Annotated in this window: 54 protein-coding genes, 5 tRNA genes and 1 riboswitch (1 of these 60 running past the window's edge); of the genes, 44 read left to right on the forward strand and 15 right to left on the reverse strand. The window is 39.8% G+C overall.

Annotated elements, in window-relative coordinates; all coding sequences use genetic code 11:
* Positions 1–47: 47 nt before the first annotated feature.
* From H5087_RS06195 to tolC, 3 genes are all read right to left on the reverse strand, one after another.
* A complete protein-coding gene (locus tag H5087_RS06195) occupies positions 48–620 on the reverse strand; it encodes a toxin co-regulated pilus biosynthesis Q family protein (protein WP_024596226.1) in 573 nt (190 codons plus the stop codon).
* Positions 621–661: 41 nt separating this feature from the next.
* A complete protein-coding gene (lpxL, locus tag H5087_RS06200) occupies positions 662–1,591 on the reverse strand; it encodes an LpxL/LpxP family Kdo(2)-lipid IV(A) lauroyl/palmitoleoyl acyltransferase (RefSeq protein WP_002961955.1) in 930 nt (309 codons plus the stop codon).
* 111 nt (positions 1,592–1,702) lie between these two features.
* Positions 1,703–3,058 (reverse strand): outer membrane channel protein TolC, encoded by a 1,356-nt coding sequence (gene tolC / locus H5087_RS06205; protein WP_182671482.1) that lies wholly within the window; start codon positions 3,056–3,058, stop codon positions 1,703–1,705.
* A gap of 151 nt (positions 3,059–3,209) precedes the next feature.
* On the opposite strand from tolC, the gene H5087_RS06210 reads away from it, so the two are divergent.
* The 10 genes from H5087_RS06210 to H5087_RS06255 all read left to right on the forward strand — a co-directional run bounded on the left by H5087_RS06210 (position 3,210) and on the right by H5087_RS06255 (position 14,057).
* Positions 3,210–3,836 carry an NUDIX domain-containing protein gene (locus tag H5087_RS06210; protein ID WP_165743891.1) on the forward strand — a complete coding sequence of 209 codons (627 nt, stop codon included), beginning with the start codon at positions 3,210–3,212 and terminating at the stop codon, positions 3,834–3,836.
* A 26-nt stretch (positions 3,837–3,862) separates the two neighbouring features.
* A complete protein-coding gene (locus H5087_RS06215) occupies positions 3,863–4,321 on the forward strand; it encodes a DUF1249 domain-containing protein (protein WP_024596230.1) in 459 nt (152 codons plus the stop codon).
* Entirely contained in the window at positions 4,308–5,093 is a 786-nt protein-coding gene (locus H5087_RS06220) for a metallophosphoesterase (protein WP_002961959.1), read from the forward strand. Before H5087_RS06215 ends, H5087_RS06220 begins: the two co-directional genes overlap by 14 nt.
* Positions 5,078–5,638, forward strand: a complete 561-nt coding sequence (locus tag H5087_RS06225) for a YqiA/YcfP family alpha/beta fold hydrolase (RefSeq protein WP_002961960.1) — start codon at positions 5,078–5,080, stop codon at positions 5,636–5,638. Before H5087_RS06220 ends, H5087_RS06225 begins: the two co-directional genes overlap by 16 nt.
* Positions 5,639–5,745: 107 nt before the next feature.
* Positions 5,746–7,635 (forward strand): DNA topoisomerase IV subunit B, encoded by a 1,890-nt coding sequence (gene parE, locus H5087_RS06230; RefSeq protein ID WP_002961961.1) that lies wholly within the window; start codon positions 5,746–5,748, stop codon positions 7,633–7,635.
* Positions 7,636–7,664: 29 nt separating this feature from the next.
* On the forward strand, positions 7,665–8,759 hold the full coding sequence (locus H5087_RS06235) for a sorbosone dehydrogenase family protein (protein ID WP_024605067.1): 1,095 nt from the start codon (positions 7,665–7,667) through the stop codon (positions 8,757–8,759).
* A 10-nt stretch (positions 8,760–8,769) separates the two neighbouring features.
* On the forward strand, positions 8,770–11,064 hold the full coding sequence (gene parC / locus H5087_RS06240) for a DNA topoisomerase IV subunit A (protein WP_002961963.1): 2,295 nt from the start codon (positions 8,770–8,772) through the stop codon (positions 11,062–11,064).
* Between the two features lie 162 nt (positions 11,065–11,226).
* Positions 11,227–11,940, forward strand: a complete 714-nt coding sequence (locus H5087_RS06245; protein ID WP_182671483.1) for a 1-acylglycerol-3-phosphate O-acyltransferase — start codon at positions 11,227–11,229, stop codon at positions 11,938–11,940.
* Positions 11,940–12,275: a ribonuclease E inhibitor RraB gene (gene rraB, locus H5087_RS06250; RefSeq protein WP_002961968.1), complete on the forward strand. Its 336-nt coding sequence runs from the start codon at positions 11,940–11,942 to the stop codon at positions 12,273–12,275. Before H5087_RS06245 ends, rraB begins: the two co-directional genes overlap by 1 nt.
* Positions 12,276–12,884: 609 nt before the next feature.
* A complete protein-coding gene (locus tag H5087_RS06255; protein WP_024605063.1) occupies positions 12,885–14,057 on the forward strand; it encodes a polysaccharide lyase family 7 protein in 1,173 nt (390 codons plus the stop codon).
* 57 nt (positions 14,058–14,114) lie between these two features.
* Here the strand turns inward: H5087_RS06255 and H5087_RS06260 are convergent, their stop codons facing one another.
* A complete protein-coding gene (locus H5087_RS06260; RefSeq protein ID WP_024605062.1) occupies positions 14,115–15,086 on the reverse strand; it encodes a zinc transporter ZntB in 972 nt (323 codons plus the stop codon).
* A 287-nt stretch (positions 15,087–15,373) separates the two neighbouring features.
* Here H5087_RS06260 and H5087_RS06265 point away from each other — a divergent pair, with 287 nt between their 5' ends.
* From H5087_RS06265 to H5087_RS06275, 3 genes are read left to right on the forward strand one after another with little or no spacing between them, the layout of a single operon-like run.
* Positions 15,374–15,808: an ATP-dependent zinc protease gene (locus tag H5087_RS06265; RefSeq protein ID WP_002961974.1), complete on the forward strand. Its 435-nt coding sequence runs from the start codon at positions 15,374–15,376 to the stop codon at positions 15,806–15,808.
* A gap of 2 nt (positions 15,809–15,810) precedes the next feature.
* Positions 15,811–16,716 carry a 30S ribosomal protein S6--L-glutamate ligase gene (rimK, locus tag H5087_RS06270; protein ID WP_002961977.1) on the forward strand — a complete coding sequence of 302 codons (906 nt, stop codon included), beginning with the start codon at positions 15,811–15,813 and terminating at the stop codon, positions 16,714–16,716.
* Positions 16,703–17,761: a succinylglutamate desuccinylase/aspartoacylase family protein gene (locus tag H5087_RS06275; protein ID WP_002961978.1), complete on the forward strand. Its 1,059-nt coding sequence runs from the start codon at positions 16,703–16,705 to the stop codon at positions 17,759–17,761. Before rimK ends, H5087_RS06275 begins: the two co-directional genes overlap by 14 nt.
* Positions 17,762–17,851: 90 nt before the next feature.
* Here the strand turns inward: H5087_RS06275 and H5087_RS06280 are convergent, their stop codons facing one another.
* From H5087_RS06280 to recQ, 4 genes are all read right to left on the reverse strand, one after another.
* Positions 17,852–18,424 (reverse strand): mechanosensitive ion channel domain-containing protein, encoded by a 573-nt coding sequence (locus H5087_RS06280; RefSeq protein WP_182671484.1) that lies wholly within the window; start codon positions 18,422–18,424, stop codon positions 17,852–17,854.
* 64 nt (positions 18,425–18,488) lie between these two features.
* Positions 18,489–20,198: a BamA/TamA family outer membrane protein gene (locus H5087_RS06285; RefSeq protein ID WP_182671485.1), complete on the reverse strand. Its 1,710-nt coding sequence runs from the start codon at positions 20,196–20,198 to the stop codon at positions 18,489–18,491.
* Positions 20,199–20,367: 169 nt separating this feature from the next.
* Positions 20,368–20,652: a DUF3630 family protein gene (locus tag H5087_RS06290; RefSeq protein WP_002961372.1), complete on the reverse strand. Its 285-nt coding sequence runs from the start codon at positions 20,650–20,652 to the stop codon at positions 20,368–20,370.
* A gap of 7 nt (positions 20,653–20,659) precedes the next feature.
* Positions 20,660–22,483 carry a DNA helicase RecQ gene (gene recQ, locus H5087_RS06295; protein ID WP_182671486.1) on the reverse strand — a complete coding sequence of 608 codons (1,824 nt, stop codon included), beginning with the start codon at positions 22,481–22,483 and terminating at the stop codon, positions 20,660–20,662.
* 133 nt (positions 22,484–22,616) lie between these two features.
* Between recQ and H5087_RS06300 the strand changes: the two genes are divergently transcribed.
* Both H5087_RS06300 and rarD read left to right on the forward strand, forming a co-directional pair.
* Positions 22,617–23,072, forward strand: a complete 456-nt coding sequence (locus H5087_RS06300) for a thioesterase family protein (RefSeq protein ID WP_002961375.1) — start codon at positions 22,617–22,619, stop codon at positions 23,070–23,072.
* A 51-nt stretch (positions 23,073–23,123) separates the two neighbouring features.
* Positions 23,124–24,041: an EamA family transporter RarD gene (gene rarD, locus H5087_RS06305; protein ID WP_039488332.1), complete on the forward strand. Its 918-nt coding sequence runs from the start codon at positions 23,124–23,126 to the stop codon at positions 24,039–24,041.
* 16 nt (positions 24,042–24,057) lie between these two features.
* Here rarD and H5087_RS06310 read toward each other — a convergent pair whose 3' ends face one another.
* Positions 24,058–25,293, reverse strand: a complete 1,236-nt coding sequence (locus H5087_RS06310) for a response regulator (RefSeq protein WP_154903702.1) — start codon at positions 25,291–25,293, stop codon at positions 24,058–24,060.
* Positions 25,294–25,379: 86 nt separating this feature from the next.
* Positions 25,380–25,754 carry a DUF413 domain-containing protein gene (locus H5087_RS06315; protein ID WP_024596244.1) on the reverse strand — a complete coding sequence of 125 codons (375 nt, stop codon included), beginning with the start codon at positions 25,752–25,754 and terminating at the stop codon, positions 25,380–25,382.
* A 91-nt stretch (positions 25,755–25,845) separates the two neighbouring features.
* Between H5087_RS06315 and H5087_RS06320 the strand changes: the two genes are divergently transcribed.
* The 8 genes from H5087_RS06320 to ung all read left to right on the forward strand — a co-directional run bounded on the left by H5087_RS06320 (position 25,846) and on the right by ung (position 33,676).
* A complete protein-coding gene (locus tag H5087_RS06320; RefSeq protein WP_024596245.1) occupies positions 25,846–26,718 on the forward strand; it encodes a LysR family transcriptional regulator in 873 nt (290 codons plus the stop codon).
* Positions 26,719–26,884: 166 nt separating this feature from the next.
* On the forward strand, positions 26,885–27,817 hold the full coding sequence (locus H5087_RS06325; protein WP_182671487.1) for a porin: 933 nt from the start codon (positions 26,885–26,887) through the stop codon (positions 27,815–27,817).
* Positions 27,818–27,878: 61 nt separating this feature from the next.
* Positions 27,879–28,011: riboswitch (cobalamin riboswitch) on the forward strand.
* A gap of 246 nt (positions 28,012–28,257) precedes the next feature.
* Positions 28,258–29,070: an ABC transporter ATP-binding protein gene (locus tag H5087_RS06330; RefSeq protein WP_182671488.1), complete on the forward strand. Its 813-nt coding sequence runs from the start codon at positions 28,258–28,260 to the stop codon at positions 29,068–29,070.
* A 1-nt stretch (position 29,071) separates the two neighbouring features.
* Complete coding sequence (locus tag H5087_RS06335) at positions 29,072–30,076, forward strand: iron ABC transporter permease (protein ID WP_182671489.1); 1,005 nt, start codon at positions 29,072–29,074, stop codon at positions 30,074–30,076.
* Positions 30,077–30,080: 4 nt separating this feature from the next.
* Positions 30,081–31,565, forward strand: coding sequence for a cobyric acid synthase (locus H5087_RS06340; protein WP_182671490.1), 1,485 nt, complete (start codon positions 30,081–30,083; stop codon positions 31,563–31,565).
* Positions 31,558–32,157: a cob(I)yrinic acid a,c-diamide adenosyltransferase gene (gene cobO, locus H5087_RS06345; RefSeq protein ID WP_007376484.1), complete on the forward strand. Its 600-nt coding sequence runs from the start codon at positions 31,558–31,560 to the stop codon at positions 32,155–32,157. Before H5087_RS06340 ends, cobO begins: the two co-directional genes overlap by 8 nt.
* Positions 32,157–33,017 carry a cobalamin-binding protein gene (locus tag H5087_RS06350; protein WP_182671491.1) on the forward strand — a complete coding sequence of 287 codons (861 nt, stop codon included), beginning with the start codon at positions 32,157–32,159 and terminating at the stop codon, positions 33,015–33,017. Before cobO ends, H5087_RS06350 begins: the two co-directional genes overlap by 1 nt.
* A complete protein-coding gene (gene ung / locus H5087_RS06355) occupies positions 33,014–33,676 on the forward strand; it encodes a uracil-DNA glycosylase (protein ID WP_182671492.1) in 663 nt (220 codons plus the stop codon). The genes H5087_RS06350 and ung overlap by 4 nt, the downstream gene beginning before the upstream one ends.
* Positions 33,677–33,781: 105 nt before the next feature.
* Here the strand turns inward: ung and H5087_RS06360 are convergent, their stop codons facing one another.
* A complete protein-coding gene (locus H5087_RS06360) occupies positions 33,782–33,970 on the reverse strand; it encodes a DUF3545 family protein (protein WP_007583746.1) in 189 nt (62 codons plus the stop codon).
* 212 nt (positions 33,971–34,182) lie between these two features.
* On the reverse strand, positions 34,183–35,133 hold the full coding sequence (gene tal / locus H5087_RS06365) for a transaldolase (RefSeq protein WP_182671493.1): 951 nt from the start codon (positions 35,131–35,133) through the stop codon (positions 34,183–34,185).
* 225 nt (positions 35,134–35,358) lie between these two features.
* Here tal and yaaA point away from each other — a divergent pair, with 225 nt between their 5' ends.
* Both yaaA and H5087_RS06375 read left to right on the forward strand, forming a co-directional pair.
* Positions 35,359–36,138: a peroxide stress protein YaaA gene (gene yaaA, locus H5087_RS06370; protein ID WP_039488339.1), complete on the forward strand. Its 780-nt coding sequence runs from the start codon at positions 35,359–35,361 to the stop codon at positions 36,136–36,138.
* 120 nt (positions 36,139–36,258) lie between these two features.
* Complete coding sequence (locus H5087_RS06375) at positions 36,259–37,215, forward strand: mechanosensitive ion channel family protein (protein WP_182671494.1); 957 nt, start codon at positions 36,259–36,261, stop codon at positions 37,213–37,215.
* A gap of 575 nt (positions 37,216–37,790) precedes the next feature.
* Here the strand turns inward: H5087_RS06375 and H5087_RS06380 are convergent.
* The gene (locus H5087_RS06380; RefSeq protein ID WP_002961403.1) at positions 37,791–38,111 is read right to left on the reverse strand and encodes a BON domain-containing protein; all 321 of its coding nucleotides are present in this window, start codon (positions 38,109–38,111) and stop codon (positions 37,791–37,793) included.
* A 273-nt stretch (positions 38,112–38,384) separates the two neighbouring features.
* Complete coding sequence (srmB, locus tag H5087_RS06385; RefSeq protein WP_002961405.1) at positions 38,385–39,611, reverse strand: ATP-dependent RNA helicase SrmB; 1,227 nt, start codon at positions 39,609–39,611, stop codon at positions 38,385–38,387.
* 75 nt (positions 39,612–39,686) lie between these two features.
* On the opposite strand from srmB, the gene H5087_RS06390 reads away from it, so the two are divergent.
* The 4 genes from H5087_RS06390 to H5087_RS06405 all read left to right on the forward strand — a co-directional run bounded on the left by H5087_RS06390 (position 39,687) and on the right by H5087_RS06405 (position 43,362).
* Positions 39,687–40,385: a tRNA1(Val) (adenine(37)-N6)-methyltransferase gene (locus H5087_RS06390; RefSeq protein WP_182671495.1), complete on the forward strand. Its 699-nt coding sequence runs from the start codon at positions 39,687–39,689 to the stop codon at positions 40,383–40,385.
* Positions 40,386–40,445: 60 nt separating this feature from the next.
* Positions 40,446–42,155 carry a DUF4153 domain-containing protein gene (locus tag H5087_RS06395; RefSeq protein ID WP_182671496.1) on the forward strand — a complete coding sequence of 570 codons (1,710 nt, stop codon included), beginning with the start codon at positions 40,446–40,448 and terminating at the stop codon, positions 42,153–42,155.
* A 155-nt stretch (positions 42,156–42,310) separates the two neighbouring features.
* Positions 42,311–42,757: a DUF2147 domain-containing protein gene (locus tag H5087_RS06400; protein WP_182671497.1), complete on the forward strand. Its 447-nt coding sequence runs from the start codon at positions 42,311–42,313 to the stop codon at positions 42,755–42,757.
* 137 nt (positions 42,758–42,894) lie between these two features.
* A complete protein-coding gene (locus H5087_RS06405; RefSeq protein WP_182671498.1) occupies positions 42,895–43,362 on the forward strand; it encodes a YHS domain-containing (seleno)protein in 468 nt (155 codons plus the stop codon).
* 345 nt (positions 43,363–43,707) lie between these two features.
* Here H5087_RS06405 and fldB read toward each other — a convergent pair whose 3' ends face one another.
* Entirely contained in the window at positions 43,708–44,229 is a 522-nt protein-coding gene (fldB, locus tag H5087_RS06410) for a flavodoxin FldB (protein ID WP_007583764.1), read from the reverse strand.
* Positions 44,230–44,323: 94 nt separating this feature from the next.
* Between fldB and xerD the strand changes: the two genes are divergently transcribed.
* The 15 genes from xerD to H5087_RS06485 form a co-directional block, all read left to right on the forward strand.
* Positions 44,324–45,250: a site-specific tyrosine recombinase XerD gene (gene xerD / locus H5087_RS06415; protein ID WP_182671499.1), complete on the forward strand. Its 927-nt coding sequence runs from the start codon at positions 44,324–44,326 to the stop codon at positions 45,248–45,250.
* A 63-nt stretch (positions 45,251–45,313) separates the two neighbouring features.
* Positions 45,314–46,042: a bifunctional protein-disulfide isomerase/oxidoreductase DsbC gene (gene dsbC / locus H5087_RS06420; RefSeq protein WP_002961417.1), complete on the forward strand. Its 729-nt coding sequence runs from the start codon at positions 45,314–45,316 to the stop codon at positions 46,040–46,042.
* A gap of 78 nt (positions 46,043–46,120) precedes the next feature.
* Positions 46,121–47,842, forward strand: coding sequence for a single-stranded-DNA-specific exonuclease RecJ (gene recJ / locus H5087_RS06425; RefSeq protein ID WP_182671500.1), 1,722 nt, complete (start codon positions 46,121–46,123; stop codon positions 47,840–47,842).
* Positions 47,843–47,986: 144 nt separating this feature from the next.
* Positions 47,987–49,085, forward strand: a protein-coding gene (gene prfB, locus H5087_RS06430) for a peptide chain release factor 2 (RefSeq protein ID WP_100218355.1) whose coding sequence is annotated in 2 segments (ribosomal slippage) — positions 47,987–48,061 and positions 48,063–49,085 — 1,098 coding nt in all. Because the reading frame shifts where the segments join, the coding sequence is not laid out codon by codon here.
* Between the two features lie 26 nt (positions 49,086–49,111).
* Positions 49,112–50,647 (forward strand): lysine--tRNA ligase, encoded by a 1,536-nt coding sequence (gene lysS, locus H5087_RS06435; protein ID WP_002961420.1) that lies wholly within the window; start codon positions 49,112–49,114, stop codon positions 50,645–50,647.
* A 320-nt stretch (positions 50,648–50,967) separates the two neighbouring features.
* Positions 50,968–51,150: a hypothetical protein gene (locus H5087_RS06440; RefSeq protein WP_010553261.1), complete on the forward strand. Its 183-nt coding sequence runs from the start codon at positions 50,968–50,970 to the stop codon at positions 51,148–51,150.
* Positions 51,151–51,278: 128 nt separating this feature from the next.
* A tRNA-Ser gene (locus H5087_RS06445) sits at positions 51,279–51,371 on the forward strand.
* 38 nt (positions 51,372–51,409) lie between these two features.
* A tRNA-Arg gene (locus H5087_RS06450) sits at positions 51,410–51,486 on the forward strand.
* A 73-nt stretch (positions 51,487–51,559) separates the two neighbouring features.
* Positions 51,560–51,636: transfer RNA gene (locus H5087_RS06455), tRNA-Arg, on the forward strand.
* A gap of 51 nt (positions 51,637–51,687) precedes the next feature.
* Positions 51,688–51,764 (forward strand) — tRNA-Arg (locus tag H5087_RS06460).
* Positions 51,765–51,879: 115 nt separating this feature from the next.
* A tRNA-Arg gene (locus tag H5087_RS06465) sits at positions 51,880–51,956 on the forward strand.
* Between the two features lie 794 nt (positions 51,957–52,750).
* The gene (locus H5087_RS06470; RefSeq protein WP_182671501.1) at positions 52,751–53,926 is read left to right on the forward strand and encodes an exo-beta-N-acetylmuramidase NamZ domain-containing protein; all 1,176 of its coding nucleotides are present in this window, start codon (positions 52,751–52,753) and stop codon (positions 53,924–53,926) included.
* A gap of 9 nt (positions 53,927–53,935) precedes the next feature.
* Positions 53,936–55,594: a penicillin binding protein PBP4B gene (pbp4b, locus tag H5087_RS06475; RefSeq protein ID WP_182671502.1), complete on the forward strand. Its 1,659-nt coding sequence runs from the start codon at positions 53,936–53,938 to the stop codon at positions 55,592–55,594.
* A gap of 191 nt (positions 55,595–55,785) precedes the next feature.
* Positions 55,786–57,162 carry a Na+/H+ antiporter NhaC family protein gene (locus tag H5087_RS06480; RefSeq protein ID WP_165744124.1) on the forward strand — a complete coding sequence of 459 codons (1,377 nt, stop codon included), beginning with the start codon at positions 55,786–55,788 and terminating at the stop codon, positions 57,160–57,162.
* Positions 57,163–57,273: 111 nt separating this feature from the next.
* On the forward strand, positions 57,274–57,671 hold the 5' portion of the coding sequence (locus tag H5087_RS06485; RefSeq protein ID WP_182671503.1) for a hypothetical protein. 469 nt of this gene lie beyond the right edge of the window; 398 of the gene's 867 nt are visible here — the first part of the coding sequence; the start codon lies at positions 57,274–57,276; its stop codon lies beyond the right edge, outside the window.

Raw genomic sequence — 57,671 nt, forward strand, 5'->3', positions numbered from 1 at the left:
AATTGAAAAACCCAAGCGCTTGCTTGGGTTTTTGTACGTGTAAACCCTTAAACCTTTAGTTTTAAACAGTTTGTACGTACAAATTCTGATGGTAACTCGGTAATAACCGCTGCTCTTTGTTTATGGCAAAAGTAAGTATAAACCTCATGCTCAAAGTCATCATTTATAGCGCGTCCAATTTGGTACAGTGCTGAAGTAAAGTTACTGTCTACTCTAAAATGATCTTTAACTACGTAATCTTTACTTAAGTACCAGTAGAGCTCAATTCCCTCGTTTTTAGCATATTGATTAAGTACATCTTTAAGGGTTGTGCCATTTTCAAAGCGCCTAGGTTCAACCTCTCCAGTCCAAGTGGTCGGCATTGGATCTACTGTTCGCGCACGTTCAGCCAATACTCTATCCAAGGTTTGTTCTGGTGTTTTAAGTTTTAAAACAAATTGATCTCGTTCTTTATTACTTTTTACTTGGTTACGAATGGAGGAGTAAAAGCGTGATAATCCTTCGGCGGCTGCATTTTTAGATTTTTTAATATCAAATACAGAACCATCACCCACTAAGAAGTATACGGCGAGTGCTATTAGCACGGCTGCAAATGATAAATGTCTAATCCAAAACCACATGATTATTACCCACCTTATTTGTTCCTATTATTGTTATACCATTACTTTTTGTAAAAAGAAGGGGTATTTTTATCCGGTCGAGTTTTAAAGCGACGGTGTAGCCACATGTATTGCTCTGGAGCGGCATTAACAGATTGTTCCATGCGTTGATTTACACGTGTTACATCAGCCTTATCATCACCACTTGGGAAGTTTTCAAGCTCAGGTACTACCTCTAAATGATACTTACCATTTTCGTCGCGACGCGAGATTAAGCTCATAGTTTCGCAGTTTTTACTGCCAGCAAACATAAGAGTACCTGTTGTCGTTGCTGTGTCAGGGACGGCGTAAAATGGCACAAATTCACAGCGGTTACGGCCGTAATCTTGGTCAGGTAAGTAATAGCATACTTTTTTGTTTTTTAATGATTTTAGTAAGCCTTTTACATCTTTTCGGCCAATTAGGTATTCGTTAGAACGAAGGCGGCCATTCGTTGTAAAGTATTCCATTAGAGCGTTGTTATGAGGGCGGTAAAAGCCTAAACCTTGGCATTTTAATCCCATTACACGACTCGCCATTTCAAGATGCAGAATATGAGGTACAAGTAATAAAACACCTTTACCAGATGCCTGTACGCGCTCAAAATGCTCCAAACCTTTGATTGAGCCATATACACTTTTTACTCGCCACTGCGGCCACCACCAAGCCATGCCGGTTTCAACCATTGCAATGCCGGTGTTTTCCATATTTTTGAGTACAAGGTCTTTTTGATCTGCTTCGCTCATATCAGGAAAACACAGCTTAATATTTACTTCTGCAATATGGCGACGGCGCTTCATAAATTTATGGACTAAGCGGCCAAGTTGCTTACCCATTGCCAGCTGTAGCTTTTGTGGTAGCCAAGAAATTAAGTATAAAAATAAAACGCCAACCCACGTTAGCCAGTATCGAGGGCCTAAAAAAGATGCTTTAAAAGGAGATGAGGTGACCACAAAAATCTCTCTGAGAATAAAAACGATAGTTTAACGCTAAGCGCTATAAAATACAAAAAGCCAGCTACATGCTGGCTTTGAATAAATCTATATTATGTTTAGCTGTAAAAGTTAAGCTGATTTTAAACCTTGGTTTATAGCAACTAAATCTTCACTTGTTAGTGTACCCGCTGCTTGTTTTAAGCGAAGGGTAGATAACACATAACGGTAACGCACATCAGCAAGGTTACGTTTTGCATCGTATAAATTTTGCGTACTCACGAGTACGTCAACAATGGTACGAGTACCTACTTCAAAACCGGCTTCAGTTGCTTTAAGGGCACTTTGAGCTGAAACAACCGCTTGCTCTAGCGCTTTATAAGTCGCAATATCTGAAACAACTTGATTATAAGATGTAATTACTGTGCGAGTGACTGCGCGGTAATTTGTTTCATAATCTTGGCTCGCTGATACGTAAAACGCACGCGCTTGGTTTGTTGCAGCAACCGTTGCGCCACCTGAATATAAAGGTACGCTAAAGTTAAGCCCAACAGAACTAGAGTCTGAACGCGGTTGGTCATAAAAATTAGCGCCATTTATTTGAGTGTCTGTAAGAGAGTCACCATAACTTGCACTTAGAGTTAGTTTTGGATAATGACCCGCTTTTGCTAATTCAATTTGATCTTTTGCAATATCAACCGTTACTTTAGAGACTTGTAAGTTGATATTTTTATCTTCAGCTACTTTAACAAAGTCGCTTGAGCGCTTCGTTGGCTTAGTTGTTGAGAAAGTATCTGTATTTAAAAAGTCTAATTTTTCGTGATATTTACCAGTTATCTCACGAAGTTGCTCGCGTGCAGTTTCTACAGCATTACTGGCAATAATTTCTTGGGCTACTGAGTTATCAAACTGAGCTTGTGCTTCGTGTACGTCTGTTATAGCTGTTAAACCTACTGCATAACGTTGTTTTGTTTGCTCAAGTTGACGTGCAATGGCACGTTTTTCAGCTTCGACAAATTCAAGGTTATCACTGGCACTTAATACGTTAAAATAACCTTCAGCAACGCGTACAATTAAATTTTGTTTAGCTGCATCATATAGGCCGCTTGCTTGAAGCGCTTGCTTATCGGCAATATCTAACGTATTCCAAGCACCTAAATCAAACAATGTTTGGCTTAAACTTACACCACGAGAAAATTGGTCTGTGTCACTTTCAACTTTAACTTGGTTAGATAAGTCGCCAACGCTTTGGTACGACGTTGCATCGCTTTTTGTATAACCCATAGTTAAACCAATTTGAGGTAATAGTGCACTCATCGCCAAATCGCTTTGGTAAGACTGCGCATCGGCTTGGGCTTTTGCTTTTAAAACAGTAGGATCGTTAGCTGTTGCTATTTCAAAAACTTGTAGTAAATCTTCAGCTTTCACTGCTGTTGCACCTAGTGCGCATGATAAACTAACTAGCGCCGCAAGAATGTTCTTTTTCATGTGGGGTTCGGTCCTTAGACAATTTTTGTACTAAAAGCATGTTAACCTGTTTTACTGCATAACAAAAAAAATAATTAGTAAAACAGTATGTTCAAGTGTAACAGAATATATTAACGCATTTTAAAGCTTTAGATAAGTAGGAGGTAGGTACGTGGTTGATAAAAAGCTCGTTCAATTTACACATAAAGATGTAAATTTAAAGCCAATAAAAAACCTTTATAAAGGCTTTTTTCAGGTTGATTTATACCAGTTTGAACATGCTCTTTTTGCGGGGGGAAAATCAGAGCTAATTAGCCGAGAAATATTAGAACGTGGCGATGCAATTGCAGTACTGCCTTACGACCCAATATCAGATACTGTTCTTTTGATAGAGCAAATACGTATTGGCGCTATTAAAAGTAAGCATTCGCCGTGGCTACTAGAATGTATAGCCGGAATGACAGACGGCAGTACGGATTACGAATCTGTTGTAAAAAAAGAAGCGTATGAAGAAGCAGGGCTTGAATTAACCGAGCTTGAATTTATGCTCTCATACCTATCAAGCCCAGGTGGAACAACTGAGCGCTTACACTTATATTTAGCACGTGCTGATTTAAGCCAAGTAGAATCAGGTGTATATGGTCTTGAAACTGAAGGCGAGGATATAAAAACTCATATTTTATCGGTTGATGATGCGCTAATGCGCCTCAATAACGGTGAAATGGATAATGCGGCAACGGTTATTTGTATGCAGTGGCTTGCGCTAAATCGCGAAAAAATGGCAAGCAAATGGGCATAAACTCTTACTAATATTATGGCGGAACTTTGACAGCACAATTAGCAACAAATCGATATATTCAAAACCTCCCAAAGTATTTAACACTTTGTGAGCATAACTATGTGCGACTATTAAAGTTGTTACCGAGCGAGCGCAATATAGGAAGCATTCGTGAAGTAAAACTTGGCAACAGTGAATTTGCTACAAAAATTGATGGCAGCGCAAAATACACTATGGATATTTCAATTAAGCAGCTAACAGGAATGGTTAAAGGGATAGCGCCGCTGTATTTAACAGCTCGCTTGTATCACGATGCGAAAGTAGCTGAAATTATTCATCACGATTACCATCAACGCATAAAACCATCGTACGGATACCCCAATCCTAAAATGCATCAAAAAGATGAAAAGTATCAACTTAATGCTTTTTTATACGACTGGTTAGTGGCCTGTGTAGAGCACGGGCAAGCAACATTAAATTGGGATGTAAATAATGGCTTGGTTTGATGATACATATACATTTGATAAATCATCTTTGTGCATTGCGCATATTACCGACAGCCATTTATTTGCAGATAAAAATGGTGAATATTTTAATGCAAATACTGCAGCTCATTTTGAACAAGCTTTGGCACACATCGCTGAGCAGCCAGTAGATTGCGTAATTTTTGGTGGTGATTTAACACAAGACCATAGTTTCGAATCGTACTTATTATTTAGTGAACTTATAAATGCCAGTGACATCACTTGCCCTGTATTTTGGGTACCAGGTAATCATGATGAACTAGTAATGCTTAATCGCATAAGTGGCGGAAAAATAAATTCAGCTAAACATATTATTGCTAACGGGGTTGAGCTGCTTCTTATTAATTCTAAAGGACCCACGCCCGCAGGATGGGTTACTGGCGCGCATTTAGATGAAATAACTGATACTTTAGTCAACTCGAATAATAGTAAAGTTATCTTTTGCCATCATAATCCGCTGCCAATAAATGGCTATCTTGATAAGCACTTATTAGAAAATGGTCCACAGCTTTTAAATATTTTAGTTAATAGTAATAATGTATCTGCGCTTTTTCATGGTCATGTACACAACGATTATGAACAAAATTTTAGAGGCTTGCCTATATATGCAAGTCCTGCCAGTTCAGTCCAGTTTGTAAAATACACTCCAAAGTGGGAGCAAAAAAATGCAGGGCCTGCTTACAGAATGCTAAATATAAAGAGTAAAAAAGATAAAGTTGAAGTAAAAACGGAAGTGGTATGGCTAAGCGCGTAATTTATATTCATGGCTTTAATAGTTCACAAAAATCATATAAAGCTGTGCGCTTTGGTGAGCTTATGGCAAACTATGACGTTGATTATTGTGTACCGAACTTAAACCACGAGCCCCTACAAGCTATAATTGAGCTTGAACAATTACTAACGCCAGATACCGTTTTATTAGGTAGCTCGTTAGGTGGTTTTTTTGCCACGTATTTATCGCAGCGTTATCAAATTCCTGCAGTGGTCATTAATCCCGCGGTCGCACCTTATAATTTATTACAGTCGTTACTTGGGCCTAATTATAATCCGTATCAAGATTATCATTACGATTTAAATAACAGTCATATTGAGGCGCTGAAATTACTCGCTGTAGATAAATTAGCACATCCTGAGTTACTGTATTTATTACAGCAAACAGGCGATGAAGTGTTGAACTTTCAACACGCAGTAAAATATTATTCGCAATGCAAGCAATTGATAGAGTTTGGTGGCGATCATAGCTACGTTGAATTTGAACGCACCTTTGCAAGTATTGTAGATTTTCTTAAAATCACGTAAAACTAGTTAGCCTGAACTGAGGTTAGTTACTATATTAACGCTTTAGCGCATATAACAATAAAACTAGTAAACGTATTAGAGCCTTAGCGGATATAAAGACAAAAACTATGAGTGATCAAAATTATAACGCCGAAGCCATTGAAGTACTTAATGGATTAGATCCGGTAAAACGACGCCCAGGGATGTACACCGATACCGTACGCCCAAACCATTTAGGCCAAGAGGTTATCGATAACAGTGTCGATGAAGCTATGGCGGGCCACGCTACTCGTATCGACGTAATTCTCCACGAAGATAACTCGCTCGAAGTGAGCGATGACGGACGTGGTATGCCTATTGATATTCACCCTGAGGAAGGTATCCCAGGGGTTGAACTAATCTTCACTAAGTTACACGCCGGTGGTAAGTTTTCTAATAAAAACTATCAATTTTCGGGTGGTTTACATGGTGTAGGTATCTCTGTAGTAAATGCGTTATCTACACGTGTAGAAGTAACCGTAAGGCGCGATGCTCAACAATACAGAATGGCATTTGAAAATGGCGATAAAGTAGAAGATTTGAGCGTAATTGGTACTGTTGGTAAGCGCAATACAGGTACCACCGTTCGTTTTTGGGCTGATGTTAGCTACTTTGATTCACCAAACTACTCAATTACCAAGCTTAATCATTTATTAAAAGCCAAAGCGGTCTTATGCCCAGGACTGCGTATTAAGTTTGTTAATAAGCAAACAAAAGAAACCAAAGAATGGTTTTACGAAACTGGCTTAAAAGATTACCTAATTGAAGCCGTTAAAGGGTTTGAAACATTACCGCAAGACCCATTTGTTGGTGAATTTAAAAGCTCAATTGAAGGCGCTGATTGGGCTGTTGTATGGCTACCTGAAGGTGGCGAATCAATAGCGGAAAGCTACGTAAATTTAATTCCTACCGCGCAAGGTGGTACACATGTAAATGGTCTGCGCCAAGGCTTACTTGAAGCAATGCGAGAGTTTTGTGAGTTTAGAAATTTACTACCTCGTGGCGTAAAGCTAACACCGGATGATATTTGGGAGCGTTGTAGTTACGTATTGTCGGTTAAAATGCAAGATCCACAATTTGCAGGGCAAACCAAAGAAAAACTTTCATCACGTTCATGTGCCGCATTTGTATCGGGTGTTGTAAAAGATTCGTTTAGTTTATGGCTAAATGAACATACCGATACCGCAGAATTATTAGCTGAGTTATGTATTTCAAACGCGCAAAGCCGTTTGCGTGCAGCTAAAAAAGTTGTACGTAAACGAGTTACTGCAGGGCCTGCATTACCAGGTAAATTGACCGATTGTAGTGCTGCCGATAATGACCGAACCGAGCTGTTTTTAGTGGAAGGTGATTCTGCTGGTGGTTCTGCTAAACAAGCGCGAGACCGTGAATTTCAGGCAATTATGCCGCTACGTGGTAAAATTTTAAATACTTGGGAAGTAGAGTCGGGGCAAATACTAGCATCACAAGAAGTACATGATATTTCAGTGGCACTGGGTATTGACCCAGAATCAACAGATATGTCGGGACTGCGTTACAATAAGATTTGTATACTGGCCGATGCTGACTCGGATGGATTACACATTGCAACATTGTTATGTGCACTGTTTGTTCGTCATTTTCCAGAGTTAGTAAAAACAGGGCATGTGTATGTTGCAATGCCGCCATTATTTAGAATAGATATTGGCAAAGAAGTTTATTACGCCCTAGATGAAGAAGAGAAAACCGCTATTTTGGCGCGCATAGAAGCCGAGAAAAAACGCGGAAAAGTAAACGTACAACGATTCAAAGGTCTGGGTGAAATGAATCCGTTACAGCTTCGTGAAACCACTATGGATCCTAATACACGACGCTTAGTGCAGCTTACGCTTGATGAAGAAGTAGAAACCATGGAAATGATGGATATGCTACTTGCTAAAAAACGATCGCCTGATCGTCGTCAATGGTTAGAAGATCATGGTAACAAGGCGCTCGTTTAATTGCTTGTGCCTAACACTAGGAGAGACGAATGAAAAAATTACTAGGAAGTTTGCTGTTACTTGGGCTGACTAGCGCTCCTGCAATGGCTAAAAATATACTTGATAAGCTCACCGTAGCACCTGGGTTTGAAATTAGTTTATTTGCAAATGATGTAGAAAATGCACGTCAAATAGCCGTTTCAAAAAAAGGTATTGTGTATGTTGGCTCTCGTAAAGCAGGCAACGTATATGCGCTTATTGATCACAATAGCGACGGCGTAGCAGATAAAAAAATTGTTGTGGCTAAAGGTTTAAACATGCCCTCTGGCATAGCAATTAAAGATGGCGATTTATATGTAGGCGAAGTGCATCGTATTATTCGCTTTAAAAATATTGATACCCAATTAAAAGATCCAAAGTTTGATGTGGTCTATAACAAACTACCGAGTGAGCGTCATCATGGTTGGAAATTTTTACGTTTTGCACCAACGGGAGAATTAATCATTCCGGTGGGTGTACCGTGTAATATTTGTGCTGAGGATGAGCGTTTTGGTCGTATTTTTGCCCTTAATGTAGAAACAAAACAAATAAAAACAATAGCTAAAGGCGTTAGAAACACAGTGGGTTTTGATTTTCATCCTGCTACTCAAGCCTTATGGTTTAGCGATAACGGTCGCGACATGATGGGCGATGATATTCCGCCTGATGAGTTAAACCGTGCAACGCAAGAAGGTGAGCATTTTGGCTTTCCGTATGTTCATGCCGGTGCAATTATTGACCCTGAGTTTGGGGAAGGTAAAAACATTGCCGATTACACATCGCCAGCACTTGCACTTCCAGCGCATGTAGCGCCACTAGGTATTCATTTTTATAACGGTAAGCAATTTCCAGCAAGTTATAAGCAACAATTATTTGTTGCTGAACATGGCTCATGGAACCGTTCTAAAAAGTCAGGCTATAAAGTAGGCCTTGCAACAATCGAAGTAGGTCGGGTAACTAAATATACGCCATTTATTACTGGCTTTATGAAAGACGAAACAACATTTGGACGCCCTGTTGCATTTGCAGAATTAGGTGACGGCAGTCTGTTAGTAAGCGATGATTACGCCAATGTAATCTACCGTGTAAGCTATAAGAAAAACTAGGTAAGCTTTAATGAGTGATACAGATACCTTGCTAATGCAAGGAATTGAGCAACAAACAATGGGGCGTTTTACCGAAGACGCCTATTTAAATTATTCCATGTACGTAATCATGGATCGTGCCCTACCTCATGTAGGTGATGGCTTAAAACCAGTGCAGCGTCGTATTATTTATGCGATGAGCGAACTGGGCTTGTCAGCTAACGCTAAGTACAAAAAATCAGCCCGTACAGTGGGTGACGTACTCGGTAAGTACCATCCACACGGCGACAGTGCCTGTTACGAAGCTATGGTATTAATGGCGCAGCCGTTTTCTTATCGCTATCCTTTGGTAGATGGACAAGGAAACTGGGGTGCGGCAGATGACCCTAAATCGTTTGCAGCAATGCGTTATACAGAAGCGCGTTTATCTAAATTTTCAGAAGTACTGCTAAAAGAGCTTGGCCAAGGCACCGTTGATTGGACACCAAACTTTGATGGCACCATGGATGAACCTGTAGTATTGCCTTCTCGTTTACCGCATATTTTACTCAATGGTATAACGGGTATCGCCGTAGGTATGGCAACAGATATTCCTCCACATAACGTACGTGAAGTGGCTAGCGCATGTTGTTTATTACTTGATAAACCAAAAACAGAGCTTGAAGAATTACTTGAGCTTGTACATGCACCAGATTACCCGACAGATGCTGAAATAATTACCCCAAAAGCCGATATTCATAAAATATATAAAACCGGTCGTGGGTCTATCAAAATGCGTGCGGTTTACACCGAAGAGCATGGCGATATTGTTATTACAGCGCTGCCGCATCAATGTTCAGGTGGTAAAGTACTTGAGCAAATTGCAGCGCAAATGAACGCTAAAAAATTACCTATGATTGCTGATTTACGTGACGAGTCAGATCACGAAAATCCAACGCGCATTGTAATTATTCCTCGCTCAAACCGCATTAAAGCTGAGCCATTAATGGCGCACTTATTTGCAACCACCGATCTTGAAAAAAATTACCGCGTAAACTTAAACATGCTAGGCCTAGATGGTCGCCCGCAAGTTAAAGACTTGCGCTGTATTTTAAGTGAGTGGCTAACATTTAGACGCGAAACAGTGCGTCGTCGTTTGCAGTATCGTTTAGATAAAGTATTAGCGCGTTTGCATATTTTAGAAGGTTTATTAGCCGCCTTTTTAAATATTGATGAAGTGATTGAAATCATCCGCAGTGAAGACAAACCAAAGCCTGTATTAATGGAGCGCTTTGATTTAACTGATACGCAAGCAGAAGCTATTTTAGAATTAAAACTTCGTCATTTAGCAAAACTTGAAGAGTTTAAAATTCGCGGTGAGCAAGATGAACTAGCCAAAGAGCGTGATAAATTAGCGCAAATTTTGGGCTCAGAACGTCGTATGTCGACACTGCTTAAAAAAGAAATTCAAGAAGCCGCTGAAATGTACGGTGACGATCGTCGCTCGCCAGTGATTGAGCGTTCAGAAGCGAAAGCACTTAACGAAAAAGATTTAATTCCATCAGAGTCAGTCACTGTTGTGCTATCTGATAAAGGCTGGGCACGCGTTGGTAAAGGCCATGATTTAGATGTACAAGGCTTAAATTACCGTTCAGGTGATGGCTTTAGAGCCTCGGCTCGGGGTAAGAGCAATCAACCTGCTGTATTTTTAGATTCAGCAGGGCGGGCATTTGCAACCGATGCGCACAGTCTGCCTTCGGCGCGTAGCCAAGGTGAACCAATGACAGGTCGTTTTAACTTAACACCAGGTGCTAATTTTGAGCACGTGGTAATGAGTGAAGACGAGCAAGTATTGCTTATGGCGTCAGATGCAGGTTACGGCTTTATTACTGACTTTAAAGACTTAGTGAGTAAAAATAAAAATGGTAAAGCGCTGGTAAGTGTCCCTAAGGGTGGAATATTACTTTCTCCTATTAGGGTGAACGATGTTGCTAGTGATTACTGTATGGCTATTTCTAACGAAGGTCGCATGCTTTTATTCCCGCTACGTGACTTACCAAAACTTAGCAAAGGTAAAGGGAATAAGATTATTTCTATTCCTGGAGCTAAAGTACAAGCCCGTGAAGAGTTTGTAAAAGTGCTTGCTGTTGTGCCACAAGGAAGCAGTGTTACGCTTCATGCTGGTAAGCGTAAACTAACGCTTAAACCATCTGATTTAGAGCATTATCATGGTGAGCGAGGGCGTAGGGGTAATAAACTACCGCGCGGCTTACAGCGTGTTGACGAAGCCGTTGTTGAGCTAACCCCACAAGATGATGAACCAATAGAAGCCATTAACGAAGAGTAACCAATTACTTTTTTGTATAAATAAAAACGGTCTGCATTTGCAGGCCGTTTTTGTTTTAAAGTAAAGAGCTTGCATACTTCAGCGTACACTTGTGCGCTATTGACTCGTCTGTGTCACAAATTAACGCTATAATAATCATAATTGATCTTTGGAGAAACTCATTTGCTAGCTGTTATACGCGTTTTTATTATGCTGATGTTTATATTATTCAGTTGTATTTTTGGTTTATTACTTTCGATTGTAAGACCATTTCATCCCAATAATGTACATATTATAGCGGGCTGGTTTGGCTCAATGGCTAAAATGATTGGCGTTAAATTAGTTTTAACACGTCATGAAGATGCAATTGATGCAGGCCCTGCAGTTTATGTTGCTAATCATCAAAATAGCTACGACTTATTTACAGTGCCTGCAATGGTGCCTAAAAACTGCGTAAGTTTGGGGAAAAAGAGCTTAAAGTGGATCCCATTTTTCGGTCAGCTTTATTGGTTGTCGGGTAATATATTAATAGACAGATCGAATCGCTCCAAAGCAGCGGGAACTATCTCCAAAGCAGCCGAAAAAATTAAAAATAATGGCTTATCTGTATGGATGTTTCCAGAAGGCACACGAAGCTATGGAAGAGGGTTGCTACCGTTCAAAACAGGTGCTTTTCACACCGCAATGAGCGCAGATGTACCCATAATTCCGGTATGTATGAATACAACACATAAAACCATTAAGCTAAATCGTTGGGATAATGGTACAATTTACATCGAAATGTTAGCGCCTATACCGCTTGATAAAGAAATTAGCGCGCGTGAGCATGCTAAAAGCGTGCATAGCATTATGGCTGCTAAAATAACTGAATTAGATGCTCAAGTGAGAGAAAAATAATGGAAAACTGGCGTGAAATAAGTGAAGACATCGTAAGTTCACTACTTGAAGATGGATCAGATCCTGAAATACTTTATGAAGTAGAACACCATTTTGTGTGTGAAGACTTCCCTAAACTAGAGCAAGCTGCATTGGCTGCTTTTAAGTTAGGCTACGATGTTGAAGAGCCAGCAGAGCTTGAGCTTGAAGATGGCAGTAAAATTTGGAGCTTTGACATTGTAGTTGAAGCTGAGCTAGACGTAGACGTTATTATGGAGGACGTTGATAAGCTAGCGCAACTAGCCGTTGAGTGCGATGTTGAATACGACGGTTGGGGCACTTACTTTCAAGAGTAATTAATTACCCAGCATTAGAAAAATAGTAAAGGCGAGCATTTAACAATGCTCGCCTTTTTTTAGTTTTACTCCCTGTTTAAGCTTTAAATACACTCATTAGCCTCTATATAAATCAAAATGTACATTACCAATTTAAATCTGGTTATTACCAATTTGAAATTAGTCTTTAATTTATCTCTATTTTTATTTTTTATTCATGCTAAATTAATATTGTCCATAATTATTGGTAAGCAGTGTTATTTATTTTTTAATACTTATGTCTGAAATTAAAATTTATTTTTAAAAATTAATTCGTCACTTAATGAATTCTAATATATTGATTAAGTTGAAAATTAAATTTGTTTTTAAGTGGTAATAAAGATAAAAGTAATACTTATTTGCTGTACCACACTGTGTTGACATATTGGTAACAATAAATATAACCTTTGCTCCGCCTTCGGGTATATTTTTTGGTAATGTTAATTGGTAAGTTTTATTTGCCATTTAAATTACCATTACTATTCATACACAATTAAAAACCTGTATAGCGGTAAGATCTAAGTGTTAGTGAATTTCACTAACCTAAGTAGTTAGGTTGTTTTTATGTTCAGGTTTAAAGGAATAAAGATAATGATTAACCACAAGAAATTGTTTATTTGCACTGCAATTACTGCAACCTCAGCGTTATCTCACGCTGCAACTATTAATAACCCTGGCTTTGAAAGCGGTTTTAGTAGTTGGAACGAAACTGAGCCAGCGGCTATTTCATCTGATGCATATAGCGGATCTAAATCGTTAAAAATTCAGGGAAGTCCTGCACGTGTTTATCAATTAGTAAATATTCAGCCAAACACTGAATATACGTTAAGTGCTTATGTACTTGGTAAAGGGCAGATTGGGGTTAACGACTTAAACGGTTTATTTAAAAACAAAACCTTTGATGTATCGTCTTGGACTAAGGTAACTAAAACGTTTACTTCAGCGAATACCAATTCACTGCAAGTATTTGCTAAGCATTACAATAGCTCAAGTGATGTACGCTTTGATAATTTTACATTAGTTGAGGGCAGTAATAATGGCGGTGGCACTGATGATGGAGCAGGATCTGGAGACGGTACAACGATTCCAAGCAGCATTACAAGTGGTAGTGTTTTTGATTTAGAAGGGGATAGCCCTAACCCGTTAGTGAACGATAGTACGTTAGTATTTGTACCTTTGGAGGCACAGCATATTACGCCTAACGGGAATGGCTGGCGTCATGAGTACAAGGTAAAAGAAAGCTTGCGTGTTGCCATGACACAGTCTTACGAAGTATTTGAAGCAACTGTAAAAGTTGAAATGTCTGATGGCGGTAAAACAATTATTTCACAGCACCACGCCAGCGATACTGGGACTATTTCTAAAGTGTATGTTTCAGATACTGATGAATCAGGTTTTAACGACAGCGTAGCGGGTAATGGCATTTTTGATGTGTATGTTCGTTTGCGTAATACCAGTGGCAATGAAGAAAAATTTGCGCTAGGTACTATCACAAGCGGTGAGTCATTTAACTTGCGAGTGGTAAATAATTACGGCGATGTAGATGTAAGTGCACTAGGTAATTCGTTTGGTATTCCTGTAGAAGATGATTCTGAATCTTACTTTAAGTTTGGTAACTACTTACAGTCTCAAGATCCAAACACTCTAGATAAATGCGGTGAAGCAGGTAACTCTAATTCATTCAAAAATTGCTTTGAAGATTTAGGCATTACCCAATCAAAAGTAACAATGACTAATGTTACTTATACCCGTCAAACAAACTAAGTAGCCACTTAATTATGGCCACTCAATTGAGTGGCCATATTAAATATGCGTTTTAATTTACAGCCATTTTTTATTTTTAAAATACACACCAATACCGCCAGTGAGCACAATTAAAAATATGACAAAAGCACTAAACGCATAAGGGCTCTCTGTACCAGGAATACCTCCTACGTTTACACCTAAAAGCCCCGTTAAAAAGCCCAGTGGTAAAAAAAGTGCTGCCACTACAGACATAACATACATTCGCTGGTTTAACTGCTCAGAAACTTGGTTAGTGATTGTTTGCTGAATAATTTGCGCACGCTCAATCGAACTATCTAGCTCTTCAAGATAACGAATTAATAAGTTAGTGGTTTCATTAAGTTTTGCTTTATCGTCATCTAATAACCATAGGTAGTGGTTATTTACCATTGAGCTAAGGGCTTCTTTTTGCGGTTTTAAATAACGTTTTAAGGCAATAGTTTGGCGTCGCAATTGTGATAAGCCCTGGTTGTCAAACTTTTTACTTGGTTCATCTATTTCTTCTTCAAACTCGTCGAGTGTTTCATCTAGTGAGTCAATAACGCTTTGCATACGTGAGGTTAATTTTTGTGTAATAGAGCACACTAATTCAGAAATATTGCATGGGCCTTTATTTTCATTTAAACAGGCTAGCGTATCTTGCACCGATAATAAACGGCGCTTACGGGTAGTAATAAGAATGTCTTCGCTAATAAATAAACGAATTGAAACCATGTCTTCAGGGCTTTGTGCAGGATTTAAATTTACACCACGTAAAAATAACATGTGTCCGTTAGTTGTAGCCGTAATACGTGGGCGTGTTTCGTCAGCAATTAAAGACTCTAGTTCGTAATCGTTTAAATGAGGCTGTGCCTTGAGCCATTCAACTGCCTCACTTTGGCTATAATCCATGTGCACCCAAAGTTTACCTTGGCTTGGTTGCCAGCTATTTAGCTCATTAGTGCTTCCAATAGGACGAGCGCCGCCTTGTCCATCAAGTACAAGTGCATGTAGTAAACCATTAATCATAATTAGTTCTCATAATAGTGTATTTTTAATACTGTTAACTATAGTGTATCTACTTAGTTGCTTACAGGCTTACCTTTACTTTTAATAAGTTAAGCTTAAATAGCAAAATATATGCAGAGCCTCTGTGTTGAGCAAAGTGGCATTAAAGTACGGCTTAGCAAGGCGTGCATTGTGTGACCAGTTGCTTAAAAAGATCAATTTAATTTACTAATCGACTAGATAAATTTATTTCGTTGGTGTTTTTTGGTCTGTAGCGTATAAGTCACTTTTTTATTAAGGGCACATTTATGACAGCAAAGATCACAGTTGGTTGGCGTGAGTGGTTAAGTTTACCTGAGCTTGGTATTAACGAGATAAAAGCAAAAATTGATACAGGCGCTCGCACTTCATGTATTCATGCAATTAACATTGAAGAATACGAAGTTGACTCAGAAAAATGGGTTAAATTTACGGCCCAACCACTGCAAGATGATGAACAAACGCAAGTCACTTGCAATGCAAAAGTTAAAAAAATGAAGTACGTAACCAGCTCAAGTGGGCAAAAAGAGCTACGCTACTTTATAGAAACTACATTACATGCAGGCGAGCATAGCTGGCCTATCGAGCTTACTTTAACAAGCCGTGCAACAATGAAGTTTAGAATGTTATTAGGGCGTACAGCCATGGAAAATCGTATAGTCGTTGACCCGGCTTTATCTCAACTATTAGGTCGTAAGGTTTAACTATGAAAATCGGTATTTTATCTCGTAACAGAAAGCTATATTCAACACGTCGCTTAATTGAGGCAGCAGAAGCACGCGGCCACGAAGTTAAAGTGATTGATGCATTGCGTTGTTATATGAATATCAACTCTGAGCAACCAGAAATTCACTATCGCGGTGAAAACTTAAAAGAATTTGACGCAATTGTCCCGCGTATTGGTGCATCGGTTACATTTTATGGCTGTTCGGTACTTCGTCAGTTTGAAATGATGGGTGTTTATCCTGTAAACGAATCAGTCGCTATTTCTCGTTCGCGCGATAAATTACGTTCACTTCAGTTACTTTCGCGCAAAGGCGTTGGTATGCCAGTAACAGGTTTTGCCAGCAAACCCGATGACGTAAAAGACTTACTAGAAATGGTAGGCGGTGCACCTGTTGTAATTAAATTACTTGAAGGCACACAAGGCATTGGTGTTGTACTTGCTGAAACACGCAAAGCAGCTGAAAGTGTTATTGAAGCGTTTATGGGCTTAAAAGCCAATATTATGGTTCAAGAATATATTAAAGAAGCGGGTGGTGCAGACATACGTTGTTTTGTACTAGGCGACAAAGTAATCGCAGCAATGAAGCGCCAAGCACAAGAAGGTGAGTTCCGCTCTAACCTTCACCGTGGTGGTAGCGCTACATTAGTTCGCATTACTCCAGAGGAACGTAAAACGGCAGTAGCAGCGGCTAAATCAATGGGCTTAAATGTAGCGGGAGTTGATTTACTTCGCTCATCTCGTGGGCCACTTGTGATGGAAGTTAACTCATCACCGGGTTTAGAGGGCATTGAAATAGCAACAGGTAAAGATATTGCAGGTATGGTAATTGATTTCATCGAAAAAAATGCCTCAAGTAAAGGAACAGCAACACGTGGCAAAGGTTAAAATTAACCGTCCTTTTTCCTTATTAGGAGAAAATGTAGGCGTAGGCGAGCGTAAAACGCTTGCCTTAGAAGCAGCTAAGCTTTACACCCATTCACCACTTAATATTCCTATTGAAGTGGTTAACGGTGTAATGGAAGGCCCTGTGCTTATGGTGTGTGCGGCTATTCATGGTGATGAGCTAAATGGTGTAGAAGTTGTGCGTCAGTTACTTGCTAAAATAGATCCAAGCCAACTGCGCGGAACAATAATCGCTGTGCCTATTGTGAATGTGTTTGGCTTTATTCACAAATCGCGTTATTTACCAGATAGACGCGATATGAATCGCAGTTTCCCAGGTTCTGAACGTGGTTCATTAGCTGGGCGTATGGCTTATATGTTTTTTAATCAAGTGGCAGTACATTGTACTCACATTATTGATTTGCATACTGGCGCTATTCATCGTACTAATTTACCGCAAATTCGCGCTAATCTAGAAGATGAAGCAACCGCTGAAATGGCTAAAGCATTTGGTACGCCGGCGGTTATAAATGCATCCCTTCGTAATGGTTCATTACGCAGTGAAGCCGCAAATTTAGGTATACCTGTTATCACTTATGAAGCAGGCGAAGCGCTACGCTTTGACCCTATCGCTATTGCGGCAGGTGTGCAGGGCGTTGATTATGTTATGCGCCATTTAAAAATGATCCGTGGCAAGCGCCCTAAAAAGTTACCAGATCCTATTATTGCAGGTTCTACTAGTTGGATACGTGCAGAGGTTGATGGCATTGTGCGTGCACAAGTATCACTAGGGGAGCATGTAACTAAAGGGCAAGTGCTTGCATATATAAGTAGTCCTCTAGGGGATTCTGAGCTTGAGCTTTTAGCGCCTAAAGGCGGTATTGTTATTGGTCAGCAAACGATGCCATTGGTAAATGAAGGTGATGCGGTATTCCACCTTGCTTACTTTGCAAACGACAATAGTTTAGTAGAACAGCAACTAGAGAACTTTATTGATGAGATAAATGATTTAGATGACGAGCTTAAAACAGCTGAGCTAAATAACTAATAGCTAAACTAAATTCTGTTTAGCTAAGCATTAAAAAACCGCAGTAGGTATTTTGCCTACTGCGGTTTTTTGTGAATATGATTTTTTAAACTATGTTTTTTTAGGACCAATAATACGCTTTATAACAGGGGTTTTCGTTGGCTTTGGTTCTTTATTTAAAACCATGACAGGACGGGTCACAAATAAATTGTTAGGGTAAATTACACGGTGCCCATCAACATGTTCAAGTACTACATTCATTAAGCCCATTTCAACAATGCGCCCTTCAACATGATTCGCACCATCAATAATTCGTACCCAATAACCAACGCGGCAATCGTTTTGAATAAACATCAGTAAAAATGCGGTGAGGTTACTCAATAATGACCAAGCGGCAAAAAGTGCTACCCCTAACATGGCAAATAAAGAAGAGCCTAAAACCAATAAACCACGCAGCTCTATACCCCAAAATACTAAAACCAAACACAGTACTACAAAGGCGAGTATAATTTTTAGTAAAAGCTCTGCACGGTATTTTCGGTGCAAATCTACTTTGCCTTTAATCGCTTTTTCGAGTAGTTTTTTGGTTATTTTTAATAGAAGAGGGAAAACCAAAATAGCGATTATAGTTACAACCAACTTATATTGTGATGCAAACAATTCTAAAACTTCTATTATTTCCACATTAGGTCCTGAACTTTCATAACAATTTAATGCAATTGGTATTAGTTTAACGTGTTTGTATTATTTAAAAAGTGTTTTTAACGCTTACTAGCCACTGGACTGAGTCTACATCGTCGTAGCTATCAACAGGGGCGGCAATATCAATGTGGATCATGGTTCCTGAGTTTGCGCGACTCGGTGCCAAACGCAGACCAACGCCTACATTTTTCAATACATGTGCATTTTCACCGTTATCTTCATCGTTAAACCATGCTCTGCCTACATCTACAAAAGCTGCGCCACCCACTTTAAATAGTTGTAGTAAATCGTACTCCCAGTAATAGCGCTTTTCTAGATTTACTAAAAAGCTGCGATCGCCATGTTGATAATCCATCGGGTAACCACGCAGGCCTGTTTCGCCACCTAAAGTAAGCTGTTGATCAGCAGTCAGGTTTTTGGCGTATTGCACGCGGGCTTTAACATACCAAGATTGGTCTTCACTGGTATTTAAATAATATTGTACTTGGCTGGTGGCCATAAAGTTTTCGAGTTTTTTCTGTTCTTTATTCCAATAGCCATCAATATCAGCACTAAAACGCCATAAGGTATTATCGTTAGTAAAGTGGGCTTTTTTAAAGTTAAAAGAATACACCGCGCGGCTGTCGTCATTACTTAAGGACTCATCTGAATAGCCAATTAAGCTTTTAATATTCCAACCTAAATTTAAATCCTCAGTGCGAGATATACTGTCAAAATTGCGTACTTTTATGTAGTTATCTTCAAACCAATGGCCGCTTATAAAGGGATAACTTAAGCTTCTGTCATCGGCAAGTGGTGCAAATGTAGTGTCTATAGCTTCAAAGGTATGTTGCTCATCGGTATAGCCTAACGTTAGTCGCTGGGTCCAATTATTATTAAGCGCTTTAGAGTGTCCTATAAATACACGGTTTAAATCGGTAGTTTGATCAAATTCGCTAAACTCTTCGCCGCGTTTATATAATGACTCTTCGCGCTGCTCAGAATAGCTTAAAATACCGTAACTAAAGGGGGTGTCAATTGCGTAAAATGGATAGGTTAGCTCAAGCAAATGGCGCTTGCCGTCGCTGTTATCGGCGTATTCTAAACGGCCTCGGTAGCGAGTAGATAAAATATTCGGATCGTCGTAAACAAATAAGTAACCGCTGCGATCGCTGTCAGTGGTGCGCGAAAAAGAAAGGCGCTTACCCCACCCAAGCAGGTTAGATTCTCTAAAGCCTATACTCGATTTGTTTTCTCCACCGCTTCGACTAAAGTTTACTTCAGGTAAAAGTGTCCATAAATCACGGGTAACCACTTCTACATTAACGTCGCCGTCGCAGTTTTCGGTAGCACTAATTTGTGCATCATATAAGTAGCTTTCTTTACGAAGTAAACGCTCAGATTCTGCGAGCTTTTTAGCGTCGTACTTGTCACCTGGGGAGAATAATAAAAGGTTATTAATGACATCGGGCTCTGTTTGAATGTGAGCGCGATTAGCAAAACGGAATAAAGCATTATTTTCCTCTTCAAGCTCAGTATTAAATACATTAAGTTGCTTGAGCTTTATTGAGGCTATTTTAGCGTTACTATTACTGTGCGTGAGGGTTGTTTTGTCTTGAACTTCTCGGCGTAGGTTTTTATTTGTGCTTAAATCTGTCTGTTCTACAAGGCAGTTATCAGTTTTCATTGAAGATTGTTGTGCGAACGTTTTAGGCACATAAAAGCTTAAAACCGTTAAACTAATACAACATTGTGCTATCCATTTCTTGCTCACCATTAAACCTCTTACTGCTACGTAGCAAATGACTATCGTAATATCAGCTTACATCATTGTTATTATAATGTAAGTAAAAGGTATGGATTTTGAAATTAATTAATTGTTACCCATATTCACTTTTGTTAATAGCCAGCTGGTTTGCAGCGACCTATGCGCTAGGCATTAAAAGCTAGCTTAAATAAAATGCTAAAGCGGCGAGTAAGTGTTCAGCTTCATGACCTTCGGCATTAATCCAGATGCTTTGGCTGTAATGCTCATAGTTTAAATTAAAGGTTTGATGATTATAGGTAAAGCGAACTTGATGGCGATCGGCGCCTGCAGAATATTCGTTGAGTGTTACTTCGTCTGAGTGTAAAAATAATGTACTCCACAGCTCAAAGTCTTCATCGTTTGGTAGCTCAATGGGATTAATCAAAATACATTTGTGTGTATGGTCATATTCTATTTGGGTCATAATGCTCTTAATTAGTAGCTAGGTAATGTCGAATTGCCGTTAAAAATTCGCCGCCGTACTTATTTAACTTAGTAAAACCAACACCTGAGACCTTTAAAAACTCACTGTCGTTTGTTGGCATAAGCTGCGCCATTTCGGCTAACGTTTTATCATTAAATACTACATAAGGTGGCACATCGTCGGCATCAGCAAGTTCTTTACGAAGTGCGCGCAGGCGAGCAAAGAGTTTTTTGTCGTAATTAAATAGCGCTAACTTATCTTGATAAACGTGTTTGGCTTGCAGGCGTGGCTCGGCTAATTGCAGTGCGTATTCACCTTTTAAAATTACACGCGCGGCTTCTGTTAATCTAAGTGACGCACCTTGTGTTATATCTTGGCTAAGTAAGCCTTGATGAATAAGTTGGCGTAAAATACTGAGCCAAAACTCACTGCTTTTATCTTTACCTATGCCGTAGGTACTTAACTCATGATGATTATTATCGCGGATGCGGCTCGTGTTTGCACCGCGAAGTAATTCAACAATATAACCAAGTCCAAAACGTTGTCCCGCTCTGTACACACACGAAAGTGCTTGCTGAGCGACTAACGTACCATCAAAGCTTTTTGGCGGATTTAAGCAAATATCGCAGTTGCCACAAGGTTCGCGTTGATATTCACTAAAATAGTTAAGTAATATTTGACGACGACATGTTTGCGCTTCGGCAAAGCTTGCCATTGCGTTAAAGCGTTGTTCTTCTACGCGGCGGCGTTGCTCGTCGTCTATGTCTTCAAAAAAGCGCCTTACGCGACCAATATCTGCTGGGTCAAAATACATTATAGCTTCTGCGGCAAGTCCATCTCGCCCAGCTCGACCTGTTTCTTGATAGTACGACTCTATACTTTTTGGAATATCGTAATGCAGCACAAAACGCACATTAGGCTTGTTTATGCCCATGCCAAAAGCAACGGTTGCGACCACTATTTGTATATCGTCACGGGCAAACCCGGTTTGTACAAATTGACGTTGCTCGTTACTCATACCAGCATGATAAGCGGCAGCGTTTAGTCCTGCATCTGCAAGCTTTTCAGCAATGTCGTCTACGCGTTTACGGCTGGTGCAATAAATAATACCGCTTTGGCTTTTTTGCTCCTTTAGGTAGCGAAGCAATTGCACCATAGGTTTAAATTTTTCTTCTATGGTGTAACGAATATTGGGGCGATCAAAGCTGCCAGTATGAATATAAGGCTGTTGTAGTTTTAATTGCTCAACTATATCAAACCGTGTGGCTTTATCGGCGGTGGCGGTTAATGCCATCATTGGGACATGTGCAAAACGTTGCTTTAATTCGTTTAAGCGAAAGTAATGAGGTCTAAAGTCATGACCCCAATGCGACACACAGTGCGCTTCGTCAATGGCAAATAAACTCACATTTAAATGCGATAAACGCTCTAAAAATTCGTGTTGTAATACTTTTTCAGGCGCCACATATAAGAGCTTAATTTGCCCCTGATGAAGCTGTTGATACACCAATTGCTGTTCTTCTCGTGCTAAGCTGTTATTAACGTAAGCGGCTTTTACCCCAAGAGCTTGCAGTTGCGTTACCTGATCTTGCATTAGCGATATAAGCGGAGATATAACAATAGTTACGCCTTCGAGTACTAAAGCAGGGATTTGGTAGCACACCGATTTTCCGCCGCCAGTAGGAAGTAATACAAGCGAATCTTGGCCGTTAATAGCGGCATCAATAACTGCTTTTTGACCGTCGCGAAATTCACTGTAGCCAAACACTTGTTTGAGGACAGTTTCGGGTTTACGCACAAGGGTGCTAGAAGGTGGAGTTGATGTATTCATTGGCGGGTATTTTAGTGGTTTTTTAGTGAGATGTCTTTAGCTGAGTTACTTGATAAATTATTTAAGTGGAGTCTCGTAGTTTTACACTATGTATGTTTTACTCATCTTACCTGTTTTGACATAGAGAATAATAATGAATAAAGAAATGTTAATTGAACAAGTAGGTGCGTTATTTGTGAATGGCATGCCGTTTAACCAGTTTTTAAAAATATCGGTTGAGTCGTTAAGCCCTGAACAGGCCAAAATTACGTTCCCGTGGCAGGATGTACTCATTGGTAATCCTGCGCAAAAAATACTCCATGGTGGTGTTATTTCAGCCGTACTTGATAATGTAGGCGGTATGCTCGCTGCAGCAAGTGTAATTGATAAACTCACCGATTTAGATATTACAAGCGTGCAAACAAAATTAGCCACGCTTGGGACTATCGACTTACGTACTGATTATTTGCGCCCTGGTAAAGGAGAGAGCTTTACTGCCAGCGCAACACTTATTCGTTCAGGTAATAAAGTATGTGTATGCAGAATGGAATTACATAACGAACAGTCTGTTCAAATTGCTTTTGGAACCGGCACGTATTTAGTTGGATAAAACGCGTATGGCAAGTAAACTAGCGGCCTTTTAAATCACTAAGTGTGTATTATGTCGATTGATACTGAGCAGCGTAAAGGTGCTATTTTTGCTTGTCTTGCTTTTTTAATGTGGGGCCTTGCGCCAATATACTTTAAGTTGATTCAGCATGTTTCTGCTTTTGAAATTTTAATGCATCGGGTTATTTGGTCGGTTGTGTTTTTAGTATTGGTAGTAAGTGTTTTACGGTATTGGGGTAAAATTAAACGCATTATCGTTCAACCTAAGCTTTTGCTTATGCTTGTTATCACCTCTGCACTGCTTGGGTTTAATTGGGGTTTATTTATATGGGCTATAAATAATAACCACATGCTTGATGCAAGCTTGGGCTATTACATAAATCCTCTTTTAAATGTATTACTGGGTATGCTTTTTTTAGGCGAACGCCTGCGTAAGTTCCAAGGCGTAGCAGTAGCCCTTGCCTTTAGCGGTGTAGTGCTGCAGCTAATTAGTTTTGGCTCGTTTCCGGTAGTTGCCTTTTCACTGGCTATATCATTTGCACTTTATGGTTTATTACGTAAAAAGTTACCGGTTGAAGCCTTGCCTGGCATTTTACTCGAAGCACTTATATTACTGCCTGTCGCACTTATTTATTGGTGGTTAATGGTGCCTACAGCAACATCAAGCCTGCCAGCTAATGATTGGCATACTAATGTACTACTGATTAGTGCAGGTATTGTAACTACATTACCACTGCTGTGTTTTACCGGTGCAGCTAAGCGTTTGCAATATACTACACTTGGCTTTTTTCAATACATTGGGCCAAGCTTAATGTTTATACTAGCTGTGGTGTTTTATGGTGAAGTGTTTGATGCAGAGCGTGTAGTAACATTTGCATGTATTTGGAGTGCACTGGCTATTTTTAGTTGGGACTCTTACCATCAATCACGCAAACGTAAAAAAGCGGCTATTACAGCCGCAGAAGTATAATTAACTAATAAAATGGTTAACTAACTATTTTATTACGACCAGATTCTTTAGCGTCGTAAAGCTTTAAGTCGGCCTGTTTTAAAAGTTCATCAATTTGATAAACAGGCCCGTTTGCAAAGCCAATAGAAATGGTGAATTTTATTTTAGCTTTACTAAACTCTTGGCTATTCATTTCTATAAAATACCTAAAGCCTTCAAGGCGTTTAAGGGCTTCTTGTTTATCTGCATCTATAAAATAAACTGCAAACTCTTCACCGCCTAAGCGCGCTACTAAGTGCTTTTTAAAGTATTTACTGAAGCAAATAGAGAGCCCTTTTAATACTTCGTCGCCAACATCGTGTCCGTATGTATCGTTAATTGATTTAAAGTGATCAATATCAAGCATAGCTAAAGCACCGTCACCTTTAGTATGTTTTATTTGCTTTAATGATTTTTCAGCTTCTTCAAAAAAGTAACGACGATTTGGTAAATTAGTTAAATAATCCGTGTTGGCTTGTCGCCTTATGGTGGCTATAAGGTCTAACATATCGACGTTTTGACTAAGCCTGCAGTAAAACTCTTCGCTATTAAAAGGTTTGTGCAAATAATCGTTTGCGCCATTTTTTAAAAATAAACTAGAAAGCCCTACAGAGTCAGAACCCGAGATACCAATAATAGCTTTTTCATCATTGCTATATAAGCGGCGAATCTCGCTACATAGTTCATCGCCATTCATATTGGGCATTTCATTATCAGTAATAATAACTGAAATATCAGGTGAAGCTTCAAGCAGGTTTAACGCTTCTTGTCCGTCTTGTGCTTCAATAATTTGATACTTATGGCGCACTAATAAACTACAAATGTATCGTCGGGTCGATTTAGAGTCGTCAACAACGAGTACTTTTACATTTTCGTTGCGAGGCAGGCGCTGTAACTGTTTTTCGAGGTACTGATAAGCTTGTTTATTTTCTTTAATGATGTAATCGATGATTGGGTATTTTTCTACAGTGTCGCGAGTTTTTTTATCAATATTGCCCGTCATTACAATAGTTGGAATGTCTGCATTAATAGTACAAGGTATTGCCTCACCTAATGGGGCATCAGGTAATATGAAGTCAACTACAGCGCAAAAATAGCTATTTTTACTTATAAGCTCTTTTGTTTGCGCTAATGACTCAGCTATATCAACTTCATAACCAGCCTTAAGCGCGATGTGCTTTTGCACTCGCGCCATGGCAGGTGTATCTTCAACTATTAGTATTTTTCGCGTCACGGAACAACCCTATATATATTTTGCAAAAATATTTGCTTATACAAGTTGTAACTGTTAAAACGCAAAAAAGCAAATAACTTAAATACTTACAGATTATCCGCTTCTGAATAATACTCTTGGCTAATCGGCGCCGGGCTCGACATTTTTGAACGGCCAAATAAAGTATGAAACTTAGTTTTGCAGGTCGTTAGTTTTAAGTATTTTACCCAAGCTCGTTCGATTGGGTTGGTAGGTTCTTGTGAGCCAGTTACGACTGCTACAAACTGTTCTTGGTGTTCGTTTTGCGGCTCAATTGTTTTACTGTATAAGCCTTTTAAAACAACTCCGTGTTGTTCAAGTATGCTGGCTTCTAATAAGGTGAAGTTTCCGCTGCGGCTAAAGCCTCGTGGAAAGTTTTGATCATCATAAAATTGACGTTGGCTAACAAATGCTTGGCGTAGTAATGAAATGTTATTGCTCATAGCTTTATCCTCATACCTTAGTAATTAGCTGGAGTATGATGCAAGTTTGGCAATTTATTAAACAAATTATTTTTATCGTGAGGATAAAAAATTGGATATCGATTTATTAAAAACATTCGTTGAGGTAGTGCGTACGCGTCACTTTGGTAAAGCGGCCGAAAACCTTTATATTACGCAGTCTGCAGTGAGCTTTAGAATTCGCCAATTAGAGCAAGGGCTTGGTGTTAATTTGTTTATTCGCCAGCGTAATAACATTCAACTTACAGCACCTGGCGAGCGCTTATTACCCCATGCACAAATGATTATTACGGGCATGCAACGCGCCAAAGTGGATGTTGCGCTTGCCGATAATATGCATAAGCAAATTAGCTTAGCAGGAACGCCTAATATTTGGGATGCTTTTTTACAGTTTGGTATAACAAATATTGTATCGGCGATGCCGGGCGTGTCATTAGTCGCAGAAGTTAAAGCACAACAAGAAAGCACTCGGCTGTTATTAGAACGCACGCTTGATTTGGCAATATTGTTTGATCCACCAAAAGTAGACGAGCTAGTGGTAGAGCGAATCTGTGAGTTGCCAATCATTCCCGTAAGCGGATACGACACTGCAACGAACGAAAACTTTTTTGATAATCAGTATGTATATGTTGATTGGGGAACTACTTTCTCACTTTGGCATGCGCGTCAGTTTACCGGTAAAACACCGCCTTATTTTAGAACCAGCACAGGACGTATTGCACTTGATTTAATACTGCAATGTGGCGGCAGTGCATTTATACCTCAAGTATTGGTAGAAGGGCATTTAGAAAAAGGTGAACTGTTTCATGTTAAAGATGTAGAAAATACCTCGCGAGACGTGTTTATAGCGTATCACAGAGACAACGAGCAAAAAGAGTTAATAGAAACCTTAGTTAATTTACTATCGCAAATGACCCCAAGCTTGTCATTAAAGAAAAGTAAGTAAGTTCGGCCGTTTATTAGGCTTTCATGTTATTTTGATTTCACATTTAATGCATTTTTATTAATAAAAAAAGACAGTAATATTTCCATTGTAATATTACTGTCATTTAGCGGTGACAAAATGCAGCAGTTTTAAAAATTAGTCTTTTGTGATTATCCAAGGAAATAACATGAAATTTGTAAAATCGAGCTTATGCTTAGCACTATTAAGTGGTTTATCTTTCAATGCACTTGCCGATGTAGACATTTACGGTAAAGCAAATGTAACAGTGCAATCATCTGATGACGGCGAAGGGTCTTTTACTGAGATAAAAAGTAATGCATCTCGTCTTGGTGTTAAAGGTTCTGAAAAAATAAATGATAGTTTAGAAGCGGTATATAAGTTTGAGTTTCAAGTTGATGTGTCTGATGCTGATTCAAAAGGCGATAACGACGACAATATTTCTGCGCGTAACCAATACGTTGGTTTAAAAGGTGCGTTTGGCCAAGTGGTTATTGGTCGTAACGATACTGCGCTTAAACAATCTCAAGGTAAGTTAGACTTGTTTAACGACCTTGAAGGCGATATTAAAAATGTATTTAAAGGTGAAAACCGTTTAGGGAATACTGTTAGTTATTCATCAAACTCATACGAGGGTTTTAAAGTACTTGCTACTTTTGTAGCTGAAGATGATATAGACGCTGATAACGGTTACTCAATGGCGGTTACTTACGGCGACGTTGCACTTAAAAAGAGCGCAGTATATGCCTCTATCGCAGCCGATAGTGAAGTAAATGGCTACGATGTAGTACGCGCGTCAATCCAAGGTAAAGTTGAAAACTTTAAGTTAGGTGCAATGTACCAAACACAAGAAAAAGTTGACGGCAGCGCAGAAGCGGATGGTTATCTATTAAATGCAGCTTACAGCATGGGTAACAACACATTTAAAGTACAATACCAAGACATGGACTTTGACGACAGCGACGATAAGTCAGCAATATCAGTTGGTCTTGATCACAAATTAAATAAAAACATTAAAGTATTTGGCTTTTACTCAAGCTTCGACATGGACAACAACGTTGACCAAGACTACGTAGGCTTAGGTATGGAATACAAGTTTTAACTATTCGCTAAATTAGTTAAAACACTCCCTTTTTAACCGCGCTCTTTTGAGTGCGGTTTTTTTTGCTTTAAATTATTTACTTAGCCGCCCATAATAGAGCTTCATTTGGAATGAGGTGCGAGTCCTCGACTGTTCCCGCAACTGTAAGCAGCTGAGCTGTAAGTCAGATACAAATGGTATAATACCAATTTTATTAAAAACATGATCTTTCTAGCGAATTAAATAACTTACTAACTTCGTTAAAAATTATTCATATAGAACAAGTATATGTCATAATTTCCGCCTTGTTATTAAGCTATTTATTTGTCGCTATAATAAATCACTAATTTAATGCAATTGGTATGAATTCTTTTAACGAGCGGGTTTACTCATTTTTTCTTGTAGTGCATTAGTATTTTTATCGCATTTTTAGTGAGTTTAACCCTATCTAGGACTGACTATTGCACACTCAAACACCATTAAATATACCATTACTAAACGTTAAAAACGTATCGTGGGGTATTGGCAATAAAACGATCCTCAAAAAAATAAACCTTAAAATAACCACAGGTAAATTTGTTGGTTTAATTGGACCTAATGGCGCAGGTAAATCGAGCTTATTGCGTTGTTTATATCGTTTTAATAAACCCAGTGATGGCGTTGTAGAGTTTAACAACACCGATATTTGGCAGCTAAAAAGCGATGAGTACGCAAAAAAAGTAGCGGTTGTTTTACAAGAAACCCCGTCGCAATTTAACTTAAGCGTATTTGACGTTATTGCGCTTGGGCTAACGCCTCATAAATCGCTATTTAGCTCAATAACTAACATTGATAAACAAAAAATCATCCAGGCTATTAACACTGTAGGGTTGGTAGAACATAGTAATCAAAGCTTTGAATCGCTCTCAGGCGGTGAAAAGCAACGTGCCTTGATAGCCCGCGCCATAGTCCAGCAACCTCAACTGTTAATAATGGACGAACCAACTAGCCATTTAGATGTTAAATACCAAATACAGGTAATGGAGCTTGCTAAATCGTTGGGTGTAACGGTGTATGCATCGTTTCACGATTTAAACTTAGCTTCTGCAATGTGCGATGAACTAGTGGTTATTAAAAATGGTGAAATTACACATACAGGCACGCCAAGTGAGGTATTAACCGAAAACATGCTAGGCGATGTTTTTGGTGTCTGCGCTCAAGTAAATAACCACCCGCAAATATCGGAGTCGGGAAATAGCATCCCTCATATCACTTACTTTTATGGTTACGAATAATATGAGCGCAGTTAATACTCGCCAATCACTTGCGCTATTTATCAGTGCTGCAGCTGCTTTATTTAGCTTATTTGCAGCACTTAGTTTTGGCGCAGCAGAGACCTCACTTCAAGATGTATTTAATAGCTTTTTACTCTCAAATGAGGCGTCTTTTAATTCGCGTATTATTTACGAGCTAAGAATGCCACGCACATTACTCGCCTTTTTAGCCGGCTCTGGCTTAGCAATTGCGGGGCTTATTTTACAAACAGTAACGCGTAACCCTTTAGCCGATCCTTACTTATTTGGTATATCGTCGGGTGCTTCATTTGGGGTGGTGTTACTTATGGCATTAGCAGGCATTAGCGCAGGTTTTATGTTATCGGCAGCAGCATTGCTGGGTAGCTTACTCGCCATGAGTTTATTAATACTTATTGCAGGTAGGCAGCAAAGTGCACAGGTAGAATCAATGTTATTAGCAGGCGTCGCTCTATCGTTTTTATTTAGTGCATTTACCAGCTTGTTGCTTTATTGGAGCGACCCTCAGGCGGTAGCCGCTATTTTATTTTGGACACTGGGCAGCTTTGCTCGTGCGCAGTGGGCTACGCTTTGGTTGCCTTTGTTGGTAATTACATTGTGTACGTTTGTAATGCTGAGCTTTAGAAGGCAACTCAATGCTATGTTACTGGGCGATGAAAGCGCAATTACATTAGGTGTTAGGGTTCAGCGCTTTAGAATACTCATGCTGGTTTTGAGCTCGTTAATTACCGCTGTGCTGGTGGCTATGTGTGGTGGTATTGGGTTTGTCGGATTAATGGTGCCGCATATTGTGCGCTTTTTTATATCCCAAGGCACCATCGCTGGCTTACTGGTAACCAGCTTAGTGGGCGGTACATTTATGGTGTGGGTTGATGTACTTTCGCGCTCTTTGCTAAAAAACCAAGAATTGCCCGTAGGTGTTATTACTGCTGCTATTGGTAGTGTGTTCTTTTTAAGTTTATTGTTTTTTAGAAAGCGAAGGGTGTAATTCCATGAAAACCTTAATGGTGCAAGGCACTACTTCCGACGCAGGTAAAAGCACTTTAGTTGCAGCCCTTTGCAGGGTATTTGCTAAGCGAGGGGTAAAGGTTGCGCCTTTTAAACCACAAAATATGGCACTTAATAGCGCAGTAACAAAAGATGGCGGCGAAATTGGTCGTGCGCAAGCTTTGCAAGCAATAGCAGCTAAAGTAGAGCCCGAAATAGACTTTAATCCTATATTACTTAAGCCTAATAGCGACACGGGCGCACAAGTGATTATTCACGGAAGAGCCATTAGTAATATGGAAGCGGGCAAATATCACGACTATAAAAAAGTGGCGATGGATGCAGTAATTACTTCACATAACCGCTTAGCTAAACGCTTTGAATTACTCCTTGTTGAAGGGGCTGGGAGCCCTGCTGAAATAAATCTGCGTGAAAACGATATTGCCAATATGGGTTACGCCGAAGAGGTAGATTGCCCAGTAATTATAATTGCTGATATTGATAAAGGTGGTGTGTTTGCACATTTGGTAGGTACGCTTGCGTTGTTAAGCGAGTCAGAACAGGCGCGCGTAAAAGGCTTTGTTATAAACCGCTTTAGAGGCGATATAGGTTTACTGCAAGGCGGGCTAGATTGGCTTGAAGAATACACAAACAAACCCGTGCTTGGCGTATTACCTTATTTGCACGACCTTGCGCTTGATGCCGAAGACGCCGTCGCAATTGATAATAATGTAACCAACGCCACAATTAATATTGCAGTGCTACTTGTTCCCCACATTAGTAACCACACCGATTTTGACGCACTGCGTTTGCACCCAAACATTAATATAAATTACGTGCGCCATACGCAAACGATCCCAGACGTTGATCTGATAATTCTTCCAGGCAGTAAAAATGTGCTAGGCGATTTAAATTTTTTGAAAAATGAAGGCTGGGAGACTCAAATTAAGCGCCACTTACGCTATGGTGGCAAAGTACTTGGCATTTGTGGCGGCATGCAAATGCTGGGCAATACAATCAACGATCCCGATGGTATTGAATCGTCATTAAAACAAGTGAATGGGCTTGCTTTGTGCGATTTTGAAACCACGCTGACAGCACAAAAAGTATTAACTAAAATAACCGCTACACTGCTTTTAAATAACCAATCAACACCCTGTAGTGGTTACGAAATACATGCAGGGATTAGCCAAGGTGCAGCGCTTAATAAGCCATTTTTAACCTTTGATGAAAACCACCCACATGGTTTTATGTTCGATGGCTTTATTAGCGATGATAACGCCATTGCGGGCACCTATTTACATGGTTTGTTTGATGAAGCCGATGCTACATCGCAAATTTTAAAGTGGGTAAAACCAAGCGCCTCAATTAGCCCAATTAGTATTGCCGCTCACCGCGAGCAGCAGTTAGAACGATTAGCAACCATGTGCGAAACGCATTTAAATATACAGCAAATTATCTCGATTTATGAAGGGCACAATAATGACTGAACAAAACAATGATAAGCACAAGCAGCGCCAACAAAAAGTAAAAGAACAAGTGGATGCGCGCGTTGCTGCAGCACAAGATGTAAAAGGTATTTTTCAGGTAATTACCGGCAATGGTAAAGGTAAATCAACCTCGGGTTTTGGCGTTGTAGCACGCTGCGTAGGGCATGGTAAAAAAGCAGCCGTTTGCCAATATATTAAAGGTACATGGGAATGTGGCGAGCGTAATTTATTACAAGGTGCAGGCGTTGAGTTTGTTGTAATGAACACCGGTTTTACCTGGGATACGCAAAATAAAGAAGCCGATACCGCAGCCGCCCAAGCAACATGGCAAGAGTCAAAACGCATGCTTGCTGATAGCAGTATTGATTTAGTATTACTCGATGAGCTTACGTATATGGTGACCTACGGCTATGTTGATTTAGATGAAGTAGTAACAGCCCTTAATAACCGCCCACCAATGCAGTCGGTTATTATCACAGGGCGTGCAGCACACCGTACTTTAACCGACCTTGCCGACACAGTAAGCGAAGTGCGTAATGTAAAACACGCATTCGACTCTGGCATAAAAGCGCTCGAAGGGTTTGATTACTAATGTTTAAAGCGTTTTTTATTGGGGTGCTGCTTTTAAGTGTATCGGGCAGTGCACTTGCAGAGCAGGTTAATGATTCTAAAAAACTGCGAATAATCGCGCTTGCACCACATATAGTCGAAAACCTATTTGCCATAGGGGCGGGCGATAATATTGTGGGCACGGTTGATTACGCCGACTACCCAAGTGAAGCCCAAAGTATTGAGCGCATAGGGGGTTATTACGGCATCTCGCTTGAAAAAGTATTGGCGCTTAAACCCGACTTAGTAATTGCGTGGAAAAGCGGAAATCAAAGCGAAGATTTAGCCCAAATAGAGCGCCTGGGCATAAAAGTATATTTAAGTAACCCGACCACAATCGCTGGTGTAGCCGACGAGTTACTTACTTTTGGTGAATTTACAGGGAACATTAAGCAAAGCCAGCAAGCGGCAAGCGCATTTAAACATAAGCTAAATGGTATTGTTAAAAGCCAGCAAGATAAAAAAAATATTACCGGGTTTTATCAGTTATGGGCTGAGCCCATGATGACAGTAAGTAAAAATACATGGATAAGCCAACTGATTGAAACATGCCATGTAAGTAATGTATTTGCACAGAGCGTTACAGATTACCCACAAATTAGTATCGAAAATGTCATTGTTACTAAGCCACAAGTTATTATTATCCCTGATGAAAAATCAAAAACACCACAGCCGGTTGTTAATTGGCAAAAGTGGCCAGAAGTGCCCGCCGTTAAAAATGATCAATTTATTAGCGTAAATGCCGATTTATTACATCGTTTTACTCCGCGCATGCTAGATGGACTCGCGGACATGTGTGATAAAATAGATGCATCACGTAAACAGATTAAGAGTACACAATGAGCGATTGGGCTACATTTTTAGAAAGTGAATTACAGCAACCTTACATGCAGGAAACGTTAGAGTATGTGGCTAATCGCCGCAATGAAGGTGTTGCTGTTTATCCGCCTGAACCTCAAGTATTTAGTGCTTTTGATGCCACAGCACTAAATGACATCCGCGTTGTAATTTTAGGACAAGACCCATACCACGGCGAAGGGCAAGCGCATGGCTTGTGTTTTTCGGTATTGCCTGATGTAAAAAAGCTGCCGCCGTCGCTTAAAAATATGTACAAAGAGTTAGCTGTCGACATCAGCGGGTTTATTATTCCTGAGCATGGGTACCTGCAAAGCTGGGCAGATCAGGGCGTGTTTTTACTCAATACAGTATTGACCGTTGAGCAAGGGCAAGCGCATTCTCATAAGTATTTAGGATGGGAGCAATTTACCGATAATGTAATAGCGCATATTAATAAACACTGCGAAGGTGTGGTATTTATTTTATGGGGTGCACATGCACAAAAAAAAGGTAAAGGCATAGATAGCGCTCGCCATCATGTTTTAAAAGGGCCGCACCCATCGCCGCTTTCGGCGCATAGAGGCTTTTTTGGCTGTCAGCATTTTTCAAAAACGAATGAGCTATTACAAGCCCAAGATGAAAAACCGATTAACTGGCAGGTGTAAATAACCTGGGCTCTGAATAATAAATTTATCTCATGCAGCTATTTTCAGCGCATTAAAAAAGGCTTCCATATCGGAAGCCTTTTTGTTTAGTTGGGGCGTATTGAATTAAAAATCGAGCTCTTCAATTGCAATACTGTCTGTAAAGTAGTCTAGTTCTTGTAGTTCTTTACGTAGGCGCTGTTTGTCTTTTATTGCTTCTATTTCACGCCATTTTCTTTTTTTATTTTTCTGAGAGGTTTTCCTTGTTGTATCTGGTCCTTCTAATATCTCTAATATATCGTTTAGGCTATCCATGAACTTCTCCTATTGATTTTATTGACCTCAAGAATACCTATACCACAGGCCTAGTTAAAATAGAATAAAAAAGTGACAGTTATGTTACATAAGTGTGATTAATTGATGAAGGTTTATACGAAGGTTATATGAAGGTTAAATAGAGAAGTAGCCTATTTTAGGCATAAAAAAACGCCGCTATTGCGACGTTTTTAAAACACGATTATAGCAAATTACATTGCTTTAAAGCGCGCCTCTAGTTGTTCTTGTGCATCAGCAAAAGAGCGAATACCTTCAGCTAGTTTTTCAGTAGCCATAGCATCTTGGTTATGTAACCAACGGAACTGCGCTTCTGTAAGTGGCTCTGGTTTTGGCTCTTTAAGAATATCTGTTTCTAGCAAGTATTCCTGTGCGCCTTCAAGGTTACCTAAATCTTCTAAAAGATTAGGGCTAATAGTTAGCTTGTCACAACCAGTAAGAGCAATAATTTCGCCTGTATTACGGAAACTTGCACCCATCACAACTGTTTTGTAATCATGGCGTTTGTAAAATTCAAAAATGCTGCGTACAGACTGAACACCTGGATCTTGTAGCGGATCGGTTGGTTTTTCCATACCGTTAGCAACATGCCAATCTAAAATACGACCAACAAATGGCGAAATTAGAAATACGTTTGCATCGGCACACGCGCGAGCTTGGGCATCGCTAAATAATAAAGTAAGGTTACATTTAGTCCCTTCTTTTTCTAGCTGCTCAGCGGCTTTAATACCTTCCCATGTAGACGCTACTTTGATTAAAATTTTATCTTTGCTTACACCTTCTTTTTCGTAAAGGCTAAGTAGAGTATGTGCTTTATCAATAGTCGCTTGCGTATTAAACGAAAGGCGTGCATCTACCTCAGTAGAAATATAACCAGGTACAATCTCACTAATTTCTTTACCAAGTAACACGGCAAAGTAATCACATGCCAGTTCAAGTTGTTTAGCTGGCTCTTGCTCGGTTTCTTTTGCATAGCTCCAAGCTTTATCTAGGTAAGGCTTATATGCTTCAATCTCGCTCGCTTTTAATAAAAGCGACGGGTTTGTAGTTGCATCTTCTGGTTGATGCTTTTTAATAGCTTCAATATCACCAGTGTCGGCTACGATAGATGAATGTTGTTTTAGCCTTTGTAGAGCTGAAGTCATTTGCTTTCCTCATTCCAAGCAAGTTAAAAGAAAAATCTAATCACTCTTAATATATACAATCCATACTGCAACAGTGTGACAATGCTTGATAGGTCTTATGTCCTTATCAATAGAAAAACGGCAATGCATGGGTTATTAAGAGAGGATTTATTTAAACAAAACGTGCTTTTCGTTTCATTTAATGTTGAAATTGACACTAAATAAATTACAAGTCAATAGCTAACTATGATCACTGTTATTTCACCTGCAAAAAATCTTGATTACGAAACGCCACCCGCAACAGACAAGTTCACTCAGCCTGAATTACTAGAGCACAGCGAAGAGCTCATGAAAGTATGCCGTGAACTAACACCAGCGCAAATTGGCAGTTTAATGAAAATTAGCGATAAGCTATCTGGGCTTAACGCTGCACGCTTTAGCGAGTGGGCGCAGCCGTTTACACAAAGTAATGCTAAACAAGCAGTGCTTGCCTTTAATGGCGATGTATACGGCGGTTTAGATGCAAGCACGCTTAAAGCTAGCGAGCTTGATTACGCACAAAACCATTTACGTATCCTTTCTGGCTTATACGGCTTATTAAAACCACTTGATTTAATGCAAGCTTACCGTCTTGAAATGGGCACCAAGCTTGAAAACTCGCGTGGCAAAAACTTATACGAGTTTTGGGGCAGCGTAATAGCGAACAAACTAAACGAAGTATTAAAAGCACAAGACGCGCAATACTTAGTTAACCTTGCTTCAAACGAATACTTTAAAGCGGTAGATAAAAAAGCATTAAATGCACAAATTATAACCCCACACTTTAAAGACTGTAAAAACGGTCAATACAAGGTAATTAGCTTTTACGCTAAAAAAGCACGCGGCATGATGGCGCGCTACATTATCGAAAATAAAGTAACGCAATTAAGTCAGCTTAAAGAGTTTACTGTGGCGGGTTATTACTTTAGCCCTGAGGCAACAGTTAAAGAGCTTGAGCCGGTATTTATGCGTGACGAACAAAATTAGCTCATAAGCTTAAATAAACAATTTAAAAGCCATGCATTGCATGGCTTTTTTGATACTGGCGTTATATTTGCAACTATATCTAATATTAATGAGATTATTAATTAAATAGGTGCAAACAAAATGATCAGTATTCCGTCAATTGGCGAAGCCGAAAAACTAATAGAGGAAAAGCTCGGAGGGTGGTTTGATGTTGTTATCAGCCATATCCCTAATTTTATAGTGGCAATTGTAATTGCCATAGTATTTTCAATATTGGCGCGCTTTGCTGGCAAGCTGATGAAAAACGTGTTGCGCCGCTCTCTCGATTCAACGCAAATTGCCGATTTAATGGCGTCAATATTTAAAGTTATTGTGTTGTGCATAGGTTTATTTATAGCGCTCGATTTTGTTGGCTTAAAAGGCACTGTTACTTCGTTACTTGCTGGTGCGGGTATTGTGGGTTTAGCCATTGGTTTTGCGTTTCAAGACATGACCGAAAACCTAATTGCAGGTATAGCAATGGGTGTACGTAAGCCATTTAAAACAGGTGACGTAATAGAAACCGATGATGTGTTTGGTTCAATACATTCTATAAACCTACGTAACACACTAATAGAGAGCTTTTACGGGCAATTAATACTGGTGCCAAACAAAGTCTTATTTAGAAATATACTCAAAAATTACACCACTTTAGGTGTTAGGCGCATAGAAGTGCCAGTGGGCATTTCGTACGGTGACGACATAGAAAAAGCAAAAGACGTTATAGTCGATAAAATTAACGAATTTGACTTTGTAATACGCAAAGACGAAACCGCCGTATACGCCGAAGGTTTTGGCGACAGCAGTATTAACTTACTGGTGTGGTTTTGGATTAAATACCCAGGCGAGCCTGACTTTATGACGGTACGCCACAAAGGTGTTGTTGCCGTTAAGCAAGCATTAGACGAAGCTGATATTAGTATTCCTTTCCCAATTCGTACGCTCGACTTTGGCATTAAAGGGGGTGAAAAACTTGATGCCATGATAAGCGATAAAATAAGCCAGCAGTCATCCACTAAAGACAGTAGCGACGGTGCTGACTCTAGCCAAAGTGAGTAATTTAGTTAAAACTCATTAGGCAAAAGCATTGGGAAATAGTTACTTACCAACAGCGCATTTTTACAGAGTAAAAATGCGCTTTTTTTATAAACGGATTATTAGCTAAAAGTTTAAATACCTAGTTTTGTGTTTATTGAATATCAATTCTGATTAGTTGCGTTTGGCCATGGGAGTATTAACAAGTAAAAGTAGTGTTTACCCAACGATTTTTTTACTGCCTTGCCGCACACTCTGAAACAACGCTCTCATCTATTTCAATAACTAAATAAATCATCCTTTTTAAGCCAGTTAGGTCGGCTAAAGAATGTGTGTAAGCTTTTTCAGTATCAATTGGGTTAACTTAAGGGTTAAAAGAGCAAAGACAAACACGCTAGCATCAATTCTAAATCTATCTTCTAAAGTATAAGTGTGAGCTATCGCTTTAGGGTGAGGAATAATCGTATTGCTTAGGCTTTATTTTATCTTTTTCACAGCTGTAAAACTTGCCTTAAAAAGAATATAAAAAAGCGCAGCTTGTGTTGGAGTAACAAGCCGCGCTTATGAATTAGTTATACAAATAGGTTTTTTGGTGCGTATTAAATAACGCTAATTTTGTTACGAATGATTTTAACCCCATCTATATTTTCTAGAAATTTTTGAGCCAGTGCGCGCTGAAAACCAGTTTGTGCTTCACCGTATAAATCTACTTCACCATTTTTTACCTGCACACGAATATCACTTAACGCCAGGTTAGGGTTAGTTCGTAGGGTGTTGGTGATAGTTTGTTGTAGGTTAGGTTGAGTGGCTACACTGCTTACTACGGCCATGTTGGTTGCTGCACTTACCTTTGTAGCGCAAGCTAATAAAAATAAACAACAAAATGATACTAAAGCGATAGTTAACTTGAAGCGGTTCATAACTTAATCCTTACATTACGGTGAATAGTGCAGCCACAAAATGGAAATTCCATCGGCTAGATTATCTTTGTAGTTACAATTTCGGTGCCAATATTAACGCTATGAAATATAAGGTAATTTTATTAAGTGGGAATTAAGGTGGGCAAAAATTACATTTAAATGAGTATGAGTTACATGCTTGGGTTACATATGTAACAGGTACAAACACCAGAGCCTGTAAGGCTTGCATTAAAAAAGCCGACAAAAGTCGGCTTAGAATAAAAATATGTTAGGTTACTTTTTCTTTTTAACCTTGGCCTTTTTCTTGGCTTTCATTTTTACTGGATCTTTACGCTTTTTAGCCGGCGGCTTAGCTTCTTTATGCTGTGGCTCAACACCTTTAATTACACGGCGTTTTAGTTTTTGTTCAACGTAGCGCTCTACTTTATACAAAATACCAATGTCGTGTGCTTCAACTAATGATATTGCAATCCCTTTTTTACCAGCACGGCCAGTACGACCAATACGGTGTACGTATACGTCGGCAGTGCGCGGCATATCAAAGTTAATAACGTGGCTAATGTCAGATACGTCAATACCACGTGCAGCTACGTCGGTAGCAATTAAGATACGTGTTTTGCCACTGTGGAAGTTTTCCATGGCTTTCATACGTTTGTCTTGTGGCATTTCGCCGCGTAACCAAGCTGCTTTAACGCCATTATTGGTTAGCTCGCCAATCAGTGTTTCTAAACGCTCACGGGTTTTAACAAACACAATTGCTTTAGTCACGTCTGGACCATTTAAGGTATTTACTAAAAGCTCTAGTTTGTGATGATAGTCATCGGCTAAATGTACCCACTGGTGAATTTTAGCTTTTTCTTTACGTGACGATTCAGCTTCAAGCAGTGCAGGGTCGTTTAATGTTTTTTCAGCAAACCTTTCTACGCTGTCACCTTCGAGTGTTGCTGAGAATAAAAAACATTGGCGACGATTTTTAGCTTCGTCACAAATACGGCTCATTTCTTTTTTGAAACCCATGTCTAACATGCGATCTGCTTCATCGATAATAAGCATTTCTACGTGTTCAGCATGAAAGTTTTCGGTTTCTAGGTATTCCATTAATCGACCTGGTGTGGCGATTAAAATATCGTTATTTTTTTCGAAAATTTCTTTATGCGTGCCGTAGTTAATACCGCCTGTTACTACACCAATTTTTAGGTGTGTGCGTTTAGCTAGTAGTTCACATTGTTCATGAATTTGATAAGCCAACTCACGAGTCGGGGTCATAACGAGGACGCGCGCAAAACCAGGATCACGACGTGGGAAATCCAGTAAGTACTGAATAGCCGGAATTAAAAATGCCGCTGTTTTACCTGTACCAGTAGGCGCAGATGCTAAAATATCACGCCCCTGTAGTGCTTCAGGAATAGCTTGTTGTTGAATGCTGGTTGGCGTCTCGTAGCCCATTTTATTAATGGCATCGAGTAGCTTGTTATCAAGATCAAATTCAGAAAATTGCATAGAGTGTCTAAAATAAGGGACAATTACCCTGATTATACGCGCTATGCTGCGCTTGGTGAATGAAAAGGTGAAAAAATGTCTGGTTTTGTATTTAAACAATTTAAAGTTGAACACGACGACTGTGCAATGAAAGTTTCTACCGATGGCATTTTGCTTGGCGCATGGGCTAATTTAAGCGGTGCAAAGTCATTACTTGATATAGGCACAGGGACCGGCTTACTAGCATTAATGTGTAAGCAGCGCAGTAATGAGCTTGATATAACTGCGGTAGAAATTGACGAAAGCGCCTATACCCAAGCATTACAAAATGTAGCTAATAGCCCGTGGCCAACTATAAGTATTACGCACCAAACTATTCAACGCTTTAGTAGTGAAGTTAAATTTGACGTGGTTATCTCTAATCCACCGTATTTTAATCACAGTTTAAAAGGCGATAATGTTGCGCGTAATACCGCACGCCATACCGACGGCCTAAGTTTTAAAGAGTTAATAAATGCCTTTAAACATTTAAGCCATAGTGGTTCCCGCTTTAGCTTAATACTCCCAAGCGTTGAAGGCGCATTATTTATTGAGCTTGCTACTCAAAATGGGCTTTATTTAAATACTCATTGCCAAGTAAAAGCCACGCCCAACAAAGATATTAGCCGCAGTTTAATGACATTTAGCTACGTAAAAAGCGACATAGAATCATCAATTCTGTGTATTAGAAACTTAGATAATACCTACACTGCTGATTATATAGCCCTATGCAAAGCATTTTATTTGAAAATGTGAAGCAATTGTAAAATAGGAACGAATAACGCAAACTGACTAAAACCATTGTTGAGAACAGATATGGATAGTCAGTTACCAAAATCTTTTATAATTATACTTGCCGTATTACAGGCTATTGCTCTTACCCTTTTGTATAGCAGTATAGAAAATAATGTGTGGCCAGCAACAAGCCCTACATGGTTAGTCTCACTTATTACATTTTCTATGAGCTTTCCTTTATTAATGCTAATGACCGTTAATAAAAATAATATAAAAACGTCGTTGCTTTTAATCCTTCCTTTTTCCTTGTTGTTATCTTTATTGGGGGCGTATGTTGGCTTTCAGCAAGAGCCTCAAGAGTACGTAAGTAATAACACTTTAATGTCAGTTTTTATTTTTACTAGTTTAATAGCTGGCTTTAAAGGCCTTATGTACATACAACAATTTGGTAGCTCAGAAAATGTTAGTTACAGTCGTTTATTTAAGCTCTCTTGGCGTAATTTTATAATATTTGGAGAATGCTGGCTGTTTGTACTTATTTTTTGGGGAATTCTAAATTTAGGTGCGGCTTTATTTGATATTTTAGATATAGAATTTTTCTCTGAGCTACTAAGAAATGAATGGTTTTGGATCCCAACCTTAACCCTCGCATTTGCCTTTGCGAGTGTCATATTTAGAAAGCTTTTGAACATTGAAGATAATATCGCTTTTTTACTACAAACTTTAATTAAGTTTTTATTGCCTGTTTTATCAGTTATTTCTCTCGGTTTTTTAGCAACACTTCCTTTTACCGGACTCAATAAATTATGGGAGACCGGAAGTGGCAGTTTATTAGTAATGTGGCTGCAGGTGCTCACGTTGTTTTTTGTTAACACTATTTATAAAGATGACTCATCAGTTCGCCCTTATCACATGCTCTTGCACCGACTCGTTTTTATAAGCGTTGCGTTACTTCCAGTTTATAGTGTTATTTCTGCCTATGGAATTTACTTACGGGTAGAGCAGCATGGGCTAACAGTAGATCGTTGTTGGGGCATTTTAATTTGGTTTTTATTGGCGTGTTTTTCGTTTAGTTATCTTGTTGGAATTATAACAAAGCGAGACAATTGGCTAGAGCCGCTTAGCAAAATAAATATTGTGATGGGGTGGGTGGTGCTCGTTAGTATGCTTGCTGTTAACTCCCCTTTATTAAATTTTCAAAGCTTATCTACAAACAGCCAAATAGCGCGTTTAGATGCAAATAAAGTAACAATAGAAAAGTTTGACTATTACTATTTTGAGCACAGCTTAGGTCGCCAAGGTTATTTAGCTATGCAGTTATTAAAACAGAAAATTGAAACGAGTCACCCAGAGCAATACGCTATCATCGATAGGATGTATGTAAATAATGAGTTTGCTTTAACGCTTGAACACACAGTCGATGATTTTATTGAGCGCAGTGTATTTTGGCCATCACAAGCGCTAATACCTCAAGGTTTAATAGAGGCAGTATTTTCTGAACAACATTTTTACGATCGTAACTCTTTAAAAGAACATACTTACTATTTCATTGGCATGGATTTAAACAAAGATGATGCACTCGATTTTATAGTGATTGACGAAAGTAATGAAAATATATCCGCATATTTCTGGTTATTCGACATGGGTAAGTGGCGCTCAAAGTATATGAATGTCGAAAATCCTGAAGAGATTAGATACCTTAAAAGCATGATTGATAATAACGAATTATCTTTAGTTGAGCCTGAATATTCAAATCTAAAAATAGGGGATGTTGTTTTTAAAGTAAGGTAATACGTTGCTTTGTTTTTTATGCTACAGATCCTTAAACCTAAACTAATGATTATTAGTTTAGGTTTGTTGTTATTTTAGGTGGGGCGCTTTGGTAGTGTGTTTATAAATCACCTGTTATGATTAAGTCATTAGTCACTTGATTTAAAGACAACACAATGAAAAAGTTAAATAAAATAGCATTACTTAGCACGTTAGCAGCCACCATTTTGGCAAGCCAAAGTGCACTGGCAGCCATGACCCCAGTAGGCCTTTGGAAAACCATTGATGAGGATACAAACCAAGCTAAGTCGTATGTACGTATTACCCAAACCAATGGTGTATTAAGCGGCAAAGTTGAAACTATTCTAGACCCTGCAAAACAAAACGATATATGTACCGAGTGCGATGATGAATTAAAAGACCAACCTATTCTTGGCATGACTATTATTAAAGACGTAAAAGCACAGGATGATGGCATCTGGGGAGACGGCGAAATACTCGACCCAACAAATGGCAAAACTTATACCTTACAATTAACCCCGCAAGATGAAGGTAAAAAGCTCGAAGTGCGCGGTTACATTGGCTTTTTTTACCGAAACCAATATTGGCTAAGAGTAGAGTAAGTTTTACTACTTACTTAATTACTAAACGTTAAATAATTAAGCATTAACTGAAATCATTTTTGCACTTTGCCTTTCTTACTCACTAAGCCTGCCATATTTAATTGGCATAAAATTTTGAGTAAATAAAAGGGTAAAATATGATTAAGTACATAGTTGCTTTAATAATGCTTAGCACACTGTTAATAAGCGGTGCGGCAAACGCAAAGGATGATGCTGTAAACACGGGTTGGTTTAATAACACGGCTATTAAAGGGTACGACAGTGTTGCTTATTTTACCCAAAATAAAGCCGTTAAAGGCAGCGACAAATATACGTTTAGTTATTTAGGTGCCGACTGGCACTTTTCGAGTGAAGAAAACAAAACGGCATTTGCAGAAAACCCAAAGCGTTATGCTCCGCAATACGGTGGCTGGTGCGCTTATGCAATGGCTGATGAGGGTAATGCTGTAGGGATTGACCCAGAAGCATTTTATATTCACGAAGGTAAGCTTTACTTAAATTACAGCCAAAGCGTACAACAAAAATGGTTAAGTAATTTATTACCGTACATTGTGATGGCTGATGGATATTACCCACAAACGACCAATGTTATGACGTTTCAATAAATTACTCATATTATTAGGGTCTGTTGAACTTTGCGGATTAAAATTTGTTCAAACTAGGGGGCTATTTAATCGCGGCGCGAGATTTGTAACCTAGTGGGCTAAGTAAAAACCGAGCAACAAAGAGTAAGTAGCCCCTAGGAAGAACCCTTTGGGCAGCGCCTGTTTGGCATTAATTCTACGTTATCGCCCATTTATGGGGAATAACCACACTGCATAGGCTCTGCCTTGCCTAAATACCAAACAGACTGCTGCAAATTTAACCTTAAAAGATCAACAGACCCTAGTTAAAAAGCCCGCAACTAAACTAGTTGCGGGCTTTTTGCTTTTTATTTATTAGCTTATTAATTAAAGCGTTTCGCCGTATTCAGTCATTACCTGTTCAACCCATGTTGCAATGCGGTCGTCGCTTAGCTCGTATTGACTGTCTTCGTCGAGCGCAAGTCCTACAAACTGTTTACCATCAGGCGTTAATGCTTTTGAAGCTTCAAACTCGTAACTACTGTCGTTTGGCCAAAAACCAAGTTGAGTAAATGTTTGCGTATTTATTTCGTCGTGTAGCATGCCTAGCGCATCTTGAAACCACTGCCCGTAACCTTGTTGATCGCCCATGCCAAATAAAGCAATGGTTTTACCGTTTAGGTTTACGTCGGCTATGTCGTCCCACTTTGACTCCCAGTCTTCTTGTATTTCACCAAAATCCCATGTTGAAATACCAAAGATGATAAAGTCGTACTGCTCTGCATTTTTTAGTGGCTCGTCTTTAATATTGTGCAGGGTAACTATATCGGCACCAATAATGTCGCGAATCTTTTCTGCTGCCATTTCGGTGTAGCACGTAGTAGAACCAAAAAATAAACCAATTTGCATCGTATTTATCACTGTGTAATTGCCTGATATGATAGGCTCAAGTTTACCGTAAGGTATTTTTAATTGATACCTTAGCAAAGCATGAGAGCATAATGTGACAACGCTATCTGACGATTCTATTGAAAATAACAGCAGTATGAGCAGTAATAGCGACTACCTAGAAACCTTTTTAGATAGCCTGTACTTAGAACAAGGCGTAAGCGAAAATACATTAAGCGCTTATCGCAGTGATTTAGATAAGTTTTGCCTATTTTTAAAGGGCGAAAATTTAATGACGGTAACGGGGCTAGACATAGAAAGCTACTTAGCCCATCGAGTTGATTTAGGTTTAAAACCACGCAGTACAGCACGTAGCATTAGTGCGCTAAAGCGTTTTTATCAGTACTTTGTGCGCGAAAAAATAATTAGTGATTCGCCCATGCTAAACATTGCTCAACCAAAAGCCGGACAGTCGTTACCTAAAACACTCTCAGAAGCTGAAGTTGAGGCATTGTTAAATGCGCCCAACACAGAAGAAGCGATGGGGCTGCGCGACAAAGCCATGCTAGAGCTACTTTATGCAACGGGGTTGCGTGTAAGTGAGCTTGTTGGGCTTCGTATGGAGCAAATTAATTTGCGCCAAGCGGTTGTGTTTGTAAAAGGCAAGGGTAACAAAGAGCGCTTAGTGCCATTGGGTGAAGAAGCCATGTATTGGCTGGAGCAATTTTTAAAGGGTGGGCGTGCACAAATGATAAAACACGCCACTGATTTTGTGTTCCCATCTAAGCGTGGAGTAGGCATGACGCGACAAACCTTTTGGCATAGAATTAAACACTATGCTATTTTGGCATCAGTTGAGTCTCCATTATCGCCCCATACCATGCGCCATGCTTTTGCTACGCACTTATTAAATCATGGGGCAGATTTACGTGTGGTACAAATGATGTTGGGCCATAGCGATTTATCAACGACGCAGATTTATACCCATGTTGCCAATGAACGGTTAAAGTCGGTACACGCAGAGCACCATCCGCGAGCGTAAGTTTGAAAGTAAATATTATTAAGCCGGTCAATATATTAAGTATTTTTAGGATAGAGAGAAGTTATGAAAAAATTAATGTTAGCAGGTGCCATGTTGTGCACAAGTATTAGTGCATTTGCAAATGGCGTTGCTGTAACACCAGATGCTAATGATCCTATTATTACTAAATTTGCCGAGCTTGGTGTAACTGTAAAGCAAATTAACCCAAGCCCAGTAGCGGGTTTAAAAGAGTTGATCACTAATAAGGGCGTGCTTTACGCAAGTCCAGATGGTCAATTTTTAATGCAAGGTACGTTAATCGATTTAAATAATCGTAACAACTTAACAGAGCAAGCATTAAACGGCGTGCGTGTTGAGGGCATTAAAGAATACGAAGACTCGATGATTGTGTACAAAGCACCAAACGAAAAACACAGTATTACTGTATTTACCGACATTAGCTGTGGTTACTGTCGTAAATTACATCGCGAGTTAGACGATTTACTTGATGCGGGTATTACCGTTAAGTACCTTGCGTTTCCACGTGGTGGCTTACAAGGTTCAGGCTACGCCGATTTAATGAACGTATGGTGTGCACGCGATCAGCAAGAAGCACTAACAGAAGCTAAGTCAGGCACAAGCACTAAAGTAGTTGCAGGTTGTAGCGCACCGGTTGCAGAGCATTACCAGCTTGGTCAAAGCTTTGGTATTAGCGGCACACCTGCCATTATTTTAGAAGATGGTACTATGATCCCAGGTTACCAGCCAGCAGCAGCACTAAAAGCAGCATTAGATGCTAACAAAGCGTCGTAATACGTTTTATAGCTAATAAAAAGGCCTTAATGGCCTTTTTTTGTCTTTTTAATACGACCCAATAAGTTAAAACTCTGCATGAAAAAACTAATCATTGCGCGTGAAAACGTTGACGACTCGCATCTACCGAGTAATTTACACCCTGTAATTAAACAAATTTATGCTAACCGCAATGTATTTAATGCCGACGAGCTAAATAACAGCGTAGCTACGCTTCACGACTTTAAATTGTTTAAAGATATCGACAAAGCCAGCGATTTACTAATTGAGGCATTAAAGGCGCAAAGCCAAATATTAATAGTCGGCGATTTTGATGCTGATGGCGCAACGAGTACGGCCACTTTAATGCAAGGCCTTGAGATGTTTGGTTTTAAGCATTTAGATTACTTAATTCCGGACCGGTTTAGCTTAGGTTATGGCTTAAGCCCCGCGCTTGCAGAGCAGATAGTACAAATAAAGCCTGATTTAGTGATCACCGTAGATAATGGCATATCGTGTATTGCTGGTATTGATATTTTAAAAGCGGTTGGTATTAAAGTGCTCGTAACAGATCATCACTTACAAGGTGAGCAGCTGCCAAATGCCGATGCAATAGTAAATCCAAATAGACATGAATGTGATTTTCCGTCTAAATCTATAGCAGGCGTTGGCGTTGCTTTTTACTTATTAATAGCGCTGAGAAGCGTAATGCGAGACCTTGGTTATTTTGAGCAGCAACCGCCGCCTAATTTAGCTAACTTGCTCGACATTGTAGCGCTTGGTACGGTTGCTGACGTGGTCGCACTTGACGCAAATAATCGCACATTAGTACATCAAGGTTTAGCACGTATTCGCAGTGGTAAAACACGCCCAGGCATTACCGCGCTTATTGAGGTGGCTAACCGCAATGCTGCGCGCTTAAGCGCAAGCGACTTTGGCTTTTCACTTGCCCCGCGTTTAAATGCAGCAGGGCGATTAGACGACATGAGTTTGGGTATAGCATGCTTACTTAGCACCGATATAAACCAAGCACGTAGTATTGCCAGCGAGCTCGATAGCTTAAACTTTGCAAGGCGCGAAATAGAACAAGGCATGCAAGCCGAGGCGCAAGCGGTGCTTGATAGACTCGCATTTAGCGACGATAACATCCCTGATGCAATCTGCTTGTTTCAAGACGATTGGCACCAAGGTGTTATTGGTATTTTGGCTGGTCGCTTAAAAGAAAAGTACCACCGACCAACCGTTATATTTGCTGGTGGCGAAAATGGTGAAATAAAAGGTTCGTGCCGCTCTATAGAAGGGTTGCACATGCGCGACTTACTCGAAGGGCTTAATACTGCTGAGCCACACTTAATTAATAAATTTGGTGGCCACGCAATGGCCGCTGGTTTAAGTATTAATGAGCAACACTTTAACGACTTTAAAAAGGCATTTGATGCTGCAGTGAGTGCGCAACTGAGTGAAGAAAGTAAGCGCTGTATTGTATTTACCGACGGTGAGCTGCCAAACGACTGCTTTACGATGGAGTTTGCTCAGCTATTAAAGCAATCGGGCCCGTGGGGGCAGCAATTTCCTGAGCCGGTGTTTGAGCACACATTTGAAGTAATACAGCAGCGCATAGTCGGCGAAAAGCACTTAAAACTTGTATTAAAGCATCAATCAGGACGATTAGTTGACGCCATTGCCTTTGGTATTGATGTAAAAGAATGGCCCGACACAGAAGCGAAGTTTGTAAAAGTAGCCTATCAACTCGATATAAATGAGTTTAGAGGTAAATTTACGCTGCAATTAATAGTTAGAGAGCTTGAAAAAGTGCACTAAAAAATATGCACAAATCATGCATAAAAGGCTAATAAAGCGCGCGGTTTTTTGTTAAAATCGGGCGTTTTTATCATTTGACGATAATTTGTTGCGAAAATCCCATGTAAAGGGGCGCAATTACCTAGCCATTTTGGAGTGATGTACATGTTTGAAGTGAATCCTGTGATTAACCAAATCAAGGAAATTCGCGAACGTACTGAATTGCTTCGGGGGTACCTTTGACTACGCTCTTAAACAAGAACGCCTAGAAGAAGTTAACGCCGAACTTGAAGATTCAGCCGTATGGAATGAGCCTGAACGCGCACAAGCGCTTGGCCGTGAAAAATCAGCATTAGAGGCTGTTGTTGAAACAATCGACAACCTTGTAGCCGGTACTGACGACGTTGAAGGTCTACTTGAACTTGCTGTAGAAGCCGAAGATCAAGATACCTTTGATGAAGCACAAAGCGAACTTAGCGATCTAAACGAGCAGTTAGAAGGTTTAGAGTTTCGTCGTATGTTTTCAGGGCCTCATGACTCAAACGATGCGTACCTTGATTTACAATCGGGTTCTGGCGGCACTGAAGCACAAGACTGGTGTAACATTCTACTTCGTATGTATTTACGTTGGGGCGAGGCTAAAGGCTTTAAAGTTGAGCTAGTTGAAGCAACCGACGGTGATGTTGCCGGTATTAAAGGCGCAACAGTTCGCTTTGTTGGCGAATACGCTTACGGTTGGTTACGTACAGAAACAGGCGTTCACCGTTTAGTGCGTAAAAGCCCGTTTGACTCAAGTGGTCGTCGTCATACCTCATTTGCTTCTGCGTTTGTATACCCAGAGATTGACGATAATATTGAAATTGATATTAATCCGTCAGACCTACGTATAGACGTTTACCGTGCATCAGGCGCGGGTGGTCAGCACGTTAACACCACCGAATCGGCGGTTCGTATTACTCACGTACCAACAAATACCGTAGTGCAGTGTCAAAATGAGCGTTCACAGCATAAAAATAAAGCCCAAGCGATGAAGCAGTTAAAAGCTAAATTATTTGAGCTTGAGCTACAGCAGCAAAATGCTGAAAAACAAACGCAAGAAGACGCTAAATCTGATATAGGTTGGGGTAGCCAAATACGTTCATACGTACTTGATGACGCACGTATTAAAGATTTACGTACAGGCGTTGAAAACCGCAATACCCAATCGGTACTTGACGGTAACTTAGATAAATTTATTGAAGCCAGCCTTAAATCTGGCCTATAACCACCAAGCTAATAAAGAGCTAAAAAATGACTGATAAAATCCAAGACGAAAACAAGTTAATCGCTGAGCGTCGCGGCAAGTTAGACGCGATACGCGAAAATTGCCCAGCCAACGGTCATCCAAACCAATTCCGTCGTGAGCATTACACGGCTGATTTGCAAGCCCAGTTTGGTGATAAGAGCAAAGAAGAATTAGTTGAACTACAAGAAGTTGTGTCTATTGCTGGACGTATTTTAGCAAAGCGTGGACCGTTTTTTGTAATTCAAGACATGAAAGGTCGCGTACAAGCGTATGCATCTAAAGATGTTCAAAAAGACCTTAAAGAAAAATATGGTCAGCTAGACACTGGCGATATTATAGGTGTTAAAGGCGCGCTAAATAAATCGGGCAAAGGCGATTTATACGTAGAAATGACTGAGTATCAATTACTAACTAAGTCACTTCGCCCGTTACCTGAAAAATTCCATGGCTTATCAGATCAAGAAACAAAGTACCGCCAACGTTATGTTGACTTAATTACTAACGAAGCAACGCGCGAAACATTCCGCATTCGCTCACAAGTAGTTGAAGGCATTCGTCGCTTTTTAGCAGACCGTGACTTTATGGAAGTAGAAACACCTATGCTACAGGTTATACCTGGTGGTGCATCTGCGCGTCCGTTTGTGACTCACCATAACGCGCTTGATATCGACATGTACCTACGTATAGCGCCAGAGCTTTACTTAAAGCGCTTAGTGGTAGGTGGTTTTGATCGTGTATTTGAAATTAACCGTAACTTCCGTAACGAAGGGTTATCTACACGTCACAACCCAGAATTTACAATGATTGAATTTTACCAAGCATACGCTGATTACATCGACCTGATGAACATCACCGAAGATATGCTACGTACTGTTGCAGAAAACGTTCTAGGTAGTGCAATTGTAGTTAATACAACTAAGGACGAAAACGGCGAAGTTATCGATTCAGTTGAATACGACTTTGGCCAACCGTTTACACGTTTAAGTATGGCGGATGCTATCTTAAAATATAACCCTGAGTTTGATGCTGCGGTATTTAACGACCCAGAAAACCATTTTGAAGAGTTAAAAGCGTACGCTAAACAAGTGCACGTTAAAATTCCTGAAAACTGTGTTTGGGGCCCAGGTAAGTTTCTTTGTGAAATATTTGAAGAAACAGCAGAGCACATGCTTATTCAACCTACGTTTATTACTGGTTACCCGTGGGAAGTATCACCACTTGCACGCCGTAACGACGAAAACCCATTTGTTACCGACCGTTTTGAGTTTTTTGTTGGCGGTCGTGAACTTGCAAATGGTTTCTCTGAGCTTAACGATGCACAGGATCAAGCTGAGCGCTTTACTCGTCAAGTTGAAGAGAAAGACGCAGGCGATGATGAAGCAATGCACTACGACGAAGACTACATACGCGCACTAGAGTACGGCTTACCGCCAACGGCTGGTGAAGGTATTGGTATTGACCGTTTAGTAATGTTGTTTACTGATTCATCAACAATTAAAGACGTTATTTTGTTCCCGCATATGCGTCCACAAGCTGACTAATCTTTAGTAGAACAAAGTAACTTAATAAACGCCGCTTAATAGCGGCGTTTTTTTGCTTATAATTAGTGTTTTAATTAATAAGTACTACACTAAAAATTAAAGGTAATTATTAGTGCTGATTAATGTGCAATTCAGCTTCACTAACTTATTGTTATTGGAAGTTTCAATATTAAAACTAACAGTGCTATAACTTTTTAGTATGATTATTTTTTAAACATATGTTGTGTTTGTACAAAGGTTTTAGCTAGAATACGCACGAAATTTACACTGCTGGTATTTAGCAGTTAAATATAGATTCTTAAAGGACTTAGGATAATAGTATGAAAGACAAACGAGTAGATGATTTATCAGAAGAATGCACATCAGAGCAAGAACGAAACGCTTACTACCGTGCTTGTATCGCTGAATTTCAACAATTAGGTTACCAAGAACAGTATTTGGCTCAGTTAACTGATGACTTAGTTCCCGTGCTAGGTGTTAATCCTTCAAATAAAAATACGTAACCCGCTTAAATTTCAAACTAATTACACTTTTAAACCAAGCATATGTGCAATCTGTAACCATATAGTCGTTTTTGGTAGAAAAGTGTTTGACATATTTTCTGAAATCTTTATTATACGCCCCACAAGACGGAGAGGTGTCCGAGTGGCCGAAGGAGCTCCCCTGCTAAGGGAGTATAGAGTTTGTAGCTCTATCGAGGGTTCGAATCCCTCCCTCTCCACCATTTCTTTTAATGGCGTGTTTTGTAAAATTTTAAAGTATGGGTGCATAGCTCAGCTGGATAGAGTACTCGGCTACGAACCGAGCGGTCGGAGGTTCGAATCCTCCTGCGCCCACCATACTTTAATAACTCGCTTAGAGTCTAAATAAGTAAAAGCTCTACTTAGAGTTAAAATAAGTAAACTATAAAGTGGGTGCATAGCTCAGCTGGATAGAGTACTCGGCTACGAACCGAGCGGTCGGAGGTTCGAATCCTCCTGCGCCCACCACTTTATAGACTCTCACTTAGAGTAAAAACAAGTAATAGTAAAAATGAAAGTGGGTGCATAGCTCAGCTGGATAGAGTACTCGGCTACGAACCGAGCGGTCGGAGGTTCGAATCCTCCTGCGCCCACCACTTTCATGTTTTCATACACTTTTAAGTGTAAGAAAAATAAGCCGATGGAAATCGGTTTTTTTATGCCTGAATTAATACGCTCTGCTTAGAGTTTAAATAAGCAATCTATGAAAGTGGGTGCATAGCTCAGCTGGATAGAGTACTCGGCTACGAACCGAGCGGTCGGAGGTTCGAATCCTCCTGCGCCCACCACTTTCATAAACAAGCCGACATTAAGTCGGTTTTTTTGTGCCTAAAATAAAGTGAAGTGAAGTGTAGGTTTAGGTGAATTGAGAACCAAGCAGTCGGAGGTTCACTCTTACAAGATACGTCCTGCGCCCACCACTTTCATAAACAAGCCGACATTAAGTCGGTTTTTTTGTGCCTAAAATAAAGTGAAATAAAGTGAAATAAAGTGAAATAAAGTGAAGTGTAGGTTTAGGCGAATTTAGAACCAAGCAGTCGGAGGTTCACTCTTACAAGATACGTCCTGCGCCCACCACTTTCATAAACAAGCCGACATTAAGTCGGTTTTTTGTGCCTGAAATAAAGTGAAGTGTAGGTTTAGGCGAATTGAGAACCAAGCAGTCGGAGGTTCACTCTTACAAGATACGTCCTGTGCCCACCACTTTCATAAACAAGCCGACATTAAGTCGGTTTTTTTGTGCCTGAAATAAAGTGAAATGTAAGCTACCACTCCTGTAGCCGCAGAGCTTGCTCGCGTGAGAAGCGGAAGCTTCTAATCACTTACCACCGATATAACTGATACTTTATTTACGAGCTTCGCTCGTCGCGTCAGCAAGCTGCACGCCTACAAGTAAAACCAGCCCTAATCTTTAAATCTAAACTCCGAGTTTATTCATTCGTTGTAGCCGCTGAGCTTGCTCGCGTGAGAAGCGCCAGCTTCTAATCACTGTATCTGCTCAAGCCTACTAACCCTTTTCTAAAGCTGCTCTTTAATATTACCTATGTTATTTTAAACGCCTTGTTTAAAAGGATATTGCAGTATGTTTAAAACCCTATTTATTACTTTATTTTTTATTTTTAGCGCCATTTTTATTGCAAGCGTGCAAGCCAACGAAGTTAATAACTCACTTGTGGTAGGTGCGCAGCAATATGCTAAATATTTACCGCAGTTAAAAAATAAACGTGTAGGACTAGTAGTCAATCAAACATCAATGGTGGGGCAAACTCACTTAGTAGATGCGCTGCTGACAAAAAATATTAATATAACTAAAATTTTTGCACCTGAGCATGGCTTTCGTGGCGATCACGATGCGGGCGCCCATGTGAAAAATGCTGTTGATGGTAAAACTGGTATTCCGCTTATTTCTATTTACGGTAAAAATAAAAAACCAAGCCAAGCTGCTTTAGCCGATGTTGATGTGATTATTTTTGATATTCAAGATGTGGGAGTGCGTTTTTATACCTACATAAGCTCTATGCACTACATGATGGAAGCCGCTGCAGAGCAGGGGATAGAATTTTTGGTGCTCGACAGGCCCAACCCAAATATTGCCTACGTTGATGGGCCAATATTAGAGCCAGAATTTAAATCGTTTGTAGGCATGCACCCAATTCCTGTTTTACACGGCATGACCGTTGGGGAACTTGCCAAAATGATCAAGGGCGAGGGCTGGATCAATAAAGCGGCCGATTTAAAATTAACGATGATCCCTGTTGATCATTACACTCGCAAAAGTACTTACAGCTTGCCTGTAAAACCCAGCCCTAATTTGCCTAACGATCAGGCGATTGCGCTTTACCCATCACTTTGCTTTTTTGAAGCAACGCCTATTAGCATTGGTAGAGGCACCGATTTTGCTTTTCAAGTAATTGGCTATTCGCCAGTTGCATTAGGTGATTTTAATTTTACACCGCGCGCAATTAAAGGCGCTGCTTTAAACCCTAAATTTAAAAACCAAACCGTACAAGGGCTCGATTTAAGACAAGCAAATACCACAGGTTTAAATTTAACTTACTTGATAAATGCGTACACGGAGCTTAGTAAAAATAACATCTCGTTTTTTGAGCGCGCTGACTTTATGGATAAACTAGCGGGTACTAATAAATTGCGCTTAGCTATTGAAGCAGGGCAATCAGAGGCGCAAATAAAACAAAGCTGGCAGGCGGGGCTTGCGCAATTTAAAGCGCAAAGAGCGCCTTACTTGTTATATAAATAAGGGCTAAGCATGTTTATTGCTGTAAAATATCAAAGGTATGGTTATATCAAACAAGCATTTATAGCGGCATTGAGCTTTATTATTGTGGGTTGTAGTACACCACCTGAGCCTATTAGCTCGGTGCTACCACTTACAAAAAGCCAACTTGTAGAGCTGCCTAATGCACAAGTGGTTGTAACGTTTCCTGAGGTAAATCCAAGTAGCCGGTTTTATGTAAATAACCGAGGAACGTTTAAAGCTTACAAAGGGCGCGGGCAATTATTAATACAAAACCACAACGCACAAAGCGCCGATATTTACATTAATAATAAAAAGCTCGACGTTAACCAACTAAGCGCCAACACCTTATACAATTACAGTTTGGCAAAAAATACTCACAACGGTGTTAATACCTTTAAAGTTGAAAATATTCTCCCTGCTGGCGCAAGTTTAACGCTGCGTTTTGCATTTCCTACTTTAAGCGATGAACCAAAAAAGCATATAGATTTTACTGAAGTAGACACATTAATTGAACGCGATGTAAAAGCGGGTTTTCCTGGGGCTGTGTTGGCCGTTGTTAAAAATGGCGAGCTAATAAAATTAACCGCCTATGGCGATGCAAAGCAATATCAGCAAAGTGATTTAATGTTACTACGCCCAGAGCCAATGCAAACTAATACTTTGTTTGATCTTGCCTCAAACACCAAAATATTTGCCACAAACTTTGCACTTATGAAATTAGTAAGCGAAGGGTTATTAAATATTAATAAACCCGTACAAAGCTACCTAAGCGAATATAAAGGTGAAGGGCGAGCAAAGCGCACAGTAAAAGACTTACTCACACACAGCGCCGGATACCCGCCAGTATTTGACTTTCATCGTAAAGATGGCAGCTACGGCGACGCGTTTTATTCGCAAAACAGTAAAACCACCAAACAGCTATTACTTACCAGCGTACCTTTTAGTAATAAATCATCTGGGCAGCATGTTTACTCAGATATTGATTACATGATTTTAGGCGTACTCATTGAGCGTATTACAGGGCAGCCCCTTGACGAATACCTAGAGCAGCAAGTGTATGCGCCACTAAAACTAACTAACACGTTATTTAATCCACTTAAAAAAGGCTTTAAGCCACAGCAATTTGCAGCCACTGAGCTTAGCGGCAACACACGAGACGGGCGCATTAAGTTTGATAATGTTCGCACCAGTGTTTTACAAGGACAAGTGCACGATGAGCGCGCTTACTATTCTCTTGATGGCGTAGCAGGGCATGCAGGATTATTTAGTAATGCTCATGACTTAGCGGTGCTTTGCCAGCTATTACTAAATAATGGTGGCTACGGCGACCAACAATTATTTAGTGCAAGCGCCTTAGCGCAATTTTTAACGCCGCAAAGCAGTGATGAGACCTACGGGCTTGGCTTTAGGCTTGCTGGTAACAACCAAGCAAGGCGCTGGCACTTTGGCCCTTATGCAAGCGCGCAGGCTTATGGGCACACAGGTTGGACGGGAACAGTGACCGTAATTGACCCCGCTTACGATTTAGCTATTGTTTTACTTACCAATGCTCGCCACAGTGCAATTAAAGGCTCGCAAAAACGTTACGAATTTACAGGTAAACAATTTGAAACCGCGCAGTACGGATCTGTGGTGTCGCTTATTTATGAAGCGCTACTAAATCAATAAGCTATCGTATAGGTTAAAACGTACTAACAGCATTACTCTAAGTGATTTATTTACAGGTGACTTGAGTAAGGCAATCCATTAAGCTAAGCGGTTTACAAATCTAAGCCAGTTTATGCTGCTAGGCTTAACAAATAAGCGATAAAACGCGTACAAAGCGAGAGTGGCTCGCTAATAATTAAGGTTAACTTTTTATGCATTGGTATTCTATTTTACCGCCGCTAATTGCGATTGCTATCGTGTTTTGGCGAAAAGAAGTGATTATGGCGCTACTTGTTGCTGTTGCTTCTTCTGAGTTTTTACTCGCCTTTCAGGGCGAAGGTAATAGCTTGTTTGACACTTTTTTAAATACCATTGAACGTATTATTTCGGTTGCCAGCTCGCCAGGTAATACACGCATATTAATATTTAGTATTTTAATTGGTGCACTGCTTGCCTACATTCGCGAATCTGGCGGCGTTGCAGCAACTGTTAATATGCTAATGAACAAAGGCATTGCAAAAAGTAAGCGCCAAGTGGGGTTTTTAACCATGTTTACCGGCATTGCAGTGTTTATAGAATCTAACTTGAGCGTACTTACCTCGGGTATTTTATCGCGTGGCTTATTCGACAAATTTAAAATGAGCCGAGCGCGTCTAGCGTACATTATTGATAGCACCAGTGCGCCAGTGTGTATTTTAATACTACTTAATGGCTGGGGTGCGTTTGTACTTGGTTTGTTAGGTAACTACGAGTTAGGTGAGTCGGCTGTATCGGTGTTGTGGGGCAGCGTTGGGTATAACTTTTACGCCATAATTACCCTTGCCATTGTTTTTTATACCATCGCGTTTGATAAAGTGCATGGCCCAATGAAAGAAGCCGAAGAAAAACTAGAGCTTCAAACAACTGACTTAAAAGAAGAAGTAAAAGGCTCTAAAGCGCGTTACATGTTAATCCCGCTTATTACGCTTATTACCAGCATGGTTGGCTTTATGTACTACACCGGTAATGGTGTATTAGCAGAGGGCAGCGGCTCTAAATCCGTATTATATGCAACGGTTTTAGCCATTGTTGTCGCTTACTTTTTAATGATTGGCTCACGTAAATTTACCCATCATCAATTAGTTGATACCGGTTTTAAAGGTATGGGCGAATTAATGCCACTGGTCGCCATTGTACTGCTTTCGCTTACACTTGGCGCAAGCTTAAAAGAATTGGGTACTGGCGTATTTGTAGCGTCGCTTGTTGGCGACTACCTACCTATTTACTTAATCGTACCTGTGCTGTTTTTAACCGGCGCGGTAATGTCGTTTACTACGGGTACATCGTGGGGCACGTTTGCTATATTAATCCCAATTGGTGTGCCACTTATTCAAGCGCTAGGTTTACCGCCATCGCTTGTTGTTGGTGCTATTTTAGGTGGTGGTATATTTGGCGATCACTGCTCGCCTATATCCGACACCAGCGCTGTATCGGCTATTGCATCGGGGTGTGACTTACTCACCCACGTTAAAACGCAGCTACCGTATGCCTTATTTGGTGGCGGCCTTACGTTTTTAGCGTACTTAATAACAAGTATTATTGTGTTGTAAAAACGTGTTATGAAAGTGAGTTGTAAATGCTGAGTTTTAATTATTTATAAAATGCCTTGAAAGCCTGCAAATATGCAGGCTTTTTTAGGGGACAAAATAAGGATTGTTTAAATGAAAAATAAAGCTTTTGTCTTTTTTAGTTTTTTATTGTTTTTGAACGCATGCTCTTACCAAGAAAGTGCATCAGAACAAGCTAAGCGCTTAGGTAAAACATACCAACTAGATATCCGAGCTGGCGATACTCGTTTATTTTTTCCTGAACAATTTTTAGGAATTGGAGGCAAGCCACCTACGCTTGAAATGGAAAGCACTTCTTTGGAGGATTCTTCAGAGTCACTTGATGGCATTGAAACCGCGCTGGAGGTTTATCCTGAAGGCTTTGTTTCCAAATTTATTAATGCTATTTATATTTCAGGACCTATGCTCATGGAGGGGGCTGAAGCGGGGGGAACATATTCAAGAAATTCTATAATATTATCAAATATCTCAAATAAGAACGGTACTAACTT

Source organism: Pseudoalteromonas sp. SR43-7, from assembly GCF_014163785.1.
In the GTDB taxonomy this organism is placed as follows: Bacteria; Pseudomonadota; Gammaproteobacteria; order Enterobacterales; family Alteromonadaceae; genus Pseudoalteromonas; species Pseudoalteromonas distincta.

Bases quoted from the DNA above. Each gene is read 5' to 3' on its own strand.
- H5087_RS06195 (WP_024596226.1), bottom strand. From the start codon at position 620: ATGTGGTTTTGGATTAGACATTTATCATTTGCAGCCGTGCTAATAGCA.
- tolC (WP_182671482.1), bottom strand. From the start codon at position 3,058: ATGAAAAAGAACATTCTTGCGGCGCTAGTTAGTTTATCATGCGCACTA.
- H5087_RS06220 (WP_002961959.1), top strand. From the start codon at position 4,308: ATGGCTTGGTTTGATGATACATATACATTTGATAAATCATCTTTGTGC.
- H5087_RS06225 (WP_002961960.1), top strand. From the start codon at position 5,078: ATGGCTAAGCGCGTAATTTATATTCATGGCTTTAATAGTTCACAAAAA.
- parE (WP_002961961.1), top strand. From the start codon at position 5,746: ATGAGTGATCAAAATTATAACGCCGAAGCCATTGAAGTACTTAATGGA.
- H5087_RS06235 (WP_024605067.1), top strand. From the start codon at position 7,665: ATGAAAAAATTACTAGGAAGTTTGCTGTTACTTGGGCTGACTAGCGCT.
- parC (WP_002961963.1), top strand. From the start codon at position 8,770: ATGAGTGATACAGATACCTTGCTAATGCAAGGAATTGAGCAACAAACA.
- rraB (WP_002961968.1), top strand. From the start codon at position 11,940: ATGGAAAACTGGCGTGAAATAAGTGAAGACATCGTAAGTTCACTACTT.
- H5087_RS06255 (WP_024605063.1), top strand. From the start codon at position 12,885: ATGATTAACCACAAGAAATTGTTTATTTGCACTGCAATTACTGCAACC.
- H5087_RS06260 (WP_024605062.1), bottom strand. From the start codon at position 15,086: ATGATTAATGGTTTACTACATGCACTTGTACTTGATGGACAAGGCGGC.
- H5087_RS06265 (WP_002961974.1), top strand. From the start codon at position 15,374: ATGACAGCAAAGATCACAGTTGGTTGGCGTGAGTGGTTAAGTTTACCT.
- rimK (WP_002961977.1), top strand. From the start codon at position 15,811: ATGAAAATCGGTATTTTATCTCGTAACAGAAAGCTATATTCAACACGT.
- H5087_RS06285 (WP_182671485.1), bottom strand. From the start codon at position 20,198: ATGGTGAGCAAGAAATGGATAGCACAATGTTGTATTAGTTTAACGGTT.
- H5087_RS06290 (WP_002961372.1), bottom strand. From the start codon at position 20,652: ATGACCCAAATAGAATATGACCATACACACAAATGTATTTTGATTAAT.
- recQ (WP_182671486.1), bottom strand. From the start codon at position 22,483: ATGAATACATCAACTCCACCTTCTAGCACCCTTGTGCGTAAACCCGAA.
- H5087_RS06300 (WP_002961375.1), top strand. From the start codon at position 22,617: ATGAATAAAGAAATGTTAATTGAACAAGTAGGTGCGTTATTTGTGAAT.
- rarD (WP_039488332.1), top strand. From the start codon at position 23,124: ATGTCGATTGATACTGAGCAGCGTAAAGGTGCTATTTTTGCTTGTCTT.
- H5087_RS06315 (WP_024596244.1), bottom strand. From the start codon at position 25,754: ATGAGCAATAACATTTCATTACTACGCCAAGCATTTGTTAGCCAACGT.
- H5087_RS06325 (WP_182671487.1), top strand. From the start codon at position 26,885: ATGAAATTTGTAAAATCGAGCTTATGCTTAGCACTATTAAGTGGTTTA.
- H5087_RS06335 (WP_182671489.1), top strand. From the start codon at position 29,072: ATGAGCGCAGTTAATACTCGCCAATCACTTGCGCTATTTATCAGTGCT.
- H5087_RS06340 (WP_182671490.1), top strand. From the start codon at position 30,081: ATGAAAACCTTAATGGTGCAAGGCACTACTTCCGACGCAGGTAAAAGC.
- cobO (WP_007376484.1), top strand. From the start codon at position 31,558: ATGACTGAACAAAACAATGATAAGCACAAGCAGCGCCAACAAAAAGTA.
- H5087_RS06350 (WP_182671491.1), top strand. From the start codon at position 32,157: ATGTTTAAAGCGTTTTTTATTGGGGTGCTGCTTTTAAGTGTATCGGGC.
- ung (WP_182671492.1), top strand. From the start codon at position 33,014: ATGAGCGATTGGGCTACATTTTTAGAAAGTGAATTACAGCAACCTTAC.
- H5087_RS06360 (WP_007583746.1), bottom strand. From the start codon at position 33,970: ATGGATAGCCTAAACGATATATTAGAGATATTAGAAGGACCAGATACA.
- tal (WP_182671493.1), bottom strand. From the start codon at position 35,133: ATGACTTCAGCTCTACAAAGGCTAAAACAACATTCATCTATCGTAGCC.
- yaaA (WP_039488339.1), top strand. From the start codon at position 35,359: ATGATCACTGTTATTTCACCTGCAAAAAATCTTGATTACGAAACGCCA.
- H5087_RS06375 (WP_182671494.1), top strand. From the start codon at position 36,259: ATGATCAGTATTCCGTCAATTGGCGAAGCCGAAAAACTAATAGAGGAA.
- H5087_RS06380 (WP_002961403.1), bottom strand. From the start codon at position 38,111: ATGAACCGCTTCAAGTTAACTATCGCTTTAGTATCATTTTGTTGTTTA.
- srmB (WP_002961405.1), bottom strand. From the start codon at position 39,611: ATGCAATTTTCTGAATTTGATCTTGATAACAAGCTACTCGATGCCATT.
- H5087_RS06390 (WP_182671495.1), top strand. From the start codon at position 39,687: ATGTCTGGTTTTGTATTTAAACAATTTAAAGTTGAACACGACGACTGT.
- H5087_RS06395 (WP_182671496.1), top strand. From the start codon at position 40,446: ATGGATAGTCAGTTACCAAAATCTTTTATAATTATACTTGCCGTATTA.
- H5087_RS06400 (WP_182671497.1), top strand. From the start codon at position 42,311: ATGAAAAAGTTAAATAAAATAGCATTACTTAGCACGTTAGCAGCCACC.
- H5087_RS06405 (WP_182671498.1), top strand. From the start codon at position 42,895: ATGATTAAGTACATAGTTGCTTTAATAATGCTTAGCACACTGTTAATA.
- fldB (WP_007583764.1), bottom strand. From the start codon at position 44,229: ATGCAAATTGGTTTATTTTTTGGTTCTACTACGTGCTACACCGAAATG.
- dsbC (WP_002961417.1), top strand. From the start codon at position 45,314: ATGAAAAAATTAATGTTAGCAGGTGCCATGTTGTGCACAAGTATTAGT.
- recJ (WP_182671500.1), top strand. From the start codon at position 46,121: ATGAAAAAACTAATCATTGCGCGTGAAAACGTTGACGACTCGCATCTA.
- lysS (WP_002961420.1), top strand. From the start codon at position 49,112: ATGACTGATAAAATCCAAGACGAAAACAAGTTAATCGCTGAGCGTCGC.
- H5087_RS06440 (WP_010553261.1), top strand. From the start codon at position 50,968: ATGAAAGACAAACGAGTAGATGATTTATCAGAAGAATGCACATCAGAG.
- H5087_RS06470 (WP_182671501.1), top strand. From the start codon at position 52,751: ATGTTTAAAACCCTATTTATTACTTTATTTTTTATTTTTAGCGCCATT.
- pbp4b (WP_182671502.1), top strand. From the start codon at position 53,936: ATGTTTATTGCTGTAAAATATCAAAGGTATGGTTATATCAAACAAGCA.
- H5087_RS06480 (WP_165744124.1), top strand. From the start codon at position 55,786: ATGCATTGGTATTCTATTTTACCGCCGCTAATTGCGATTGCTATCGTG.